47 protein-coding genes (2 of these 47 cut by a window edge) are annotated in these 57,162 nt (G+C 68.2%); 16 read left to right on the top strand and 31 right to left on the bottom strand.

Features of this window, described 5'->3' with window-relative positions:
• Positions 1 to 1,120, bottom strand: partial view of a hypothetical protein gene (locus PV762_RS16075; protein ID WP_421036006.1) — the 5' portion only. Its footprint begins 20 nt before the window's first position; 1,120 of the gene's 1,140 nt are visible here — the first part of the coding sequence; the start codon lies at positions 1,118 to 1,120; its stop codon lies beyond the left edge, outside the window.
• 86 nt (positions 1,121 to 1,206) lie between these two features.
• On the opposite strand from PV762_RS16075, the gene PV762_RS16070 reads away from it, so the two are divergent.
• A complete protein-coding gene (locus tag PV762_RS16070) occupies positions 1,207 to 2,418 on the top strand; it encodes a PLP-dependent transferase (protein WP_421036005.1) in 1,212 nt (403 codons plus the stop codon).
• 42 nt (positions 2,419 to 2,460) lie between these two features.
• On the opposite strand, the gene smpB is transcribed toward PV762_RS16070, so the two are convergent.
• On the bottom strand, positions 2,461 to 2,928 hold the full coding sequence (gene smpB / locus PV762_RS16065; protein ID WP_421036004.1) for an SsrA-binding protein SmpB: 468 nt from the start codon (positions 2,926 to 2,928) through the stop codon (positions 2,461 to 2,463).
• A gap of 86 nt (positions 2,929 to 3,014) precedes the next feature.
• Between smpB and PV762_RS16060 the strand changes: the two genes are divergently transcribed.
• Both PV762_RS16060 and PV762_RS16055 read left to right on the top strand, forming a co-directional pair.
• Complete coding sequence (locus tag PV762_RS16060; protein WP_421036003.1) at positions 3,015 to 3,479, top strand: type II toxin-antitoxin system RatA family toxin; 465 nt, start codon at positions 3,015 to 3,017, stop codon at positions 3,477 to 3,479.
• Positions 3,466 to 3,789 carry an RnfH family protein gene (locus tag PV762_RS16055; protein ID WP_421036002.1) on the top strand — a complete coding sequence of 108 codons (324 nt, stop codon included), beginning with the start codon at positions 3,466 to 3,468 and terminating at the stop codon, positions 3,787 to 3,789. The genes PV762_RS16060 and PV762_RS16055 overlap by 14 nt, the downstream gene beginning before the upstream one ends.
• A 115-nt stretch (positions 3,790 to 3,904) precedes the next feature.
• Here PV762_RS16055 and PV762_RS16050 read toward each other — a convergent pair whose 3' ends face one another.
• Complete coding sequence (locus PV762_RS16050) at positions 3,905 to 4,420, bottom strand: DUF4124 domain-containing protein (RefSeq protein ID WP_421036001.1); 516 nt, start codon at positions 4,418 to 4,420, stop codon at positions 3,905 to 3,907.
• A gap of 63 nt (positions 4,421 to 4,483) precedes the next feature.
• Between PV762_RS16050 and guaB the strand changes: the two genes are divergently transcribed.
• The 3 genes from guaB to guaA are packed head-to-tail and all read left to right on the top strand — an operon-like array spanning position 4,484 to position 8,897.
• On the top strand, positions 4,484 to 5,956 hold the full coding sequence (guaB, locus tag PV762_RS16045; RefSeq protein ID WP_421036000.1) for an IMP dehydrogenase: 1,473 nt from the start codon (positions 4,484 to 4,486) through the stop codon (positions 5,954 to 5,956).
• 5 nt (positions 5,957 to 5,961) lie between these two features.
• A complete protein-coding gene (locus tag PV762_RS16040) occupies positions 5,962 to 7,233 on the top strand; it encodes an MFS transporter (RefSeq protein WP_421035999.1) in 1,272 nt (423 codons plus the stop codon).
• Between the two features lie 59 nt (positions 7,234 to 7,292).
• Entirely contained in the window at positions 7,293 to 8,897 is a 1,605-nt protein-coding gene (gene guaA, locus PV762_RS16035) for a glutamine-hydrolyzing GMP synthase (protein WP_421035998.1), read from the top strand.
• A 125-nt stretch (positions 8,898 to 9,022) separates the two neighbouring features.
• Here guaA and PV762_RS16030 read toward each other — a convergent pair whose 3' ends face one another.
• The gene (locus tag PV762_RS16030) at positions 9,023 to 11,947 is read right to left on the bottom strand and encodes a di-heme oxidoredictase family protein (RefSeq protein WP_421035997.1); all 2,925 of its coding nucleotides are present in this window, start codon (positions 11,945 to 11,947) and stop codon (positions 9,023 to 9,025) included.
• A 360-nt stretch (positions 11,948 to 12,307) separates the two neighbouring features.
• Here PV762_RS16030 and PV762_RS16025 point away from each other — a divergent pair, with 360 nt between their 5' ends.
• From PV762_RS16025 to PV762_RS16015, 3 genes are all read left to right on the top strand, one after another.
• Positions 12,308 to 13,603 carry a DUF445 domain-containing protein gene (locus PV762_RS16025; RefSeq protein ID WP_421035996.1) on the top strand — a complete coding sequence of 432 codons (1,296 nt, stop codon included), beginning with the start codon at positions 12,308 to 12,310 and terminating at the stop codon, positions 13,601 to 13,603.
• A 745-nt stretch (positions 13,604 to 14,348) separates the two neighbouring features.
• Positions 14,349 to 16,157, top strand: a complete 1,809-nt coding sequence (locus tag PV762_RS16020; RefSeq protein ID WP_421035995.1) for a type I secretion C-terminal target domain-containing protein — start codon at positions 14,349 to 14,351, stop codon at positions 16,155 to 16,157.
• A 92-nt stretch (positions 16,158 to 16,249) separates the two neighbouring features.
• A complete protein-coding gene (locus PV762_RS16015) occupies positions 16,250 to 16,765 on the top strand; it encodes a DUF1697 domain-containing protein (protein ID WP_421035994.1) in 516 nt (171 codons plus the stop codon).
• A gap of 44 nt (positions 16,766 to 16,809) precedes the next feature.
• On the opposite strand, the gene PV762_RS16010 is transcribed toward PV762_RS16015, so the two are convergent.
• The 3 genes from PV762_RS16010 to PV762_RS16000 are packed head-to-tail and all read right to left on the bottom strand — an operon-like array spanning position 16,810 to position 21,429.
• The gene (locus PV762_RS16010; protein ID WP_421035993.1) at positions 16,810 to 18,759 is read right to left on the bottom strand and encodes a diguanylate cyclase domain-containing protein; all 1,950 of its coding nucleotides are present in this window, start codon (positions 18,757 to 18,759) and stop codon (positions 16,810 to 16,812) included.
• 58 nt (positions 18,760 to 18,817) lie between these two features.
• Positions 18,818 to 21,025 (bottom strand): putative bifunctional diguanylate cyclase/phosphodiesterase, encoded by a 2,208-nt coding sequence (locus tag PV762_RS16005; RefSeq protein WP_421035992.1) that lies wholly within the window; start codon positions 21,023 to 21,025, stop codon positions 18,818 to 18,820.
• Positions 21,022 to 21,429 carry an Hpt domain-containing protein gene (locus tag PV762_RS16000; RefSeq protein WP_421035991.1) on the bottom strand — a complete coding sequence of 136 codons (408 nt, stop codon included), beginning with the start codon at positions 21,427 to 21,429 and terminating at the stop codon, positions 21,022 to 21,024. Before PV762_RS16000 ends, PV762_RS16005 begins: the two co-directional genes overlap by 4 nt.
• A gap of 231 nt (positions 21,430 to 21,660) precedes the next feature.
• Here PV762_RS16000 and PV762_RS15995 point away from each other — a divergent pair, with 231 nt between their 5' ends.
• Positions 21,661 to 23,418, top strand: a complete 1,758-nt coding sequence (locus PV762_RS15995) for a sensor histidine kinase (RefSeq protein ID WP_421035990.1) — start codon at positions 21,661 to 21,663, stop codon at positions 23,416 to 23,418.
• A gap of 38 nt (positions 23,419 to 23,456) precedes the next feature.
• Here the strand turns inward: PV762_RS15995 and PV762_RS15990 are convergent, their stop codons facing one another.
• From PV762_RS15990 to flgB, 14 genes are all read right to left on the bottom strand, one after another.
• Positions 23,457 to 24,074, bottom strand: coding sequence for a response regulator (locus PV762_RS15990; RefSeq protein ID WP_421036019.1), 618 nt, complete (start codon positions 24,072 to 24,074; stop codon positions 23,457 to 23,459).
• 166 nt (positions 24,075 to 24,240) lie between these two features.
• Positions 24,241 to 26,766 carry a sensor histidine kinase gene (locus tag PV762_RS15985; protein ID WP_421035989.1) on the bottom strand — a complete coding sequence of 842 codons (2,526 nt, stop codon included), beginning with the start codon at positions 26,764 to 26,766 and terminating at the stop codon, positions 24,241 to 24,243.
• 216 nt (positions 26,767 to 26,982) lie between these two features.
• Entirely contained in the window at positions 26,983 to 28,128 is a 1,146-nt protein-coding gene (locus PV762_RS15980; RefSeq protein WP_421035988.1) for an EAL and HDOD domain-containing protein, read from the bottom strand.
• 13 nt (positions 28,129 to 28,141) lie between these two features.
• Complete coding sequence (gene flgL, locus PV762_RS15975) at positions 28,142 to 29,389, bottom strand: flagellar hook-associated protein FlgL (protein ID WP_421035987.1); 1,248 nt, start codon at positions 29,387 to 29,389, stop codon at positions 28,142 to 28,144.
• Between the two features lie 46 nt (positions 29,390 to 29,435).
• Positions 29,436 to 31,412 carry a flagellar hook-associated protein FlgK gene (gene flgK, locus PV762_RS15970; protein WP_421035986.1) on the bottom strand — a complete coding sequence of 659 codons (1,977 nt, stop codon included), beginning with the start codon at positions 31,410 to 31,412 and terminating at the stop codon, positions 29,436 to 29,438.
• A gap of 35 nt (positions 31,413 to 31,447) precedes the next feature.
• Positions 31,448 to 32,335 (bottom strand): flagellar assembly peptidoglycan hydrolase FlgJ, encoded by an 888-nt coding sequence (flgJ, locus tag PV762_RS15965; RefSeq protein ID WP_421035985.1) that lies wholly within the window; start codon positions 32,333 to 32,335, stop codon positions 31,448 to 31,450.
• Position 32,336: 1 nt separating this feature from the next.
• Positions 32,337 to 33,410 carry a flagellar basal body P-ring protein FlgI gene (locus PV762_RS15960; protein WP_421036018.1) on the bottom strand — a complete coding sequence of 358 codons (1,074 nt, stop codon included), beginning with the start codon at positions 33,408 to 33,410 and terminating at the stop codon, positions 32,337 to 32,339.
• 129 nt (positions 33,411 to 33,539) lie between these two features.
• Positions 33,540 to 34,256 (bottom strand): flagellar basal body L-ring protein FlgH, encoded by a 717-nt coding sequence (locus PV762_RS15955; RefSeq protein WP_421035984.1) that lies wholly within the window; start codon positions 34,254 to 34,256, stop codon positions 33,540 to 33,542.
• Positions 34,257 to 34,350: 94 nt separating this feature from the next.
• Positions 34,351 to 35,133 (bottom strand): flagellar basal-body rod protein FlgG, encoded by a 783-nt coding sequence (gene flgG / locus PV762_RS15950; RefSeq protein WP_421035983.1) that lies wholly within the window; start codon positions 35,131 to 35,133, stop codon positions 34,351 to 34,353.
• A 59-nt stretch (positions 35,134 to 35,192) separates the two neighbouring features.
• Positions 35,193 to 35,921, bottom strand: coding sequence for a flagellar basal-body rod protein FlgF (flgF, locus tag PV762_RS15945; protein WP_421035982.1), 729 nt, complete (start codon positions 35,919 to 35,921; stop codon positions 35,193 to 35,195).
• 52 nt (positions 35,922 to 35,973) lie between these two features.
• Positions 35,974 to 37,377 carry a flagellar hook protein FlgE gene (flgE, locus tag PV762_RS15940; RefSeq protein ID WP_421035981.1) on the bottom strand — a complete coding sequence of 468 codons (1,404 nt, stop codon included), beginning with the start codon at positions 37,375 to 37,377 and terminating at the stop codon, positions 35,974 to 35,976.
• An 87-nt stretch (positions 37,378 to 37,464) separates the two neighbouring features.
• Complete coding sequence (locus PV762_RS15935) at positions 37,465 to 38,124, bottom strand: flagellar hook assembly protein FlgD (RefSeq protein WP_421035980.1); 660 nt, start codon at positions 38,122 to 38,124, stop codon at positions 37,465 to 37,467.
• 61 nt (positions 38,125 to 38,185) lie between these two features.
• Entirely contained in the window at positions 38,186 to 38,602 is a 417-nt protein-coding gene (gene flgC, locus PV762_RS15930) for a flagellar basal body rod protein FlgC (protein ID WP_421035979.1), read from the bottom strand.
• 26 nt (positions 38,603 to 38,628) lie between these two features.
• A complete protein-coding gene (flgB, locus tag PV762_RS15925) occupies positions 38,629 to 39,018 on the bottom strand; it encodes a flagellar basal body rod protein FlgB (protein WP_421035978.1) in 390 nt (129 codons plus the stop codon).
• A gap of 176 nt (positions 39,019 to 39,194) precedes the next feature.
• Between flgB and flgA the strand changes: the two genes are divergently transcribed.
• The 3 genes from flgA (at position 39,195) to PV762_RS15910 (ending at position 40,914) form a co-directional block, all read left to right on the top strand.
• Positions 39,195 to 40,019, top strand: coding sequence for a flagellar basal body P-ring formation chaperone FlgA (gene flgA, locus PV762_RS15920; protein WP_421035977.1), 825 nt, complete (start codon positions 39,195 to 39,197; stop codon positions 40,017 to 40,019).
• 120 nt (positions 40,020 to 40,139) lie between these two features.
• Positions 40,140 to 40,463, top strand: a complete 324-nt coding sequence (gene flgM, locus PV762_RS15915; RefSeq protein WP_421035976.1) for a flagellar biosynthesis anti-sigma factor FlgM — start codon at positions 40,140 to 40,142, stop codon at positions 40,461 to 40,463.
• 61 nt (positions 40,464 to 40,524) lie between these two features.
• Positions 40,525 to 40,914 carry a hypothetical protein gene (locus PV762_RS15910; RefSeq protein ID WP_421035975.1) on the top strand — a complete coding sequence of 130 codons (390 nt, stop codon included), beginning with the start codon at positions 40,525 to 40,527 and terminating at the stop codon, positions 40,912 to 40,914.
• Positions 40,915 to 40,977: 63 nt separating this feature from the next.
• Here PV762_RS15910 and PV762_RS15905 read toward each other — a convergent pair whose 3' ends face one another.
• The 3 genes from PV762_RS15905 to PV762_RS15895 are packed head-to-tail and all read right to left on the bottom strand — an operon-like array spanning position 40,978 to position 44,037.
• A complete protein-coding gene (locus PV762_RS15905) occupies positions 40,978 to 41,418 on the bottom strand; it encodes a DUF1841 family protein (protein ID WP_421035974.1) in 441 nt (146 codons plus the stop codon).
• A 25-nt stretch (positions 41,419 to 41,443) separates the two neighbouring features.
• A complete protein-coding gene (kefC, locus tag PV762_RS15900; RefSeq protein ID WP_421035973.1) occupies positions 41,444 to 43,417 on the bottom strand; it encodes a glutathione-regulated potassium-efflux system protein KefC in 1,974 nt (657 codons plus the stop codon).
• Positions 43,417 to 44,037, bottom strand: coding sequence for an NAD(P)H-dependent oxidoreductase (locus tag PV762_RS15895; protein WP_421035972.1), 621 nt, complete (start codon positions 44,035 to 44,037; stop codon positions 43,417 to 43,419). The genes kefC and PV762_RS15895 overlap by 1 nt, the downstream gene beginning before the upstream one ends.
• A gap of 61 nt (positions 44,038 to 44,098) precedes the next feature.
• On the opposite strand from PV762_RS15895, the gene PV762_RS15890 reads away from it, so the two are divergent.
• Positions 44,099 to 44,743 carry an AAA family ATPase gene (locus tag PV762_RS15890; RefSeq protein WP_421035971.1) on the top strand — a complete coding sequence of 215 codons (645 nt, stop codon included), beginning with the start codon at positions 44,099 to 44,101 and terminating at the stop codon, positions 44,741 to 44,743.
• Between the two features lie 44 nt (positions 44,744 to 44,787).
• On the opposite strand, the gene PV762_RS15885 is transcribed toward PV762_RS15890, so the two are convergent.
• The 4 genes from PV762_RS15885 to PV762_RS15870 are packed head-to-tail and all read right to left on the bottom strand — an operon-like array spanning position 44,788 to position 52,139.
• On the bottom strand, positions 44,788 to 45,534 hold the full coding sequence (locus tag PV762_RS15885) for a hypothetical protein (RefSeq protein ID WP_421035970.1): 747 nt from the start codon (positions 45,532 to 45,534) through the stop codon (positions 44,788 to 44,790).
• A gap of 37 nt (positions 45,535 to 45,571) precedes the next feature.
• Positions 45,572 to 46,297, bottom strand: coding sequence for a hypothetical protein (locus PV762_RS15880; protein ID WP_421035969.1), 726 nt, complete (start codon positions 46,295 to 46,297; stop codon positions 45,572 to 45,574).
• 7 nt (positions 46,298 to 46,304) lie between these two features.
• Positions 46,305 to 50,867 (bottom strand): Ig-like domain-containing protein, encoded by a 4,563-nt coding sequence (locus PV762_RS15875; RefSeq protein WP_421035968.1) that lies wholly within the window; start codon positions 50,865 to 50,867, stop codon positions 46,305 to 46,307.
• Positions 50,868 to 50,909: 42 nt separating this feature from the next.
• On the bottom strand, positions 50,910 to 52,139 hold the full coding sequence (locus PV762_RS15870) for a hypothetical protein (RefSeq protein WP_421035967.1): 1,230 nt from the start codon (positions 52,137 to 52,139) through the stop codon (positions 50,910 to 50,912).
• A 185-nt stretch (positions 52,140 to 52,324) separates the two neighbouring features.
• On the opposite strand from PV762_RS15870, the gene PV762_RS15865 reads away from it, so the two are divergent.
• Together PV762_RS15865 and PV762_RS15860 are read left to right on the top strand one after the other, a co-directional pair.
• Complete coding sequence (locus PV762_RS15865; protein WP_421035966.1) at positions 52,325 to 52,777, top strand: MaoC family dehydratase; 453 nt, start codon at positions 52,325 to 52,327, stop codon at positions 52,775 to 52,777.
• A 318-nt stretch (positions 52,778 to 53,095) separates the two neighbouring features.
• Entirely contained in the window at positions 53,096 to 53,854 is a 759-nt protein-coding gene (locus PV762_RS15860; protein ID WP_421035965.1) for a response regulator, read from the top strand.
• Positions 53,855 to 53,891: 37 nt separating this feature from the next.
• Here the strand turns inward: PV762_RS15860 and PV762_RS15855 are convergent, their stop codons facing one another.
• The 3 genes from PV762_RS15855 to metG all read right to left on the bottom strand — a co-directional run.
• Positions 53,892 to 54,734, bottom strand: a complete 843-nt coding sequence (locus tag PV762_RS15855) for a segregation and condensation protein A (protein ID WP_421036017.1) — start codon at positions 54,732 to 54,734, stop codon at positions 53,892 to 53,894.
• 83 nt (positions 54,735 to 54,817) lie between these two features.
• Positions 54,818 to 55,021 (bottom strand): DUF3460 family protein, encoded by a 204-nt coding sequence (locus tag PV762_RS15850; protein WP_331614960.1) that lies wholly within the window; start codon positions 55,019 to 55,021, stop codon positions 54,818 to 54,820.
• Positions 55,022 to 55,147: 126 nt separating this feature from the next.
• A protein-coding gene (gene metG / locus PV762_RS15845; RefSeq protein ID WP_421035964.1) for a methionine--tRNA ligase crosses the window boundary here: on the bottom strand, positions 55,148 to 57,162 show its 3' portion. 31 nt of this gene lie beyond the right edge of the window; 2,015 of the gene's 2,046 nt are visible here — the last part of the coding sequence; its start codon lies beyond the right edge, outside the window; the stop codon is at positions 55,148 to 55,150.

Genomic DNA, 57,162 nt, shown 5'->3' with positions numbered 1-57,162 from the left:
GCGCACGCAGCTCGTCCGACGGACCCCCCGGAAGGTGGATCTGGCGCTCCAGTTCTTCCGCCACCTGGCGACGCATGGCCCGGATCAGAGCGGCCATGCCGGCGCCCTTTTCGCCCTTTTGAAAGTGCATGCCCTTGAAGAGCGCGCGCTGGTCTTCCACTCGCATCGCCCGAAGGACCGACTCGTAGAAGCAGTCTCCCTTGGCCGGCACGTCGCGCGGCTGTCCATCGACGATCGGCGAATAGTGCTGGCGGACATGGTCCAGTTGGACGGTGACGGGGACGCGATCCAGACCCGATCGACCGAACTCCAGCGGATGCCACTTCCCCGCCTTGTCCTCGATCCGCAGGGACAGGTCCTGCGGCCATGCGGGCATGCTCGTGATCAGGTGCGGCGCCAGGTCGGCGCCCAATCCGGACCAATGCCCGGACGTGCGGATCTCCGCTGCGGCCTTCAAGAGCACTTGATGGACGTGTTCAGCCTCGCCGATCCTGGTAGCGCTTGCGCAACCGCGTGGCTGTTGACGGGGGGGCGGGGAGTCCAAGGCCTTCCGTACCGACGCTAGCAGGCGCTCGACCTGCGTCTCGACAGCGACCTCCTGCTTCCGCGCGATGGGATTCTGGCCTTCGCGCGACAGCTGGGACCTCGCCCAGGCGAGCCATCCCTTCCTGTCCTCAAGATGTCGCTTCAGCACCCGGCGATCGTGCTGCGTCATCGCGGAGACGGCCTGCGCGATGGCGGGGCTGAAGTCGGGGGAGGTCCCTGGCCCTGGTTTCGCTCGCAACGCCAGGTGAAGGCACATCGCATGGAGCAGCTCCTGAGTCGCGACGGGCGTGGCCGTCCTCCGGTTCAGCATCTGCACCCTGGCGCTGGCGGCGCAATCGGCCGAAGAGTTTTGCGTCCGCCATGGAACGATCCGTTCGGCCAGGGTCGCCGGGCCTTCGGCGAGTGAACCCGACGGGTGGGCGGTCGTGGTCGACGGCGAATGCTTGAAGCACGGAAGAATGCGAGAGAGCAAGCTTGAAATCGAGGGCATCGCCGTCCAGGAAAGTCGAGGTGTCGGCGTCAGTGGGCGTTGTCCGATGGACACCCATGCGGCAGCGGCATGGGATGGGTTCATGTGGCGATCGTTTGACGCTTTCGACATCCGACGCCAGGGCGTGCCTGAGAATGATCGTCCGGTTCCCCTGTCCCCAAGGAATTCCCGTGACCCGACGCGGCCCGTCCACCGAACAGATCCATCATCCGTACCGCGCGCCCGACGGCTGGGACGCTGTCCCCGTTCCGGTGGCCAAGGCCTCGACGGTGCTGTTCAGGAACACCGCCGAGCTGCACCGGCCGCGCGCGAGGGACGGCGTCAGCTACCGCTACGGACTGCCGGGCACGCCCACGACCTACACGCTGGCCGCGCGCATCGCGACGCTCGAGCATGCCGAACACTGCGTGCTCACGCCCAGCGGCGTGTCCGCCGTCACCTTGACCAGCCTGACTTTCCTGAAGCCCGGTGACGAGGTCCTGCTGCCCGACAACGTCTACGGACAGAACCGGCATCTCACCCTCGGCCTGCTGGCACGGCTTGGCATCACGCACCGCTTCTACGACCCGCTCGACGTGCCGGCGTTCGAGGCCATGCTGTCTGAACGCACGAAGCTGGTCTGGCTCGAGGCGGCGGGGTCGATCACGCTGGAGTTCCCGGATCTGGTCGGGCTGCTGCAGGCCTGCCGCGCGCGTGGCGTGCTCACGGCGCTCGACAACACCTGGGGCGCGGGTCTGGCCTTCAATGCCTTCGAAGTGGCCCCGGACGTCGCTCCCGGACTGGGGGCCGACCTCAGCATGCAGGCGCTGACCAAGTTCCCCTCCGGCGGCGCGGATCTGTTGATGGGATCCGTCTGCACACGCGATGTCGCGCTCAACCGCCAGCTGGTGGCGATGCACGAGTACCTCGGTTACGGCGTCGGCCAGAACGATGTCGAGGCCGTCCTGCGCGGCCTGCCGAGCATCGCGCTCCGTTATCGCGCGCAAGGCGCCGCGGCGCGGGAACTCGCGAGCTGGATGGCCGGCCGGACGGAAGTGGCGCGGGTGCTGTATCCGGCGCTGCCCGGCTCGCCCGGGCATGCCCCGTGGCGGACGGTTTCCCCGGAGGCGGGCGGCTGCCTGTTCTCGGCGGTGTTCCGTCCCGAGTTCGATGCGAGCCGCGTCGACACCTTCGTGGACGCGCTGCGCTGCTTCGGGATCGGCTATTCCTGGGCCGGCCCGATGAGCCTGGCCGTGCCCTACGACCTCAGCCGAAGCCGCTCGCTGGGGCTGCCGTGGACGGCGGAGGAGGGCGGCACGCTGGTGCGTTTCGCGATCGGGCTGGAGGAGGTCGAGGACCTGCGCGCGGACCTCGCGCAGGCGCTCAAGGTCCTGAGCGCCTGACCGGGACTGGACGCCGCTGAAGGCGGCCGCCCGCCGCGAACGTCAATCCTTGGCGGGACCCGAGACCTTGTGCCGCATCAGGCGGCCCTTCTCGCGTTCCCAGTCGCGCTTCTTCTCGGTCTCGCGCTTGTCGTGCTGGGCCTTGCCCTTGGCGAGCGCGATCTGCACCTTCACGCGGCCGTTCTTGGCGTAGTGCAGGTCCAGCGGGATCAGCGTGAAGCCGCGCTGCTCCACCTTGCCGATCAGCCGGCGGATGTCGGCGCCGCTCATGAGCAGCTTGCGCGTGCGGTCCGCCAGCGGGTTGACGTGCGTGGAGGCCGTGCGCAGCGGATCGATGCGGCAGCCGATCAGGAACAGTTCGCCGTCGCGGATGACGACATAACCGTCCGGCAGCTGGACCTGGCCGGAGCGGATGGCCTTGACCTCCCAGCCTTCGAGGACGATGCCGGCCTCGTGCTGCTCCTCGAGGTGGTATTCGAATCGGGCGCGACGGTTTTCTGCAATGGGCATGGGAACTCTTGTTGTGCGTGGCGGCCTGGTGACGCCCAGATGGGGTCGATCGGGCCGCCTACAATCCCGCCATTCTAAGAACCGCCATGAAGCAAGTCCGGAAGACCGTCCTCCTTTGGTATTCACCGCGCGAGATGTACGACCTGGTCACCCAGGTGGAGCGCTACCCGGAGTTCCTCCCGTGGTGCTCCTCCGCGCAAGTGCTGGAGCGCCACGACGATGGCGTCACCGCGAAGCTGTCCCTGCAGTACGCCGGTCTGCGCCACGCGTTCACCACCCGCAACACGAACGAAACCAACCAGCGCGTGCGCATGGCGCTCGTCGACGGGCCGTTCTCGATGCTCGACGGCGACTGGCAGTTCCTGCCGCTGAACCGGCCCGGCGCGCCGGCGGACGGCGAGCCGCGCGCCTGCAAAATCGAATTCGAACTGCGCTACGCGTTCTCGAGCTTCGCGCTGGAGGCGGTCGTCAGCCCCGTGTTCGACCGCATCGCCAACACCTTCGTCGACAGCTTCGTGAAGCGCGCCGAACAGATCTATGGCGCCCGCTGAACTGTCGATCGCGCTGTTCTGGAGCCCGACGCCCGGCGAACTGCGCGAGCGGCAACTGACCTTGCCCGACGGCAGCACCGTGCGCGACGCGCTCACCGCGAGCGCCTGGTTCGACCCGGCGCAGATCGCCGCGCTGAGCGTCGGCATCTGGGGCCGGGGCGCGCCGCTCGACACACCGCTGCGCGGGCAGGACCGGGTCGAGGTCTACCGCCCGTTGACGGTGGATCCGAAGGAGGCGCGCCGCCAGCGCTTCCAGGCCGCCGGCAGCCGCATCGTCACGCGGCATCGTCCGCTGGGACGCAAGGCCTGACACGGCCGGGAACCGGCCAGCAAAAAGGCCGCGTGAGCGGCCTTTCGTCTTACCAGCGGTCACGAGACTTACGTCCGTCCTGCCCGCGAGTGTTGTTTCCCGAACTCGTTCCGCCTCATTTGCAGGAGGTGCTGATCACCACCTGCGCCTGGCGGATCTGGTCCTGGCGCATCTGCTCGGTCATCGGCTGCGTTTCGCCGTTCTCGCCGCGGGTGCGCACGCGCACGCCGGATTCGAGGATGCGCATCGAGTTCTGCGCCTGACGGCAGTTCTCGGCGGCCGTCTCGGCGCGGGCCTTGTCTTCCTGCGCCTTGCGTTCCTTCTCGAGCTTGTCGCGCGAGGAGGATTCGCTGGCCGGGCGGGCCGGCGCGGAGGCGGCCGTCGCGGCGGAAGCCGCTGCCGATGCGCCCTGCAGCGCGGCCTGGCCCGACGACGGCGCCACGCGCACGGCGTTGTTCGGGCGCTGGAGGATGTCCTTCTCGGCCACGTTCGGCGGCGGCGGGCGGTCGCTGTATTGCGTGCGTCCGTCGGCGTCGCGCCACTTCCATTGGGCGTGCGCGACCGAGGTCAGGGCCAGCAGCGCCAGCGCGCAGATCACGCCCAGCGGGCGTCGCGGGAGTCGGGGATTCATCATGGTCGTGGAGTGTACCGTCGGGCTTCTCTATAATGCGCCTTTGCGTCTGGAGCTTCCCTCATGCGCCTACTCGGAAAGGCCCTCACCTTCGACGATGTGTTGCTGGTGCCGGCGTTCTCCCAGGTGTTGCCGCGCGACACCAGTCTGGCCACGCAGTTCACGCGTGGCATCCGCCTGAACCTACCGCTCGTGTCCGCCGCGATGGACACCGTGACCGAAGCCCGCCTGGCGATCGCGATCGCCCAGGAAGGCGGCATCGGCATCGTGCACAAGAACCTGACCCCGCAGCAGCAGGCCGCGGAAGTGGCCCGGGTCAAGCGCTACGAGTCCGGCGTGCTCCGCGACCCGATCACGATCACCCCCGAGACCACAGTCCGCCAGGTCAAGCAGCTCAGCGAGCACCACGGCGTGTCCGGCTTCCCCGTCCTGGTGGGGCAGAAGGTCGTCGGCATCGTCACCAACCGGGACCTGCGCTTCGAAACGCGCATGGACATCCCGGTCAGCGAGATCATGACCCCGGCCGAGCGACTGATCACGGTGCCGGAAGGCGCCTCGCTCACCGACGCCAAGGCGCTGATGCACAAGCACAAGCTGGAACGCGTGCTGGTGATCAACGACGGCTTCGAACTGCGCGGCCTGATGACCGTCAAGGACATCACCAAGCAGACCAACTTCCCCAACGCGGCGCGTGACAGCCACGGCAAGCTGCGCGTCGGCGCGGCGGTCGGCGTGGGCGAGGGCACCGAGGAACGCGTGGAGCTGCTGGTCAAGGCCGGCGTCGACGCGATCGTCGTCGACACCGCGCACGGTCACAGCAGCGGCGTCATCGAGCGCGTGCGCTGGGTGAAGAAGAACTACCCGCAGGTCGAGGTCATCGGCGGCAACATCGCCACCGGCGCCGCGGCGCTGGCGCTGGTGGAAGCCGGCGCGGACGCCGTCAAGGTCGGCATCGGCCCCGGCTCGATCTGCACGACCCGCATCGTCGCGGGCGTCGGCGTGCCGCAGATCGCGGCCATCGACTTCGTCGCCACCGCGCTCAAGGGCACGGGCGTGCCGGCGATCGCCGACGGCGGCATCCGCTACTCGGGCGACATCGCCAAGGCCATCGCGGCCGGCGCCAGCACGGTGATGATGGGCGGCATGTTCGCCGGCACCGAGGAAGCCCCGGGCGAAGTGATCCTGTACCAGGGCCGCAGCTACAAGAGCTACCGCGGCATGGGCTCGATCGGCGCGATGAAGGCCGGTTCGGCGGATCGTTACTTCCAGGAGAACGACGAGACCACCAACCCCAACGCGGACAAGCTGGTGCCGGAAGGCATCGAAGGGCGCGTCCCGTACAAGGGCTCGATGGTCGCGATCGTTCACCAGATGGCCGGCGGCGTGCGGGCCTCGATGGGTTATTGCGGCTGCGGCAGCATTGCGGACATGCACGACAAGGCCGAGTTCGTCGAGATCACCTCGGCCGGCATCCGTGAGAGCCACGTCCACGACGTGCAGATCACGAAGGAAGCGCCCAACTACCGCCTGGAGTGACGCCCTTGTCCAAAGAGGTCGATCCCGTCGCGGCAACGACCACACATGGCGGCCGCAAGGCCGCCATGTCGTTCATCCTGATCGCGGTGCTGATCGACATGGTGTCGATCGGCCTGATCATCCCGGTGCTGCCGCCGCTGGTCGGAACCTTCACGCAGTCCGAGACCGGCCATGTGCTGGCGCAGCTGGCGGTGGCCTTCGCCTTCGGACTCGCCAACTTCTTCGGCTCGCCCATCCTGGGCGGGCTGTCCGACCGTTTCGGCCGCCGCAAGGTGATGCTGATCGGTTTCAGCGGCCTGGCGCTCAGCTTCTTCGTGACGGCGCTGGCCGACGCCTTGTGGATGCTGGTCGTGGTGCGGCTGTTCTCCGGCGCGATGCAGGCCAACGCCGCCGTCGCCAATGCCTACGTCGCCGACATCACGCCGCCGGCGGACCGCGCCAAGCGCTTCGGCATGCTGGGCGCGGCCTTCGGGATGGGCTTCATCCTCGGCCCGGTGATGGGCGGGCTGCTCGGCAGCATCGACCTGCACCTGCCGTTCTATGTCGCCGGCACGCTGGCGTTGCTGAACTGGCTGTACGGCTTCTTCGTGCTGCCGGAATCGCTGGCGCCGGAACACCGCAGACCCTTCGACTGGCGCAAGGCCAATCCGGTCGCCGCGCTGGGCCGGCTGCGCCGGCTCGACGGCGTGGGTCCGCTGATCTACGTGATCGCGTGCTCGGGCCTGGCGCAGCTGGTGATCCAGACCAGCTGGGTCCTCTACAACCAGCACAAGTTCGGCTGGGGCCCGCGCGAGAACGGCCTGTCGCTGTTCGTCGTGGGCCTGGTCGCGGTGGTGGTGCAAGGCGTGCTGCTGCAGCCGCTGATGCGCTGGCTGGGCGCGCGGCGACTGGTGCTGATCGGCCTGACGACTTCCATCCTGACCAACGTGATCTGGGGGCTCTCGACCGAGGCCTGGATGATGGTCGCCGCGATCTTCCTCAACATCGCCGGCGTGGCCGCGGCCCCGGCGATGCAGAGCCTGATCTCCAACGCCGCCGACGCCCGCACGCAGGGCGAGACCATGGGCGCGGTGGCGGCGATCAACAGCCTGATGGCGGTGATCTCGCCGATCGCCGGCCTGGGGCTGATGGCGCTGGTCGCCGAGTTCCCCAAGACCGACTGGCGCCTCGGTGCGCCGTTCTACCTTTGTGCGCTGCTGCAGCTGGCCTCGCTGGGCTTCGCGTGGCGCCACTTCAACACCGACCCGCCGGCGCAGGCCGAGCCGGCCAAGGCGTGAGGGCGTGCAGACGCGCGCGCCGAACGAATCGACTCTCCAAGCATCGCTAGAAGCTGACCATGCACGACAAAGTCCTCATCCTCGACTTCGGTTCCCAGGTGACCCAGCTGATCGCGCGCCGCGTGCGCGAGGCCCAGGTCTACTGCGAGATCCATCCCAACGACGTCAGCGACGACTTCATCCGCGCGTTCGCGCCGAAGGCGATCATCCTGTCGGGCAGCCATGCGTCGACCTACGAGGACCACGAGCTGCGCGCGCCGCAGGCGGTGTGGGACCTGGGCGTGCCGGTGCTGGGCATCTGCTATGGCATGCAGACGATGGCGGTGCAACTGGGGGGCAAGGTCGAGTGGAGCGACCACCGCGAGTTCGGCTACGCCGAGGCGCGCGCACACGGCCACACGAAGCTGCTGGACGGCATCCAGGACTTCGCGACGCCCGACGGTCACGGCATGCTCAAGGTCTGGATGAGCCACGGCGACAAGGTCACCGCGCTGCCGCCGGGCTTCAAGCTGATGGCTTCCACGCCGACCTGCCCGATCGCCGGCATGGTCAACGAGGACAAGGGCTACTACGCGCTCCAGTTCCATCCCGAGGTGACGCACACCGTCCAGGGCGCCGCGATCTACAAGCGCTTCGTGCGCGAGATCGCCGGTTGCAAGGGCGACTGGATCATGGGCGACTACATCGAGGAAGCGGTCCAGAAGATCCGCGAGCAGGTCGGTGACGAGGAAGTCATCCTGGGCCTGTCGGGCGGTGTGGATTCTTCGGTGGCCGCGGCGCTGATCCACCGCGCCATCGGCGACCAGCTGACCTGCGTGTTCGTCGACCACGGCCTGCTGCGCCTGAACGAGGGCGACATGGTGATGGACATGTTCGAAGGCAAGCTGCACGCGAAGGTGATCCGCGTCGACGCGGCCGACCTGTTCCTCGGCCAGTTGGCCGGCGTTGCCGATCCGGAGAAGAAGCGCAAGATCATCGGCGGCCTGTTCGTCGACGTGTTCAAGGCGGAAGCCGAGAAGCTGAAGGCCGGCGACGGAGGTCACAAGGGCGCGACCTTCCTGGCGCAGGGCACGATCTATCCCGACGTGGTGGAGAGCGGCGGTACCAAGACCAAGAAGGCCGTGACCATCAAGAGCCACCACAACGTGGGCGGCCTGCCGGAGCAGTTGGGCCTGAAGCTGCTGGAGCCGCTGCGCGAGCTGTTCAAGGACGAGGTCCGCGAACTGGGCGTGGCGCTGGGCCTGCCGCCGGAGATGGTCTACCGCCATCCGTTCCCGGGGCCGGGCCTGGGCGTACGCATCCTGGGCGAAGTGAAGAAGGACTACGCGGACCTGCTGCGCCGCGCCGACGCGATCTTCATCGAGGAACTGCGCAACACGCGCGACGAGGCGACGGGCAAGACCTGGTACGAGCTGACCAGCCAGGCCTTCACGGTGTTCCTGCCGGTGAAGAGTGTGGGCGTGATGGGCGACGGTCGGACCTACGACTACGTGGTGGCGCTGCGCGCGGTGCAGACCAGCGACTTCATGACGGCCGACTGGGCGGAGCTGCCCTACAGCCTGCTCAAGCGCTGCTCGGGGCGCATCATCAACGAGGTGCGCGGCATCAACCGCGTGACCTACGACGTGTCGAGCAAGCCGCCGGCGACGATCGAATGGGAGTGAGCGCCCGGCGCTGATGAACCTGGGCCCGGCGGGCCCGGTTCACCAAACACGACGGCCTGGCCCGCATATCGCGGACCAGGCCGTTTTCATTGGCGGAGCGTGACGTCTCCGCCGCTGCCCCCGCCTTACAGCGAGTTCAGGAACGCCAGCAGCGCTTCCCGATCCGCCGTGCTCATCTTGACGAAGCGCTGGCGGCTCGCGTCGCCTTCGCCGCCGTGCCACAGGATGGCTTCGGTCAGCGTGCGGGCGCGGCCGTCGTGGAGGTAGCCCACCTTGACGCCGGCGCCGGCCACGCGTTCCGTGTAGCCGATGCCCCACAGGGCCGAGGTGCGCCACTGGCTGCCCGTCGCCTGCGACTCCGAGAAGTTGTCGGCCAGGTCGGCGCCCATGTCATGCAGCAGCAGGTCGGTGTAGGGCTTGATTGTCTGGTTGCGCATCTCGGCCAGTTCCGTGCCCAGGCCCGTCTTCATCTCGGCGATGTGGCAGGCCGTGCAGCGGATGCTGTCGAACAGCTTGGCGCCCGAGGCGATCTTGACCGGGTCCACGTCCAGGTAGGGCAGCGGCGTCACGCCCTTCGGGAAGCCGCTGACGACGCTGCGCTGCGCCGGAACGCCCAGGAAGGCCACATAGCGCGAGAGCAACGTCAGCTCGTCCTCGGTCACGCCCTTTTCCACCTTCTTGTTGTTGCACTGGGCCGGGCCGGCCAGGCAATCGCGGTTCGGGTAGACCGGCGAGGTCACCGACATGTCCAGCAGCAGCGCGTTGGCCGTCTGGTGGCGCAGGCTGAATTTCGCCGCCTTCCAACCGTAGCGGCCGACGCGCACGGCGCCGGTCTCCGGGTCGTAGACCAGGTTGGCCTGGCCTTTCACGCCGTCCGCGTCCGGCGTCGCACGCACCCGCGACAGGATGTCGGCGTCGGGGATCGCCTCCAGCAGACCCATGCCGATCACCGGCTGCGCGCTGCGCAGCGAGTACACCGTCGGCGTCGGGCCGTCGAAGCTGATCCTCGGCTTGCTCAGGGTCACCACGGTGCCGTCGGCCAGCGTCACGTTCTTCGTGTCGAAGCCCGCGACGCGCACGCCGTTGCCCCAGTCCTGCATCGCGCCGGTGGTGGCCGAACGGGCGTTCATCTGCACCGCCTCGCCGTACACCGGGTGGGGCAGCTGCTTGCCGTTGCCGTCCAGCGCCGCCGTGCGCACCGCCATCGTGTCCAGACGCTGGTTGAGCACTTGCGGCGCCAGGCTGCGGCCGTTGTTGACGTGACAGCCGAAGCAGTTGGTCTGGTTGAAGCGCGGACCCTGCAGCTTCACCGCATCGGTGTTGCGGTCGTTGCCCTGCTCGTTGTGGTCGCCGGTCCACATGTTGGTGTGGAACCAGCGGCGGCCTTCAACGAACCGCTGCATGTTCTGCATGCCGATCTGGAGAGTGGGCTGCTGGAACATGAAGGTCGAGTTGTCGGCGTAGTCGTACGAGACCGATCCGGTGCCGCCGGACAGCGTCTCGACCGGCAGCGCCGCGTTGTTCAGGCGCGGCTGCACGCCGTACTGCGGACGCAGACCGCTGCCCACCACGTAGGTCACTTCGTTGGTGTAGTAGCGGAAGTTGCCGCTGTCCTGGATCGCGTCCATCGCCGCGCGGCTGGAGAAGAACGAGGGGGTGAACTCGATCGCCTCGCCCAGCTGGAGCGGACGCGACGGGATGTTGACGCCGTTGGGCACCATCACGCCGTTGGCATTGGGCGACAGGTCCTGGTGGCCGGGCTTGTTGTCCAGCACCACGGAGCAGCCGTCGTTCGCGCCGATGATGCCGCCGTAGCCCGTGGTGGGCTTGAGCAGGGCGTTCTGGGGCGGCTTGGGGACGATCGGGCAGGAGGTCTTGTCGACGAAGCCGTCGGTGTAGGTGGTGCGGTCCAGCAGATTGCCGGGCGACATCCAGCCGTAGCCGGTGACGTTCGGGTCGTCGATGCGGCGGAAGAACGAGTGACCGCCGCCGCGCTGCGCCTGCTGGAAGTACTGGTTGACGATGAGGGTCGGCTTGGTGACGCCGGCCACGCGGCTGTTGTCGATGAACTCGACGCCCCAGGTGCGGTTCTTGAAGTAGTTGGCGATGAAGTTCAGGTAAGCGCCGGGGCCCTTGTCCCGCGGCTTGCCGTTGGCGTCCACGGTGTCGTTGGGACCGAAGCCGATTTCGTTCCAGTCCTCGCCGCGCTCGCGGCCGTGGCGCGAGCGGCCGACGAAGCCCATGCGCGTCACCAGCGTGCCGTCTGCCAGGGTGAACTGTGTCGTCTCGAGCGTGGCCGGCGTCGTCGGCGCGATCGGCGTGCTGTTGGCCGGCGGCGTGGGCACGGCCGAGGCGGTCAGCATCGGCAGCGTGTTGTCGCTGCCCGGCGAGCTGAAGTTGACCTCGAGCAGCGAGTAGCCGTATTGCGTGCCGCGGGCCACGCCTTGCAGGCGCAGGTAGCGGGCGTTGGCGTTCAGGTTGAAGAACTCCTCCGTGCCGCCCTTGCCGCCGACGACGTAACGCAGCTGGTACCAGGTCTGGCCGTCATCGGAGACCTGCAGCGCGTACTCCTTGCCATAGGCGTTCTGCCAGACCAGCTTCAGGTAGCCGATCGGCGTCTTGGCGCCGAAGTCGAACTGGATCCAGGCCTTGTCGTCGAACGCGCTGGCCCAACGCGTGTTCAGGTCGCCGTCGAGGGTCTTCTGCGCGGTGTCACCGTTGTTCTCCAGCGCGCTGGAGGTCGCGACGATGCCGGTGATGGCCTTGCCGGGCTTGCTGATGTCCAGGCCGGAGGGCGACTGCAGGGACGGCGGGACGGCCGGCGTGCCGCTGTCGCCGCCGGAAGGCAGCGTCGGCGGCGCAGGCGCGGGCGGAGGCAGTTCGGGCTCGTCGCCCACCGGCGCGGACGCCGCAGGCGCGGGCGCGGGGGCCGGGGCCGGAGCCGGCGAACCGGACACCGGCGGGTTGGCTGCATCGGCCGAGCCACCGCCACCGCCGCCGCAGCCGACGAGCGTGCCGGCCGCGCTGAGCGCGACGACGGCGCTGAACATGAGTCCCCAGGACGTGGTCCGTGGGGCGGGGCATGCCGACTTCGGGTCAGCCTCTGAATGATCGTGGCGCATGGCGCTCCTGCAGGTCCGATGAATCTCGAGACACCAGGGCGCGAGCAGTTGCTCCGAGCTCGACCCAGGTGGACTTTTGCCTGGTTCAAGCAGAGAACGTGCCGGTTGCGGATGGACACAAAGTGCGGTTCGCGGCGCAAAACGCGGGGTTTCGATCGAAACCCATCCTCCCAAAGAGGTATTGGGCGATAGGCGTTCGAACGGCAGGGTCAGGTTTTGTCAGGCCTGACAAGAGATGCGACAAATAGTGTCACTTCGATCGGCGGAAATCGTTGAAACTCGCCGGCGATGTCCGCCGACCTTCGCGCCGCCGACCCTCGCGTCGCCGATCTCCGCCGCATGAAGCGGGTCGCGCTGGGCTGCCTGCTCGCGTCGCTCGCGGGGCTCGTCGTCAGCCTGCTGATGGGCGCGCAAGGGCTGTGGGGCTGGCTCAAGGCCTTCTGCGAAGCCGCGGCCATCGGCGGCCTGGCGGACTGGTTCGCGGTCGTCGCGCTGTTCCGCCATCCGCTCGGCCTGCCGATCCCGCACACCGCGCTCATTCCGCAAGGCAAGCACCGCATCGCGGACAGCCTCGCCGAATTCGTCCGCGACAACTTCCTGCATCCCGAGGTCCTGCTCCAGAAGCTGGAGATCCTCAATCCCGCGGAGCGCCTCGGCCAGTGGCTGCGCGAGCCGGCCAACCTCGCGCAGGTGACGGGCTCGGTCCGCGCGATGGCCGTCGAGGCGCTGTCGCTGCTCAACGAGCAGGCGGTGCGACGCGCCATCGGCGAATTCCTCGTCGCCCGCGCGCTGTCCTGGAACGCGACCGGCACGGCGGCCTCCGTCCTGGACGTGCTGACCAAGTCCGGCCGCCACCAGGATGTGCTGGACGGCGCGTTGTCCAGGCTCCGCGACTACCTGTCCACGCCGGAGGTGCGGGCGCTCGTGGCCGGGCGGCTGGTGAAGTTCGCGAGCACCCAGTGGCCGAAAGCGATCAAGCTCGTCGACACCATCGCCAACGTCGACAAGATGGCCGACAGCCTGTCCGACAAGCTTGCGCTGCAGTTGGTCGAGGAAGTGCAGAACGCGCTCTCGCAGCCCGACCACTCGGTGCGACGCCAGTTCGACGACTGGATCCAGGAATTCATAGCCCGTCTGCGCCAGGACCCCGAGTTCGCGCGCGAGGTCAACGCGATGAAGGACCGCATGGTGCAGAGCGACGACGTGCGCGCCTACCTCGACGGCGTGTGGACGGAAGTCCGCGCGACCATCGAGCAGGACCTGCGTCGCGACGACTCCGTGCTGATGCGGCATCTGGATCAGTCGCTGGCGGCGCTCGGCGACCGGTTGAGCCGCGATCCTTCGCTGGTACAGGCGATCAACGAGCACGTGCTGTCCGCTGCGGAGCGCATGGTCGGCGGCATGCGCGACGGCGTCACGCGCCACATCGCGTCGACGGTCAAGGCCTGGGACGACCGCAGCCTGGTGCGGCAGATCGAGCTGAGCGTCGGCCGCGACCTGCAGTTCATCCGGCTGAACGGCACGCTCGTGGGCGGCGTCATCGGGCTGCTGCTCTACGCGGTGACGATCCTGGCGCAGCGCTGATCTCCATCAGCATCGACATCGAGCGACACCGGCATCGACGCAAAGGCGGGCGCTCGATCCCGGCGGGGGATCCGATCGCTGCCGATCAAGACGCCGCGCATCTGCAAGACAAATGGGTCGATGACCCTTTCGAGCAGGTGCCGGACGACACCTTTGCTTCGTCAGGCCATCGACCGCTCGAACACCGGTACTCATACTGATTTCCAGATTTCCTGCGTATCAGACATTGCCCATGACTTCACCTCGCCCCCTGCCCGTCTCCACGATTGCTCCTGAACGGATCACGACCCTGCCCGGCGCCACGCCGCGACGGAGCCACGATCGCCATGACGATGGCATCGACCCGACGGTCGACGAGGCGGCCGCCTCGGAGGCGTCGTCCGTCGACATCGCGCCAGACACAGGCAGCGACTCTGACGCTTCTTCCGAAGCCTCGGTCCTCCCGCTCGCCCCAGGTGCGTCCGACGACGCGCGTGTCTATGTCGGAGGTGCCGCTCTGCTGGCGCTGACGCTGGCTGCCGTCGGCAGCAGTTCCGGAGGCGCGCATGCGCAGCCTCTGCCGGGAGGCTCGTCCACTGATCACAAGCCCGTCGATCCGCCAGCACCGCCGCCGACCGATCCGGGGACAAAGCCTGACCCCGGCACGAAGCACGATCCTCAGGCGCACGCCGATCCAGGCGCACAGCCTGACCCCGGGCACACGCCCGTCCCGGTTGCCACCGCGCCCTCCGCACCGATCGTTGCCTTGAAGGTGGACAGCGGCGACGACGCCCACGACCGGCTGACGAGTCAAGGCACCTTGACCGTGGGCGGCCTGGCGGTCGACGCGACGTGGCGTTACTCGGTGAACGGCGGCAAGACCTGGACGGTCGGGGAGGGCCACGAGATTCCAGCCGGAAGCTTCTCCGAAGAGGGGCCGCAGACGGTGCTGGTGGAACAGATCGACCGCTCCGGGGTCCATAGCGCGGCCTCCTCCTTCGACTTCACCCTGGACACCCGCGCGCCCCTGTTCGTCGTCGAGTTGCTGCACGACACCGGGGCCTCGGCGTCCGCCGATCCCGGGCATCAATCGCTGACGGATCGCGAGACACGCGACGCCACCGTGGTCGTCGACGGGCTCGAGGCGGGGCGCCCTTGGGAATACAGCCTGGACGGGGTCGTCTGGCAGACGGGTCACGGACAGGGCATCGACAGCGCCGTCTTCGGCCCTGACGACGGGGCCAAGTTCGCTCACGTGCGCCAGACCGATGCCGCCGGCAACGTCGGGGAACAGACCCTTCAATTCGACCTGGACCGCGTTGACCCGGCCGCGCCGGTGATCCGGGCGATCGACGCGAACAGCCTGACCGGCCATGCCGAGCCCGGCAACGCAAGCCTGACGTCCATCCCGCAGGTGGCCGTCACCGCCGCTCCGGGCGTGACCTGGGGCTACGAGTTCGACACAGGCCAGCACGGCTCGGGCACCGGCACCGCGCTCACCCCTTTCCTGCAGGACCTGCCGGAGGGCGCTCGCTCGGTCGTCGTCACCGTCGAAGACGGCGCGGGCAACGCAAGGGCCTCGACCTTCAACTTCACGTTGGACCGGACGCCGCCGGGACCGTTGACGCTCGCGCTGGTCAATGACACCGGCGCGAGCGCCTCCGACGGCATCACGCAGGACGGGACGATGCAGGTGGGCGACCTGCAGGCCGGCTGCCAGTGGTACTACCGGGTGACCGACGCCGGCGCAGCCGCCGGGGCGTGGACCCGAGGCGACGACGCGATGACGATTCCTACCTCAGCCCTGGGCGCCGACGGGGAGAAGCGCGTCGACGGCCTGCAGGTCGACGCCGCGGGCAACGTGAACGAGGGAGATATGCGATCGCTGACCATCGACCTGGACCGGCATGCCGACGCGCCTGTCCTGGCGCTGAAGCACGACACCGGCGGCAGCGCCGGCGACTACCTGACCACCGATTCGACGGTATCGATCTCCGGCCTGGAGCGCGGCGCCAGCTGGCTTGGATGGAGCTCCGTCGACCATCAGAACGGTCTGGCACTCAGCATGACGATGGATGCCGCCGGCACGTCGGGAGAAGCGCTGGTGGCCGGCTCCGGGACGAAGGAACTCTGGATCCGGCAGACCGACCTTGCCGGCAACGTCAGCACCTGGCAAGTGCTCGACTGGCTGGCCACGACGGAGGATGCCGCCGCAGCCACGGCGCCGGTGTTGAGGAACATCGCCAACTCCGGCGGCACCCTGATGCACGGCACGCAGGGAGGTGACACGTTCATGTGGGATCCGAAGACGATCGGCTTCACGCCCATCGACGTGGTCACCAACTACAAGGCGGAGGAGGGTGACGTGCTGGACCTGAGCGGCATCGTCGCGATCGCTCCGGGACGGACACTCTCGGACTACGTCGCGAAGTTCGCGCAGTACGAGGACCACGAGGTGATGCTGGCCATTCATGCGCCGGAATCCAATTTGATGGACTACGAAATCAGCCTTTGGAATACCAGCGGCGGAGACCCCGTGCGCGTCAAAGTGGGCGACGACGTGTTCACGATCTGAGCTTTCGGGGCGGGCAGGCTGCGGGGTTGTCGCCGCAGCGCCCGCAGGGCTCGTAGACTCCGCCGATCCTCTGCTCACTCCGGAACTTCCCCATGCCCCGTTACGTCGCTTTCCTCCGCGGTGTCAGTCCGATGAACGCCCGGATGCCGGACCTGATCCGCGCGTTCGAGGCTGCCGGTTTCACGCGGGTGAAGACGGTGATCTCCAGCGGCAACGTGGTGTTCGATCACCCCGGCGCGCCGGTCGACGAACTCGAACGCATCGCCGAACAGGCGATGACCGACACGCTGGGCAAGACCTTCGGGACCACGGTGCGGCCGGTCGAGCACCTCGCCCGCCTCGTCGACGCCGACCACCACGCCCCGTTCAATCCACCGTCGGCGGCCAAGCAGCTGATCACCTTCCTGAAGCGCCCGCACGAGGGTCAGGTGTCGCTGCCGCTTGAAGGTGACGGCGCCGCGATCTGCAAGCTCGACGGCGTGGAGGTTTACAGCCACTACCTGCCCAACGACAAGGGCCCGCTGTTCATGACCATGCTGGAGAAGACCTTCGGCAGGCAGATCACGACGCGCACCGTGGACACGGTGCGCAAGTGCATCAAGAGCTGACGCGGATTCCGGTCTGCCGGCTCAGGCCCGCCAGGCGCCCGGCCTCAGGCGACGCACGCCCGGTTCTTGCCGGTGCGCTTGGCCTCGTAGAGCGCCTCGTCGGCGCGGTCCAGCGCCTGCTCCATCGTCTCGTTGCCGCGGAACAGCGTGACGCCGGCCGAGAAGGTGACGAACACGTCGCGCCCCTCGTGCATGAACAGGCTGGCCGACAGCGAGCGCTGCAGTCGCAGCAGCACCGCCTGCGCTTCCTCGAGCGGCGCCTCGGGCAGGATCAGCACGAATTCCTCGCCGCCCCAGCGGCCGACCTTGTCGCCCGGCCGCAGCATGCCCGACACCCGCGACGCCAGCGCCTTCAGCGCCTCGTCGCCGGCCGCGTGGCCGAGGTTGTCGTTGAGCTTCTTGAAGTTGTCGATGTCCAGCAGCGCCAGCGCCAGCGGCTTGGGATCGCGCTCAAGCTTGGCGCGTTCGGTCTCGAAGGTGGCGATCAGGCCGCGCCGGTTGGCGACCTGGGTCAGCTGGTCGGTCTGGACCTCGCTGGACAGGCGGCGCAGCTCGCCTTCGAGCTGTTCGACGCGACCGGCGAGCTGCGTCGCGCGGTCGTGTTCGTCGCGCAGCCGGCCCTGCGTGTTCTGCACCAGCGACTGCACGCTGCGGCTTTCCTCGACCATCTCGCGCACCACGCCCGCCAGGCTCTCCAGCGAGTCCGCCTGCTCGATCACGGTGGCGTACTTGCCCACGCTGTCGCTGAAGCGGTCGGTGTGCTGGCCGAGCTCGCCGAGCTCCTGCAGCATCCGGTTGATCAGGCCCTTGAGCGCGTCGCGCGCGCGGCCGCGCTCCTCGCGCAGGCTGTGCTGGCGCTCGCGCGTGCCGTGCAGCAGCTCGCTGACCGAGCGCACGCTGCGCGCCGTCAGGCCTTGCGCCAGCGTCTGGCTCATGGCCTCGCACTGGCCCTGCGCCCAGGAGTCGTCCTCGGCCAGGTCCGCCAGGCTGCCGGTCAGTTCGCCGCAGAGCTTGCCCAGCTCGGTGAAGGCATGGTTGCGGTGGTCCAGCCAGCGCCGCGCGCGGATGCACAGCGCATCCATCTGCGCGGCGCGTTCCGGCGTTGCGCCGTCGCGGACCAGTTCCGCATGCGCCACGCCGAGTTCGTCGATCAGTTCCTGCGCCCGCGCGTCGTCGGATTGCAGTGCGTGGCGCACGGTGCCGTTCAGGTGCGTGCCGACTTCGGGCCACGATTGCAGGCCCGGGCCGGACGGTTCAACGGCACCGCCCATCAGCGTGTCGAGCGAACCGTAACGCCCCCCTTCGGCGTTGGGAACGGCAGCGGCTGCGCCGGACTCGTCCGGCGGCTGCGCGATCTCCTCGTCGGTGAAGAACTGCGTCGGCGTGCCCGAACGCTCCTCATCGTCGTCATCGTCCTGCACGGCCGTCGCGGCCCGCGTCGCGCCGGTGCCGACCGTGGAAGGCAGTTCATCCAGTGGCGCCGGCTGCGTCTCGACGCGCGAATCGCCGACGTCGGAATCCCAGCTCGCGACCAGCTGCTTCAGGCGCAGGGTCAGGCGTTGCGGGTCGCTGCGGTTGCTCTGCAGCACGCGCAGCACGCCGTCCTTCTTGCGCGCCAGCGTCCATTGCCGGCCGCCGCGTTCCAGGCCGCGCATCATCCGCTCGATCAACTGAGCGAGCTGTTCCGCCTGCGCGCCGGGTCCGTGCGTCTGCTGCAGCGCTTCCAGCGCGCGCTGCAGTTCATCCCACTTGCCGTCGCGCACCTGCATCGCGAAGCCCTGGCGCTGCTGCGGATCCGGCACCGCCAATCCCAGCAGCCGCGCCACGGAGGCCTGCGCGCGCTCGGGCAGCTGCGTGGCCGCGCCTCCGCGGGCGGGCTCGCCGGACTCCTGCGCATAGGCGCGGGCGTAGTTCTCGGGAGTGGGTTCCAGCTTGTCCAGCGCCAGCCGGCGCAGGGCCGCTTTTGCCAGGAGAGCGGGGGGCTGCTGCGGCATCGGTCGGGACTCGGTGAATGCGGGGGGAGGGCGCTGACGCTCGCGGCCTGAACCGGGCTCAGCGTGTCGGAAGGTCGTCGCCGGCGTCGGACGTCGGCAGGATCCAGGGGGCCTTGCGCGGCAGCACGGTCTGCGCCAGCCAGCGTTCCAGGTCGTCCGGGGGCAGCGGCTTGCTGAACAGGAAGCCCTGCATCAGGCTGCAGTCCAGCCGGCGCAGCACCTCCATCTGCCGCAGCGTCTCGACGCCCTCGGCGATGACCTGCAACCCCAGCGAGCGTGCCAGCGCGATGATCGCGGTCACCACCGCCGAACTCTGCGGCGTGATGCCCAGGTCGCGCACGAAGCTGCGGTCGATCTTCACTTCGGAGATCGGCAGCGTCGTCAGATACGCCAGCGACGAATAACCGGTGCCGAAGTCGTCGATCGAGATCTCGACGCCGACCTCGTTGAGCCGGTGCAGCGACGGGATCACGCTCTGCAGGTCCTTCATCAGGCCGGTCTCGGTGATCTCGAGCTGGATCGCACGGTGGGGCACGCCCCACTGGCTGACGAACTGGTGGATGTGCTCGACCAGGTCCGAACGTTCGAACAGCCGGTTGGGCAGGTTCACCGCGATCGACTCGCTGAAGCCGAAATTCAGCTGCCAGACCTTGGCCTGGCGCGCGGCCTCGCGCAGCGCCCATTCGGACAGCGGCACGATCAGGCCGGTTTCCTCGGCCAGCGGGATGAAGTCGCCCGGCGGCACCAGCGTGTTGCCGCGGCGCCAGCGCATCAGCGCCTCGGCGCCGACCATGCGGGCGGTGCGCACGTCGATCTTGGGCTGGTAATGCAGCACCAGCTCGTCGCGTTCGATCGCCTTGTGCAGCGCCGACTCGAGCTCGAGCTTCTCGCGCCCGCGGCCCGCCAGCATCGGCGAGTACAGCGCCGACGCGTTGCGGCCCTGGTTCTTGACCGCATACATCGCCACGTCGGCGTTGCGCAGCAGGTCGGCCATCGTCAGGCCGTCGCGCGGGTAGAGCGAGATGCCCACCGACGCGGTCACGAAACATTCCTGGCCGGCGATGAAGATCGGCTCGCGCAGGGCGTCGAGCACGCGCTGGGCGACGCGTTCGGCGTCGCTCTCGTCGCCGACCTCGGGCAGCAGCGCGACGAACTCGTCGCCGCCCAGGCGGCCCACGGCCTCCAGCGTGCGGTGCGAGCGCGTGCCGACGGATTCCAGCATGCCCTCCATCACCTGGTCGCTGTGGCGCACGCAGGAGCGCAGGCGCCGGCCGACTTCCATCAGCAGGTCGTCGCCGGCGGCGTGGCCCAGCGTGTCGTTGATGACCTTGAAGCGGTCCAGGTCGATCAGCAGCAGACCGACCTCGTGGCCCATGCGACGGCCGGCCTCGATGGCGCGCTCGGCGCGCCACATCAGCTGGCGGCGGTTCGGCAGGCCGGTCAGCGCGTCGAAGTTGGCCAGCTCGCGGATGCGGTCCTCCGCCATGCGGCGGTCGGTCACGTCCTGGATGACGCCGGTGTAGCCGCAGGCGTTGCCGTGTTCGTTGAACTCGGGCTCGGCTTCGATGTGGATGACGCGCTTGCGGCCGTCCAGCAGCGTGAAGGGCAGGTCGGTCACCAGCACCGAGTTGTGGGCGACGACGTCGCGCAGCAGTCGCATGAAGAGCAGGCGCTCCTCGCGCGGCACCATGCGCATCACGCCGATGAAGTCCAGCGGATCGGCCGGCCCGCGGCCGAAGACGCGCAGCGCCTCGTTGGCCAGCTTGAAGCCGTGGCCGGTCTGCCACTCGAAGCTGCCCATGCGGGCCAGGTCTTGCGCGCGGGCCAGCTTGGACTTGCTGCGCTCCAGTTCCTGGCGCGTGCGCGAACTGCGCAGCATGTAGCGCAGCCGGCCGGCCAGCAGCCGCCACTGGGTGGACTTGACGAAGAAGTCGGTCGCGCCGGCCTGGTAGGCGCGGTTGATCGAGGCCTCGTCGTCGAGGCCGGTCAGCATCAGGATGGGCGCGTTCTCGAAGCCGGGCAGGTGGCGCAGCCGCTCGCAGGTCTCGAAGCCGTCGAGCTCCGGCATCAGCGCGTCCAGCACGATCAGTTCGGGCGTCCATTGCGTGACCAGCTGCAGCGCCTGCAGCCCGCCGGTCAGCGCGGTGACCTCGAAGCCGTGCTCCTGCAGCGCGGCCTCGCTCAGCATCAGGTTGACCGGGTCGTCGTCCACCAGCAGGACGCGCGGCCGTTCGATCAGTTCGCCTTCCTTCAAGACGCGGCTCATCGTGAGGCTTGCACCAGTTGCTGCATGGCACGCCGCGCGGCGACGATGTCGTCGAGCACGGTCCCGATCAGGTCGGCCAGGCCGTCCTCGCGGCCGGAACGGGCGAGGGCCTCGATCTCCGCGCAGCGCTGCGACAGCACCGTCGCGCCCAGGCTGGCCGCGGCCGACTTCAGCGTATGCGCCACGTGGCGCAGTCCGTTCAGGTCGCGCGGCGCCTCACGCCCCGCGGCAAGCACCTGTTCCTGTTGATCCAGCGACTTGAGGAAAGCGGCCACGACACGGTCCAGCAGATGGTTCACGCCCGCCGGGTCCAACTCGCGCAGACGGGCGAGGGCCTGGTCGTCCAGCACGGCGGGTTCGGGCTGCGTCCGGGAGGGCATGGTCGTGGCGTAGTCTGGTGACATCTTCTGATCATGGCGCCGCGGGAGGTTCCACGCGGAGTTGCGGACCATTGTCGTTCACCGCAAGGATGCGAGCGTGCGAAAAAGCAGTCAATTCTGGTGTTCTTGGAGACGTCACTCGGGGTAAGTCCTGGGGTGGGTGTCGCATCCATGCCGCCGCGGGCGCAAACCGGCGGCGCCACCACCCGCGTTCGAGGCCCGGGGGCCTCCGGTTGCCTGCCTACAATGGTCCGCATGAACAGGTTGGGGGAAGCCGCCGCGCGCCGTCGGCCATGGAAGGGAGCCGTGCTGGCCTTGGGGCTGGCGGTCGTGGTCCTGCTCCTGCTGCTGGCGCTCAACCTTGAGCCCACCGGCCCCGGCCTGGTGCTGACCGCCGTGATGGCGGGTGCCGCGCTGATGATCTTCGTGGCCGCGCTGACCTGGCACCTGGCGGTGCGGCTGGCGCGGGCCCAGTTCGGCGAGCTGCTGCGCGAGAGCCGCCAGCAGGCGCAGTCGCTGACGCATCTGCAGCCGGACTGGCTCTGGCAGACGGATGCGCAGCATCACCTGGTCCGCTGGCAGGCGCCGCAGGGCGCGCCCGCGTCGAGCTGGGCCGGCACGGCGATGAACGGTGCGGTGACGCAGCGGCTGTGGGAACGGTTCCAGTCCTTGCCCGCCGTGCCGCCTGGATCGGGCGATGCGCCGGCGGACACCGCGCCGGCAGAGCGAGGCTCGGACCTGCGCGGTCACGTCGAACCGGGACAGAGCTTCGATCGCCTGCGCGTGGTCGACGGACAGGGCCGTCGCTGGGAACTGCGCGGGCAGGCGATGACGGATGCGGCGGGGCGCTTCGCCGGGTATCTCGGCGCGGCGCGCGCGCTGGACGAGGCCTCGACGACGGGATCGGACCTCGCGCTTCCGGGGGCGTCCGGCGCATCCGGCGTGGCCGTCGCCTCCTCCACCGACTGGCTGCAGGCGCTGCCCGGTCCCGCATGGTTGTTGAGCGACGCGCGCGGCGCCGTCGCCGGCAACGACGCTGGCGGACAGTCGGGGGGCGGTCCCGGCGCCGCCACGCGCCTGATCGATTTCAACGACGCCGCCGCGCAGATGATGGGCGGCTCGGAGGCGCGGGGTCAGCTGTGGCGTGCCTGCGAGGAACGTCTCCCCGAGGAGCTCCGGCAGGCGCTGGCGCAGCCCGACCTGCAGTCCGGCAGCGCCTGCGGCGCCTGGTGGCTGTGCCTGACGGCGCTGCCGCATGGCGGCGGGTCGCTGCTCAGCCTGTGGCCGCAGGGCGCGGTCGAGACCGTGCCGGCGGCGCTGGCCATGCAGGCCGCGGAGCAGGCGCGGGCGGACCAGGCCTCGTTCAGCTACACCGTGTCGCACGACCTGCGCGCGCCGCTGCGCGTGGTCGAGGGCTTCACCCGCATCCTCAAGGAAGATTACGGCCGGCTGCTGGACCGGGCCGGCAACGATCACCTGGACCGGGTGCTGGGCGCGTCGACGCGGATGCAAAGCATGATCGACTCGCTGCTGGCGTTGTCGCACCTGTCGTCGCAGGCGCTGCGCCACGAGACGGTGGACCTGTCGCTGCTGGCGTCGCAGGTGGTGGATGAGCTGCACCGCGGCGCGCCGACGCGCTCGGTCGATGCCCAGGTGCAGTCCGGGCTCAGGGTGCAGGGGGATCCCACCTTGCTGCGGATGGTGCTGGAGAACCTGATCGGCAACGCCTGGAAGTACAGCGGCAAGCGCGACCACGCCGAGATCCGCTTCGCGTCCGAACAGCGCGAAGGTGAACGCGTCTTCGTGGTCACCGACAACGGCGCGGGATTCGACATGCGTTTCGCGGACCGCCTCTTCGGCGTGTTCCAGCGGCTGCACAGCGCTAGCGACTTCCCGGGCACCGGCGTGGGGCTGGCCTCGGCGCGGCGCATCGTGCGCCGGCATGGCGGCGACATCTGGGCCGAGTCGGAGATCGGGCAGGGCGCCCGGTTCTACTTCACCCTGCCGAACTGAGCATCTCGCCGACCGCCGCGGCTGGCCGTGCGGCCAGATCAGCTCCCGAGCGCGAGCTGCTCGACGGCCTCGACGATGCGACGGGCCTGTTCCGAGGTCTCGATCGACTGCTCGGCGGCCATGCGTTCCAGACGCGACAGCGCCTGCGCTCGGGTCAGCGAGTAGCGGTGCATCAACACGCCCAAGGCCATCGCCTCGACGACTTCGAGGGAAGCGCCGGGTTCGGCGACGGGCACGTGCGGCGCGGCGACGGTGCGGGCGGGCCGGTTTGCGAAGGCGGCCTCGACGGCGGGGACGATCTGGTGGATGTCCAGCGGCTTGACGAGGTAGGCGAGGGCGCCGAGTTCCTTCACCTTGGCGATGGTGGCCTCGTCGGCGAAGGCCGAGAGAAACATGAAGGGCAGCTGGAGGTAATCGCGCAGGTAGCCGGCGACGTCGAAGCCGGTCATGCCCTCCATGCGGATGTCGAGCAGGGCGAGGTCGGGGCGGTGCTGGCGGGCGATGAGGATGGCGTCGTCGCCGTTGTCGGCGTCGAGCACCTCATAGCCGGCCTGGGCCAGGCCATGCGTCAGGGTGGCGAGCACCAGCCGGTCGTCGTCCACGACCAGGATGCGGCCCTTGCCGCTCGCGCCCACGTCCTTGTTCACGCTATCCACCCTGCTCAAGCTGCTCACGCTGCTCCCGAATCCAAGGCCAACCCCAATCGATGGGGGACCTGGGATTGTCACCGAAATGATGCAGGCGGGTCTGCCGCCGTCGGACCCCGGTTTCGGGTGGTCACAAGTGACCCGGTGGGGGCCCGACCGGTGGTGGCCGGACGGCTCAGAGCGCCTCCAGCAACTGCACCCCCGGCGGCCACAGGCTGAGTTCGCAGAGGACCTGCTCGCCCTCCTGCGTGAGTCCGAGCAGCGCGCTGCGCCGCGGCAGCAGCGCGCGCACCAGCCCGAGGCCCGACACGCCGCCGCGTACCTGTGCGAGGTCGAAGCCCGCCGGCAGCGTCCCGCGGTTGATGATGCGCAGTACCACCTGCTCGGGCTCGAAGCGCAGCTCGCAGCGCACCGGCGTCTCGCCGCCATGCTTCACCGCGTTGGTGAACAGCTCATTGAGCGTCAGCGCGATCGGGATCGCCTCGGCTTCGGGCAGCCCCCAGCGGTGGGACTGCTCGGCCATCGCGCCGTCGACGTCGACCAGGATCTCGCGTCCGAACATGCGCTGCACCGACCCCATCACCGCCTCGACGACCTTGCGCAACCGCAGCGGTCCCGACATCCCCACCTGCAGTCCGTAGACCTGCGCGATCGCCTGCACCTGGCCGACGGCCTCGTTGATCACCGTGCGCACCTCGGGACGCCGCGCGGCGATCTGCTGCAGTAGCCCGGCCACCCCTTGCAGGTTGTTCTTGATCCGGTGGTGGACTTCCCTCACCAGCAGCTCGCGTTGCGCGATCGCCGCTTCCAGCCGCGCAGCCTCCTGCGCGCGCTGCTGCGTCACATCGGTGGCGACCAGCAGCAGCTGTTCCGGCTCCAGCTCGCCGCTGGCGTCGTTGACGCCCGCCAGATGCAGCAGCCGGGCGTCCCAGATCCTCGCCTGGCCGCGCACCGTCAGCCGATACTCGCGCTGCAGCACCTCGCTGCTCTGCAGCGCGAATTCCATGTCCGAGCGGATCGTCTCCGCCTCGTCGCCGCTGCCGAAGAGCGCCTCCAGACTCGCGCCGAGCAGCTCTTCCTCGGGCCGTCCGGCCAGCGCCGCGGCGGCCTGGTTGATCTGTCGCACCTGCAGGGTGCGCGCATCGTGCAGGCTGATGGCGATGGGCGCGGCTTCGATGATCCGGTGAAGCGAGGCCTGTGCCTGCTGGCTCTGCGCCTCCGCCTGCCGGCGGCGTTCGATGTCGAGCAGCGCGTAGGTCAGTTGGCGGGAACTGTCAGGCCCCACCGTCGCCACTGCGTTGCCTACCACCCAGAACTCGCGGCCGTCGCGGGCGACCACGCGGCATTCGAAGGTCTCGGCCTGTCCCTCGGGCAGTTCGTCCAGATACTGGGTCTGACGGAACGGATGATCAGGGGCTTCGGTCGCGACGCTGCTGATCGGCTGACCGGAGAATTCCGGCAGATCGCCGCCGAACATGCGCCGCGCCGAACGGTTCATCCATTCGATGCCCTGCCGGCCGACGGTCACGATGCCGACCAGCACCGAGTCGAGCACCGCGCGCTCGCGCTCGGTCTGCAGGTTCAGCGAGTGCTGCAGCAGCTCGTTGCGTTCCTGGGCCTGATGATGGTCGGTGATGTCGACGGTCAGCACCGAGGTTGTCTTCTGGCCCGAGGCCAATTGACCGATCTCCACGCGGGTCATCAGCCAGCGCAGCCCATGCTCGGGATGCCGGACCGCGTAACGCGCCACCGTCGGTGTCGCCTGCTTCAGCGCCTGCTGGAGCTTTTCGTATTCGGCACGCGATTCGGGCTCGACCATGTCGCGGTTGACGCCCTGCAGGGCCGGTGCCGGGCGCATGCCCTCGTCGCCGGGAACCGGCGGTGGAGGCGGCGCGCCAGTGCCCGGCCGCGACCAGCCGGCTTCCGCCTGGAAGGTCGCCAGCCCCACGCCAGCGGTGTCCATCAAGGTCTGCAGCTGTTGCTGAGCGAGTTCCAGGTCTTGCTCCGCGCTGCGGTCCTCGAGCATCACCAGCGTGCGCGGCCGCGTCCACGGACCGCTCAGCCGGCGCGCGCGCACGCGGATCCAGCGCCGGCGGTCGCCAGGCGGCGCCAGCAAGGCGTTGCGGTGCGATTCCTGGCCCGACTCGGGCGCCTTTGCATGCAGCAGGTCGCGCCACTCGGCCGGCAGTTCATGCAGGCTGATCGGCATCTGCGGGCTCAGCCGCCGGCACAGGGCCGCGAAGGCGCCGTTGAAACGCAGCAACAAGCCCTGGTCGTCGTGCATGAGCGCAGGCAGCGGGCTGAGATCAAGCCACTGGTCGATCTCGGACTGCATCCGGTCCGCACGTTCCCGCGCCGCCAACTCGGTGCTGTGATCCTGCAGCAGCGCCAGACCCAACCCACCCTCCAGCGGATGCACCCAGGCCTGCAGCAGATGATCGCGACCCTGGTCGTCAACCAGACGCAGTTCCTGCGCCTTGCCGCTGGGGAGCAGTCGCTCACCCTTGAGCGAGATCGCCCCCATCAAGCCCTGCAGCCGGGCGTTGGTCAGCAAGACCTGGCCCTTGGCGTCGAGCACGAAGGCCGGCCATGGGCCCTCCCACAATCCGGCCAACAGGTCGCCCAGCGCCAGCCCGCGCGCCGTCAGCAGCGCGCGCAAGGCGTCGAGATCGGAAGAGGCAAGGGGGAGTTGGGTGGACACGGGCCGAGTTTATGCCGGGTGGGGACCGCCTACCTGCCACGGTCGGGGCGTTGGCCGCCAGGTCGCAGGGCCTTGGCCGCAAGGGCCAAAACCCCGCGACCTGCCGTCCCCCATCGACGTCTCACTTCCACAGGTTTGCTACCGAGGACCGCAATGGAAAAAGGCCTCGCGGCGTTGGCGGCGAGGCCTCTCGGTGCGCTGCATGGACGCCCGCGATCACTCGAGCTGCGCTGCCTTGTTCAGCGCGCGCAGCACGGCGCCGTTCACTTCGTCCGGCCCCAGCATCAGCGTGTCGAGCGCCGCTCGGACGTCGAAGACCGATTCGTTCTCGATCGCCTGCACCAGGTCCAGGTAGCCCTTGTACGGACCGGTCTGCTCGACCAGCGCCTGGCGCACACGCTCCGGCACAGGGATGGACTGCAGCAGCTTTTCGAAGGGCTGCTTGAGCATGTGGTCCAGCAGCGAGAAGAGGCCGCAGATGAACATCTCGTCGCGGACTTCGGAGTCCGTCATGCTCTTGGCCAACTCTTCCATGACCAGGCCGCGCCGCAACGCGCCGAACATGACCGGACGCATCGCGTGGTCCTTGCTGGCCGTGGCCAGCAGCAGGGCCAGCCAGCGGCGCAGGCGGGCATACCCCAGCAGCATGATGGCGTGTCTGAACGAGGAAACCTCGACCGACAGGCCGAAGGCCGCGGAGTTCATGTAACGCAGCAGCTTGAAAGCCAGGCTCGGATCACGCTTGAGCGTCTGCTCCAGGCGCTCGACATCCTCACCCTGGTCGACGCGCGACATCAGCTCGACGATGACCTGCAGGTCCGCCTGCGAGTCGTTGCGGGCCGCCGGAGCGGCAGGCGCCTCGAACTCGCCGTGCACGGTCCAGCCCAGCACGCCGGCCGCGCCGGCATCCAGTGCCTGCTTGAAATCGGCGCCGTTGCGGGCGCCCGAGATCAGCACGGATTTGCCGGCGGGCAGCGGACCGCCGCCCAGCTCCTGCAGGTCCAGCACCAGCTGCTTGAACCCGGCCGCGTCGGAGCGGCCCTTGATCAGGGCGCCGCGGGCCTGGGCCTGCGTCGCGACGTCCGCGTCGGACAGCAGGAAGGCGGGGACTTCAATCTTGAAATTGCCCGGGAGCGCGGCGGCAAGCAGGCCCTTGAGCAGGCCTTCGTGGGCCACGTTCAGCAGCACGGATTTGGTCGGGAAGGCCTCCGCCAGCGCCGCGAGCAGCTCGCCCGCGTCGGGCGTGCCTTCGGGGCGAAGTGCGAACACCGTGACGCGGGTGGCCTCGATGTCGAAGGACTTGGAAACCAGGGGCGCGTACCCCAGGGCCACTTGGCCCAGCACGGCGTGTGTCGAGTTCATTCAGATCGGCGCATCAGGTGTTGATGTACTGGAACAGCGACATGCGCTGCACCATCGAGTAGGTCTTCAGCGCCGCATCGTAGCCCGTCTGCTGATTCTGGAAGTCGGAAATGCCCTGGGTCATGTCCAGATCCTCTGCGGCAGATTGCTCAGCCTTGTTGTAAACCTTGAGCGTCTGCAGCCGGGACTCCGAACCGTCGAGGTTGTTCATCTGTTCGCCCACCTGGCTGCGCACGTTGGCGAGGTTGCCCATGACGGCGTCCAGGTCGCGCAGGTTCATGAGGTTGTTCTGCGTGATCTCGGGGCCGGTGCGGCCGGTGACCTTGAGCGATTCGATGGTGCGGTCCAGCACTTCGAAGAGCTTGAGGTCGGCCGTGGAGGGCTTGACGCTGAAGGTGTCGCCGTCGGAGGGCGCGCCGGCAAGCGTCATCGCCATGCCGTCGAACTTGACGGTCTGGCCGGCGGCGTAGTTGTCGCTGGCGACGGGCACGTGGCCCTGTGATTCGTTGAAGACGGTGAAGGTCTGCGAGGGGGCGGTGCCGCTGACGACGATGCTGTAGCTGTCGCCGGTGATCAGGGCCGGATCGGTGACGCGACCGGAGTCGATGTAGCCGGTGGAGGCCTTGCCGGTCAACGCGTTGGGCGCGGGGCCGGTCTCGAAGGTGCCGTTGCCGCTGCGCGCCTGCTCCCAGGCCTGGCGGCCGTCGACGCTGAGCGGATAGTTCTCGAGGTTGCCGGTCGTGACGCTGCCCGAGATGCCCTCAAAGCCGACTCCGCCGCCGGTGCGGTTCCCCGCGGCGTCGCGCTGCACCGGGTTGTCGAGGAAGGGCGTGCCCGAGGTGCCCTGGCCGGAGAAGAGGTAACCGCCCGCGCCGTCGGTGCGATTGGCGATCGACAGCAGCTGGTCGCGCAGGCCCTGGACCTTGTTGGCCAGGCCTTGGCGTTCGGGATCGCTGTAGCTGGCGTTGCCGGCGGCGACCAGCGCCTCGCGGATCTGCTGCATGAGTTCGTTGGCGTCGCCCAGCGCGCTTTCGGCCAGCGTCATGCTGTTGCGGCTGGCATCCAGCGCGCGCTGGCTGGCGTCGACCTGACCGATGGAGGTGCGCGCGCGCTCGGCACGTGCCGCGCCGGTGGGGTCGTCGCTGGCCTTCTCGACGCGCTTGCCGCTGGTCAGGCGCTGCTGCGCTTCCTGCATCTCCTGCTGGCGGCGCTGCAGCGTCGCGATGCTGGAGTCGAACATGTTGTTGGTCGAGAGTCGCATGGCTGCGTCCTTCAGGGTTCAGGCGATCGGTGCACGGGTCGGCGCGTCAGCGGCCCACCACGCTCAGCAGTTGGTCGAAGAGGCTCTGCGCGGCCTGGAGCATCTTGGCGGCGGCCTGGTAGCCCTGCTGGAACTGCATGAGCTTGGCCGCCTCCTCGTCGAGGTTGACGCCGGCCTGGCTGGAGCGGGTCTGCTCGGCGGAGGACGCCACCGTGGTGGAGACCTGCGCGAGGTAGTCCGCGCCCTGCACGCGCGAGCCGATGTCGGCCATCGCGGCGGCGTAGGCCTCGTTGACGGTCTGGCCGCGCGACAAGGTGCCGTCGACCTGCAGCTGCTTGCCCAGGAAGGGCTCCTTCTGCATGGCGAGGAAGGCCTTGGCGTTGCCGTTGTTGGTGGACACGACCTGGTCCGAGACCTGCATGGCGATCTTGTCGCCTTCGCGCGGCACGCCGTTGATGCTGAGTTCGAAGCCGAGGTCGATGCCGTTGGCCGGATCGTTGCCGATCTTGCCGCCGGCCTTCCAGGTGCCGCTGACCTGCGTGTTGTCCGACAGGGTGATCGTGTAGTCGATGCTGTTGTCGGCATTGACGGCGCCGAACTGGACGGTCGCGGGCTGCTTGCTCTTGTCGAACTTGTCGTTGATCGCGTAGAGCGTGTCGACGGTGGCCGTGCCCTTGTTGTTGATGTTGGTCGTGCCGATGATGGGCGAAGCCGCCGCCAGGCCGGACGGATCGTCCAGCGCGCGCTTGAAGCTGCCCGCCGCGTTGGCCACCGGCTCCAGCAGGAAGCTGTCGCCCTGCTGCATGGTGCCGGTCGTCGAGAGGCTGATGCCGTAGGCCGCCTTGATCTGGTCGTTGCTCATGATCGTCGGCTGGCCGCCCGGGCGCACCGAGATCTGGTAGCTGTCCGGCGTGCCGGTCGGATCGGGCGTGACGGTGAACGACAGCGCCGGGACCAGCGAGCCGTCGGTGACGGTCGCGCTGACCTTGGCGTCGCCGCGGTTGGTGGTCGCCGGGAGCACCGTGGGATCGGCGATGGTGAAGAGCGGTCCGCCGGCCTGCGCCGTGAGGTCGATGCCCAGGCTCTGCTGCTCATTGACGCGCGACGCGATCGCGGTCGCCATCTGACCGAGCAGGTTGCGGGCGTCCTGCAGGTGGGTGTTCTGGTAACGCAGCATCGCCGTCAGCGTGCCGCCGGTGAGCGTGCTGTCGTCCAGCACGCGCGTGCCGCTGGTGTCGGTGATCGAGAGCTGCGCGCGCGCGCCGTCGTAGGGATCGGGCGTGACCGAGAGCTGCTGCGCCTGGCCGCCGAGCACCAAGACCTGTCCGCCGCCGATGAACACGCCGGTCGTGCCGTCGCGGGCGTTGGGGACGGTGCTGACCTGCACGTACTGGCTGAGCTGGGAGATCAGCTGGTCGCGCTTGTCGAGCAGGTCGTTGGGCGTGTGGCTGGTGCCGGCCGAGCGCGCGATCTGGTCGTTGGCCGCGGCGATCTGCTTGGCGAGTTCGTTGACCTGCTTGACATCGGCGTTCATGTCGCTGACGACGCCGGACTGCAGGTCGGCGAGCTGCTGGCCCGCGCTCTGGAATCGCGCGGCGAGCGCTTGCGCCTTGCCCAGCACGACCTGGCGCGCCGAGGGATCGTTCGGGCGGCTGGCGACGTCGACCAGCGCGTTCAGGAAGTCGTTGGCGGACTGGCCGATGCTGTCGTCGCCGGTGGGGAAGAGCTTCTCCAGTTGCGCCAGCTGCGACTGCATGGTCGTGTCGGCGAAAGCCTGCGACTTGGCGGCCGCGGCCTCGCGGGTGAGGAACTCGTTGTGCGAGCGGGTCACCGTCTGCACGTTGACGCCCTTGCCGAAGTAGCCCGCGCCGGTGAACTGGCCCTCGGGCGTGGTCAGCACGACTTCCTGGCGCGAGTACCCCTGCGTGTTCGCATTGGCGATGTTCTGGCCGATCGTCTGCAGCGCCGCCTGGTTGGCGAACATGGCGCGCATGCCGAGCGAGAGCAGCGGGGAGGTACTCATGGCGGGGTCCTCGGTCTTTCCTCAGCGACGGGCGATCAGGCCAGCGCGCGCTGCACGCGCATCGTGGTGTTGATCGTGCGCGCGAGCTTGGTCGCGTATTCGGGATCGGTGGCGTAGCCGGCCTTCTGCAGGCCCTTGGCGAAGCCCTCGGCGCTGCCGGTGTTGGCCTTGGCGACGACGTCGCGGTAGCGGTCGTTGTTGCCGATCAGCTTGGCGTAGTCCTTGAAGGCCTCTTCATGGCTGGCGTAGGCGCGGAACTTGGCCGTCACCTTGACCGCCTTGCCGTCGATGTACTCGGTGGTCTGCACCTCGGCGACCTTGCCCGTCCAGTTGGCGCCGGCCTTGATGCCGAAGATGTTGTTGCTGCTGGTGCCGTCCTTGTTCAGGATCTCGCGCTTGCCCCAGCCGGATTCGTGCGCGGCCTGCGCGATCATGAAGCTCGCCGGGATGCCGGTCGCCGCCTGCGCGGACCTGGCGGCGGCGTCGTGCTTGAGGATGAAGTCCTGCACGTGCGGCTGCACGTTCTTCACGGCCATCGCCGGCAGCTGCGGCACCTTGGTCGCATCCTTGGCGCTCGGCAGCTCGCCGTCCTTCACGCCGAGCTGGCGCTGCAGGTGGCGCTCGATGGCCTGCGACAGGCCGCCAGGCAGGCCGGTCATCTTCGCGGCGTACTGCTGGTCCAGCATCTCGCCGCCCATCTGGGTCGCCGAGTTCTCCATCATCCCGCTGTTCATCGTGGCCTGGCGCATGCTCTTCATCACTTCCTGCATGAAGAGGGCCTCGAACTGGCGCGCGGTCTCCTTGACCGCGGCCTTGGGGTCGCGCGACGCGGTGCCCTTGAGCTGCTCGACCGAACGCGTGTCGGACGACAGGCCGTTCACGCCCATGCCGAGCGCGGTGCTGAGGGGAGTGGAGAGGGCCATGTCAGATCACCTCGAGTTCGGCGTTCAACGCGCCGGCGCTCTTCATCGCCTGAAGGATCGCCAGCAGGTCCTGAGGCGTGGCGCCCAGCGTGTTGAGCGCCTTGACGACGTCGTTCAGGCGCGCGCCGGCCGGCAGCTGGATCAGCGAACCGGGGTCCTGCTTGATCGAGATGTCGGTCTTCTGCGTGACCGTGGTCTGCCCCCCGGACAGCGCGTTGGGCTGGCTGACCTGAGGCGTGCTGGAAATGGTCACCGCCAGGTTGCCGTGCGCGACCGCGCAGGGCTGCAGCGTGACGGCCTGGTTCATGACGACCGAGCCGGTGCGGGCGTTGATGACGATGCGGGCGGACGGGATCTCCTGGTCGAAGCTCAGGTTCTCCATGTCGGCCAGGAAGGCGACGCGGGCGTCCGGCGCCAGCGGGGCGCGGACCTTCACGACGCGGCCGTCCAGCGCCATCGCCGTGCCTTCGCCCTTGGACTTGTTGATCGCCTTGGCGACGGCGCGCGCGGTGCCGAAGTCCGAGGCGTTCAGGTCCAGTTGCAGCCACTCGTTCTGCTGCAGCGGCGTGGGCACGCTGCGCTCGACCAGCGCGCCGCCGGGGATGCGGCCGGCGCTCAGGTGGTTGATCTGGACCTTGGAGCCGCCCGCGGACGCGCCGGCGCCGCCGACGATCAGGTTGCCCTGGGCGATCGCATAGATCTGGCCGTCGGCGCCGCGCAGCGGCGTGGCGATCAGCGTGCCGCCACGCAGGCTCTTGGCGTTGCCCATGGAGGACACGACGATGTCCAGCGGCTGGCCGGGCTGCGCGAAGGGGGGAAGCTGGGTGGTGATCATCACCGCCGCGACGTTGCGCGGCTGCATGGTCACGCCGGGCGGGAGCAGCACGCCGAACTGCTGCAGCATGGCGGTGATGCTCTGGCCCGTGAACGGGGCCTGCGTGGTCTGGTCGCCGGTGCCGTCCAGGCCCACCACCAGGCCGTAGCCGGTCAGCGGGTTGGAGCGGACGCCCTGCACCGCGGCGACTTCCTTGATGCGCGTCGCCTCGGCCGGCGTCGCGATCGCGAGCAGGGCCATCAGCGACAGCAGGCCGGAGGCCAGCAGGCGAAAGCCTCCGTGGCTGGGGCGGGAGAAGAAACGGGGGAGGGTGTTGGGGTACATCTCGGTCACACGGTTGCAGACTCGTGTGACCGATTGTGGGGAAACTTAAACGGGCGAAAGGTTCAAGAAGAAGCGGGATAGCCAGCCAATTCCGTGTGCGTCCGCGACGGCGCCGCGACCGCGCTGCTCGACCCGGACGTTGGCGATCGCCGTCGAGGCGACGATGTTCCCCTGGCGGATCGATTGCGGGTCGACCTGACCGTAGAAGCGCAGGATGTCCACGTTGGCGTTCACGCCGACCTGCTTCTCGCCCGAGATCAGCAGGTGGCCGTTGGGCAGCACGCCGGTGACGACGGCGGTGATGGTGCCGGAGAAGTCGTTGGTGTTCTCGTTCGTGCCCTTGCCGGTGCTCTTGCTGGACGAGGAGCCGCCCACGTCGGCACGGCCGGCGCCGAAGGAGTTCCCGGCGATGCCCGGGATCGCGGTCACGCCGGCGGCCAGGGCGCCGCTCTTGTCCAGTTCGCTGGTCGACTTCTGCGTCGCGCTGACCTTTTCGGTGATCGTCACGGTGACGATGTCGCCGACCAGGCGGGCGCGGTGATCCTCGAACAGCGGCCGGTAGTTCGCGTTCTGGTAGATCGCGCCGTTGTTGGCGGAGGCCGGGATCGGCTCGGGCATCTTCACGACCGGCGCGGGCTGCATGTCCACCCGCGGCTGCGGGTACATCGTCGAGCACGCGGTCAGCGCGAAGGCCGCCGGCACGACGGCCAGGGCAACGAACGAGCGGGGAAGGGAACGGGGCAGGGACGGGAACGAAGGCATGACAACTCCTAGGATCGCGGACAAGAACGAAGGCCACCGCATCGTCGCGCGGGCGCTCAACGCCCGATCGGTCGAAAAGCGGGGCGAGCGCCCGTCAGAGCTGGGAGAGCTTCTGAAGCATCTGGTCCGTGGTCGTGATCGCCTTCGAGTTCATTTCGTAGGCGCGCTGCGTCTGGATCATCTGGACCAGTTCCTCGACGACGTTGACGTTCGAGGTTTCGACGAAACCCTGCTGCACCGTGCCCAGGCTGTTCTGGCCGGGGGCGCCGGTCTGCGGCGTGCCGGAGGCGACGGTCTCGGCGTACAGGTTGCCGCCCAGCGATTCCAGCCCCGGCGGGTTGATGAAGTTCGCCAATTGAAGCTGACCCAGCGTCGTCGGCGTGGCGCTGGCGGCGGTGGTGACGCTCACCGTGCCGTCGGCGCCGATGGTCAGCGACTTGGCGTCGGCCGGGACGATGATTCCCGGCAGCACGGTGTTGCCGTTGTTGGTGACGACCTGGCCGTTGGCGTCCAGCTGGAAGCTGCCGTCGCGGGTGTAGGCGGTGGTGCCGTCGGGCATCTGGACCTGGAAGAAACCGTTGCCCTTGACGGCGACGTCCAGGTAGTTGGACGTCTGCGTCAGGCTGCCCTGCGAGTGGCTGCGCGAGGTCGCGACCGCGCGGGCGCCCAGGCCGACCTGCATGCCGGTGGGCAGCGTGGTCTGCTCGGTGTTGTTGGCGCCGGGCTGGCGCAGCGTCTGGTACATCAGGTCTTCGAAGACCGCGTGCGACTTCTTGAAGCCGTTGGTCGAGACGTTGGCGAGGTTGTGGGAAATCACGTCCAGCTGGGTCTGCTGGGTTTCCATGCCGGTCTTGGCGGTCCAGAGCGAGCGAAGCATCGAAGTCTCCTAATCCTGTGGCGAATGCGGTTCCGTACTGCGAACTGTCGGCAGGCGGATCAGCTGTCGGACAGCAGCTTGGACGCTGCCTGGCCGTGGGTCTGGGCGATCGAGAGCATCTTCATCTGCTGCTCGAACTGGCGGGCGGCGGCGATCATGCCGACCATGGTCTCGACCGGGCTCACGTTGGAGCCTTCGAGAGCGCCCGACTGGAGCCGGGCGGCGGGATCGGCGGGCAGCGGGTCGCCGCCGTCGGCGATGAACAGGCCGTCGTCGCGGCGCGTGAAGCGGCCGTCCTCGGTGACCAGCTTGATGCGGCCGATGTTCACCGGACGCTGGCCGTCGGCCTTGGCCACGACCGTGCCGTCGTCGCCGATGGAGATCGTGGAGTTGGGCGGCACCGTGATCGGACCGCCGTCGCCCAGCACCTGCAGGCCGTTGCGCATGCGCAGCACGCCGTCCTGGTCCACGTCCATCGAGCCGGCGCGGGTGTAGGCCTCCGTGCCGTCCAGCGCCTGCACGGCCATCCAGGACTTGCCCTTCATGGCGACGTCCAGGTTGCGGTCGGTGGTCGTGATCGGGCCGGCGGCGAGGTCGTGGCCGGTGGTGGTCTCCAGCGCGAAGGCGCGGGTGGATGCCCCCTCGCCGCGGATGGGCACCGCCCGGAACGCCTGCAGCTCGGCCCGGAAGCCGTTGCTGTTGGCGTTGGCCAGGTTGTTGGAGAGCACGTCCTGGCGCGACATCGCCGCCTGGGCGCCGCTCATCGACAGGTAGATCATGCGGTCCATGACAACTCCTCAGCGATCGGCAATGGGGTCGGTCAGCTCGGCTGCGCCGGGATCAGCGCAGGTTGACCAGCGTCTGCAGGACCTGGTCCTGCGTCTTGATGGTCTGCGAATTGGCCTGGTAGACGCGCTGGGCGGTCATCATGTTGACCAGTTCGGAAGTCAGGTCCACGTTGGACTCCTCCAGCGCGCCCGGGGTGAGCACGCCCAGGTTGCCGTCGCCGGGGACGCCCACGACCGGATCGCCCGACGCGTTGGTCCGTGCCCAGACATTGCCGCCCAGCGGCTGCAGGCCTTGCGGGTTGCGGAAATTCGCCAGTTCAACCTGGCCGGCAGGCTTGGATTCGCCATTCGAATAGCGGGCGGTCACGATGCCGTTGTCTTCCAGCTTGATGCCGACCAACTGGCCCGGCGCGTAGCCGTTCTGGCTCAGGTCGGTCACGGCGAAGTTGGAGCCGTTCTCCGTGGCCGAGCGCAGGTCGAAGCTGATGCCCTGCACCGACGGATCCGACGGGTCGGCCGGCGGCGCCGGGATCGGCAGCGTCGGCGCGCCCTGCGAGTTCGTGCCGGCGGGGATCTTCAGGTTCAGAAATTCGCTCGGGCCGGGCGAGACGGGCTTGCCCCCGGTGGGCAGGAAGGTCATCTGCGTGAACGGCGTCAGCGGGTTGCCCTTGGCGGTGCCGTCGTCGGTCTCGATCGGGTTGCCCTGCGAGTCGAACTGCACCGCGCTGCCGTTGGCCGTCAGATAGACGTTCCAGACGGTGTTGCCGTTGGCGTCGTCGTTGTTGGCGCGCTGGAAGTACATGGTCAGCGCGGTGGGCTGGCCCTTGGCGTCGTACACCGTCATCGACGTCGCGTTGTTGTACGAGGTGGGGTCGTTCAGCGTGATGCCGGTCTTGTCGATCTTGGGCGAGTTCGGGTCGGCCGGATCGGTCAGGTCGTAGGCGGCGGTCGGGCCGGCGCGGGAGTCCAGGTTGAACTCCATCTTGATGTCGCTGGTGACCTTGGGATCGATGCCGCCGGTGGGCAGCTTCAGACCGGTGGCCAGGCCCGGCTGGATCACGCCGTTGGCGTCCGCGGGGTAGCCCATCAGCTTGAGCTGGTCGTTGTTGACGATGTTGCCGTCCTTGTCGACCTTGAACTGCCCGTTGCGCGTGTACACCGTCGGGCTCTTGCCGTCGGACACCTGGAAGAAGCCCGCGCCGTTGATCGCCAGGTCCATCGGGTTCTCGGTGATCGAGATATTGCCCTGTGTGAACTGCTGCGCCACCGTCTGGATCTGCACGCCGATGCCGACGTCGTTGGAGCCGGCGCCGTTGAGCGAGGCGGCATACATGTCGGCGAACTCGGCCCGCGACGACTTGGCGCCGTAGGTCTGCGAGTTGGCGATGTTGTTGCCGATGACTTCCAGGTTCTTGCTGGAAGCGTTCAGTCCGGAGAGGCCTTGTTGGAAGCTCATGGTGGTGTCCTTGGGCGATTCAGGCGCGAATCTGCGGGATAAATCGGGGTGAAGCTGGGGAGCTGGGCTGGGGCGGAAGTGCTGGGATCAGCCCAGCGACCGGACCTTGTCGTAATCGACCAGGCCGGAATTCTTGAGTTCGAGCTGCAGCGTGGCGCCGCTCGTGTTCACCGCGCGCACCGTGTCGCGGGTGAGGGTGGTGGTGGTGACCGGCGCGCTGGCGTTGGTCGCCGTGACGCGGAAGCTCAGGTTGGTCGTTTCGGTCGCCTTGGAGGCGTCCCAGGTGTACGACTGCATGCCGCTCTTCATCTTGCCGAGGTCCTGCGTGGAGACGACTTCGCCGGCCCCGTTGAGGATCTCCAGCTTGACCGCGTCGGCGGCGCCGGCCAGATCGAAGTTCATCGTGGCCTTGCCGTCGGCGACGTTCACCTTGTTGCCGGGGACCGTGACCTCGCGGCCGACCAGGCTCACGCTCTGCAGCGCTTGCATCTGGCCGAACTGGCTGCCCAGGGCCTGGATGCTGCTGTTCAGCGTGCTGACGCCGGTGACGGTTTGGATCTGCGCCATCTGGGTCGTGACCGCGGCGTTGTCCATCGGGTTCATCGGATCCTGGTTCTGCAACTGCGCGACCAGCAGCTTCAGGAAACGGTCGGAGGTTTCCTGCGCGCTCGTGCCGGTGGCGCTGGCGGCGGCCGTGTTCGTGGCGGCGCCGGTCTTCGTGTTGTTGTTCAGGGCGGTGAAGTCCATGATGGGCGTTCCGTTCGCGCTTTGTTCGCGTTACTTGCGGTTGATCTGGCGGAGCAGGCGGTCAGCCCTGGCCCATCTGCAGGGTCTTGAGCAGCAGCGACTTGGCGGTGCCCATGACCTCGAGGTTGTTCTGGTATGAGCGGGAGGCGGAGATCATGTTGACCATCTCCTCCACGCTGTTCACATTGCTGTAGGTGACGTAGCCGTCGGCGTCCGCCAACTGGTGGCCAGGGTCATGGATGCGGCGGCCGGGGGTCTGGTTCTCCTGGACGCCCACCACCTGCACGCCGACGTCGGTCTGGTCCATGCCGTTCTGGGCGAGCACGCTCTGGAACACCACCTGGCGTGCCTTGTACGCCTGGCCGTCCGGGCCGGCGACCGTGTCGGCGTTGGCCATGTTGCTGGCCACCGCGTTCAGGCGCTGGCTCTGCGCGCTGACCGCGCTGCCGCTGATGTGGAAGATGCTGAACATCGACATGACGGGCTCCTTCTTCTAGCGGCCGATCAGGCGGCGTTCGGCGACTTCATCGCGTCCAGCATCGTGCGGATCGAGCCGTTCAGGAACCGCAGCGAGGCCTCGTACTTCACCGTGTTGTCAGCGAAGCTGGCGCGCTCGCGGTCCATGTCGACGGTGTTGCTGTCCATGCTGGTCATCGCGCTCAGGCTGCTCTGCAGTGCGTTCTGGGTGCGCTGGGTCAGGGTCTGGTTGGACTCCGAAGGATTGGCCGCCGGGGAGGTCGCCGCGCGCAGCGCCTTGGCGAAGTCCATGTCCTTGGACTGGTAGCCCGGGGTGTCGGCATTGGCGATGTTGCTGGCCAGCAGACGCTGACGCTCCGCCCGCAGGGTCAGCGCCTGGGACTGGAAGTTCATCGCGTCGGTCAGTTTGTTCAGCATGTCGTTTCTCCTTCGGACGGGGCGGGGCGTCGGGACGCGGCCCGTTGCCTGTCACCCGTTTTTGTCAGGTTCGAGCATTGTGTTCAGCAGGTCCGAAAACATGAGCGCGATAAGACGGGTGATCCCGGCGCATTTCGAAGCCACCGGCGAGCCCCGGATCCGTACAGTTCCGACCCATGCCGCAAAGCTGCCACCCCACCCATGCCCGCCACGCGCAGGCGCTGCCCGCCCTGCTGGCGGGGGCGCTGATGTCCGTGTGGCTGATGTTCGGGCTGGTCGACGAGGCCGAGGCGCAGACTGCCGCGCCGGTGCAGATCGCCGCGGCGCCCAATATTTCTATTAGCGAACCTGGCGCCTCGGGCCTCGGTGCGCTGGACGCGACGCTGGAAGATCGCCTGCAGACGCTGGCGATGGCCGGCGCCCGCCAGGTGGCGCCGGACCAGGCGCGCGTGGAGATCGAGATCGGCAAGCTGGACCCGCGCCTGCGCCTGGCGCCCTGCGCGCAGATCCAGCCCTACCTGCCGCCCGGCAGCCGCATGTGGGGCCGCACCCGGCTGGGCCTGCGCTGTCTGGCCGGCGTGACCAGGTGGAACGTGACGCTGCCGCTGACGATCAAGGTCTTCGGTCAGGCCTTTGTTGCCGCCGCCGACCTGCCGACCGGCACGGTCCTGACTCAAGAACATTTCCGGCTGGCCGAAGTAGATATTGCCGGTGAGGCCGGCGCCATCTATACACAAGCGGATGGCTGGCTCGGGCGCCACCTCGCCAAACCGGTCGCGGCCGGCCAGGCACTGCGTTCCGTCGACCTCAAGCTGCGCCAATGGGTGCAGCCGGGAGACCGGGTGCAGGTGATGGCCACCGGGGATGGATATGCGATCGCCGGCGAAGGCCAGGCGATGGGTGTCGGGCTGGAAGGCCAGGATGTCCGGGTACGTTTCGACAATGGCCGCATGGCCACCGGGCGTACGATCGGTGAACGACGGGTGGAGGTGGTACTGTGAGGCCCTTCACCGAGAGATCTGTCTAATTTGTGAAGCTCGCCCCTCAAGTTCCGTCCAGGCAGGTCGATAAACCCGCTAATGGAAGGGATCCGGAAGTTCTCGGGCCCATGGAGAAACGCCATGAAGATCGGTAACAACGCTGACATCAACGCCTACTCGAAAGTCGGCGGCACCGCTGCCGGCGCGACCGAGGGGGGCGCCAAGGCCGCCAAGGCCGGTGCCGCTGCCCCCTCGAACGAGGGATCCAAGGTCGAACTGTCGAGCACGGCCAGCAGCCTGATCTCGGGCACGGGCCAGGACGACGGCAGCTTCGACGCGGAGAAGGTCGCCCGCATCGCCAGCGCGATCGAGAAGGGCGAGTTCAAGATCAACGCTGACGCGATCGCCGACAAGCTGATCGCCAACGCGTCCGAGATGCTGGGCCGCACCCAGCAGTCGCACTGAGCGCCCAGTCGTAAAAAGCTGAGCTGAAGCGACCAAGATCCAAGCTTTTCCGGTGACGCCCATGACCGCCACGCCTCTGACCACGACCTCCGTCGATCTGGAGCAACCGCTCCAGGACGTCGAAAGCTGCCTGAACCTGCTGGGCGACGCGCTGCATCGACGCGACTCGCAGGCGATCGAGCTGCACGCGGCGTCGTTGCACGCGGCGCTGGCCCGGGCGATCGAACAGTTCAGCGCGGCCGCGCGTACCGGCACCGTGCCGCAAGGGCTGCGCACCCGTCTGATGCAGGCTGGCGGCCGTGTCGCCGCCCAGCGCGAATCTCTGGCCCGTGCCACCGCGGCGCTGGACCGCGCCATCGACGTGCTGATGCCCGGCGAGCCGAGCGGCCTGTATGGCGCGTCCGGCAAGAGCGAGCGCAAGTCGGCGCTGGGTGGCGCTATCCAGGCGTAAGCCGGGCGCCTCTCCAATGACGAAGGCCACGCAGTGCGTGGCCTTTTGCATTGCTGGTCGACGTCAGGTCGGCGTCCGCGTCGCCTTGCGCCGCAGGCAGTCCAGGTAGACGTGGCCGTCCGGGGGCAGGCCGCTGCGCTGTGAGGACCAGATCATCTCGCCCAGGCATTCCATCGCCTCGTGGTGGGCCTCGTGCAGCGATTGGCGACGAGCGGCCAGAAGATCCAGCGCCTGGCGCACGCCGGTCGGCTGGTCGATCTGGTGCTGCTCCATCAGACTCAGGTGCATGGAGAGGTGAAGGAACGGATTCGTGCGGCCGTCCTCGACCGTATAGACCGCCGCGAGCGCGGCGTCTTCGTCGGCGAGTTCCTCGTGGTACTCCGGATGCTGCTCGATCCAGTCCGAGGCGATCGCCTCCATCGGCGTCAGCGGCAGCTTGTCGCGGTACTTGCGATAGGTCTGGCAGAAGAATCGCCGGACCTCGAGTTGGGAAGGGGCAAACATAAGCGGTCGATTGTCGCCGCCCTCGTCAGGCCTTGTCCGGCAGGGGATGCTCGGATGACACCGGCGTCGCGATCGGGGCGGCAGCCGGGGCCGCTCCCGGCGCCAGATGCGGCTCCTGCCAGGGATTGCGGACCTTGCCCTCGGCCAGCGCCTTGCGTTCAGCGGCGAGGCGCTCCTCCAGCTGCTCGCGACCTCGCTTGGACATGGCGATCAGCGTGTCCAGGTCGCCCCGGTGCGGGCGAAGTGCCTCGGTCTGCTCGACGGTGTGACGCCGGAAACGCCACGCCATCTGCCGCGCCGCGTGCGGCTCCCAGCCCAACTGCTGGAGCACGCTGCGCGCGCTCATGAGCGCGGAGTCCAGCGTCTCGCGCTCGATCAATTCGACGCCCAGTTCGCGCAGCGCGTAATAGTGCTGGACGTTGCGCGCCCGCGCGACGATGGTCAGGTGCGGGAAATGCTGCCGCGCGATTTCGGCGATCTTGACACTGTGGTTGAAATCGTCGACAGCCAGCACCAGCACCCGCGCGTGCTGGGCACCTGCGGTGCGCAGCAGTTCCAGCCGGGTCGCGTCGCCCCAGAATACGCGCCAGCCGAAGCGCCGCAGCGATTCGACGGTGTCGGCGTCGTGGTCCAGTACCGTCGCCGGAATGCCGTTGGCGAAGAGCATGCGCCCGATGATCTGCCCGTAGCGCCCGAAGCCCGCGATGATCACCGTCGACTCCTGCTGCTCGGTGAGCGCGTGCGGCGACTTGCGCTCGATCTGGCCGGCGCGACGCTGCGCCCAGGCCAGCAGCGCCGGGGTCAGCGCCAGCGACAGGGCGACCGCCGCGACCAGCACCGAGCGCTGTTCCGCATCCAGCAGCGTCGCCTGCTCGGCCAGCTGGAAGACGACGAAGCCGAACTCGCCGCCCTGCGCCAGCAGGATGACGAAAACCGCGCGCTCCGGCCTGGGCAGGCCCATGGCCCGACCCAGCACCGCCAGCACCACACCCTTGCACAGCCAGAGCGCGGCCAGCAGGCCGAGCACGACCAACGGCTTGTGCCACAGCACCGTCAGGTCCAGCCCCATGCCCACGGCGATGAAGAACATGCCGAGCAGCAGCCCCTTGAACGGTTCCAGGTCGGCCTCCAACGCGCGGCGGTACTCGCTCTCCGCGAGCAGCACGCCGGCCGCGAAGGCGCCCAGCGCCATCGACAGTCCCGCCTTCTGCATCAGCATCGCCGCCGCCAGCACCAGCAGCAGCGAGGCGGCGGTGAAGATCTCCGGTGTGCCGCTGCGCGCGATCCAGCGCAGCAGCGGCCGCAGCAGCAGCCGGCCGCCCAGCACGATCAGCACGAGCGCCCCGAGCGCCAGCCAGATCCGTCCGCCGGAATGGCCCGCGGCGGGCCGGCCCTGGCTCGCCAGGAGGGGCACCAGCGCCAGCACCGGGATCGCGGCGATGTCCTGCAGCAGCGCGACGCTGATCACGCTCTGGCCGGCGCGCGTGTTGCCGAGGTTCTTTTCGCTGAGCGTGGCCAGCGCCACCGCCGTCGAGGACATCGCCAACCCCAGCGCCGCGATGACGGCGGCGTGCCAGTCAGCGTCGAGGAAGAAGGACGGGATCAGCAGCAGGGCCGCGCAGCCCAGCATCTGCGCCGATCCCCAACCGAAGATCGGCCGGCGCATCGCCCACAGCCGCTTGGGCTCGAGCTCCAGGCCGACCAGGAACATCATCAGCACGACGCCGAATTCGCCGATTTCCAGCACCGTCGCCGGCTGGCTGATCAGCCCCAGCACCTGCGGCCCGAGCAGCACGCCCGCCACGAGATAGCCCAGGATCGATCCCAGCTTCAACCCGCGCGCCAGCGGTACCGCGAGCACCGCGGCGGCCAGCAGGACGAGCGGGGTCAGCAGCCAGTTGCCATGAGCGCCGTGCACGGCGCTTTCGGTCGCGGTCACGGCGGCGGACGCGGCAGTCATCGCGGCGGACGCCGCGGCCATCGGAGTGGAGACATCCATCAGACCGGCGCTCCTTCCTCGCGCACCGGGCGCTCGTCGTCGGGGACCGTCTCCTGCGGGGGCTCGGGCTGGTGCTCGCACCATTCAGGCAACGCGCGCAGGCCCTCGACGAAGGCCTGCGCATGGGCCTGGACCTGTTCGGCCGCCGCCTTCTGCGCGCCGTGCAGGATCAGCGGCGGCAGGAAGCGCATGCCGCACAGCGCGGCCGTCTGCGCATAGGGCAGCAGGAAGTCGCCGACCGGATGGCGGTTGTAGCCCTCGGCGCTGTACGAGTGTTCGCTGCCGCCGGCGGAGGTCACCAGCCACAGGTCCTTGCCGTGCAGCGCGTGACCGGTCTGGCCGTACGCGAAGCCGACGCTCAGCACCTCGTCCACCCACAGCTTCATCAGCGCCGGCATGCCGTACCAGTGCATCGGGTGCAGCCAGACCAGCATCTCGGCGTCGCGCAGGGCCTCCTGCTCGGCGTGCGTGTCGATCGAGTAGTCCGGGTACAGCGCGTAGAGGTCGCGCACGCGGACGTCGGGCAGGCCGTGCGCGGCGGACAGCATCGCCCGCGTCACGCGGGAATGAGCCAGATCCGGATGCGCGACCAGGATGAGGATGGAGGAGGGGGCACTCATGGCGCCGGATTTTGCGGCATCGCATAACATCGCGCGCACCTCATTGAGGAGAGGAGAGGCCATGCCGGTGATCCTGGTCGCCAACCCCAAGGGCGGGGTCGGCAAGAGCACGCTCGCGAGCAACGTCGCGGGATTCCTGGCCCATCGCGGGCACGCGGTCATGCTTGGCGACATCGACCGCCAGCAATCTTCGGCGAAGTGGCTCGCGCAGCGGCCTGCAGCGCTGCCGGCGATCCGCGGCTGGGAGCTGGCGTCGACCGAGCAACTGCGCGCGCCCAAAGGGGTGTCGCATGCGGTGCTGGACACCCCCGCCGGGTTGTCCGGCAAGAAGTTCGCTCAGGCGCTCAAGGTGGCGGACCGCGTGATCGTGCCGCTGCAGCCCAGCCTCTTCGATATCCAGGCGACCTACGACTTCGTGCGGGAGCTGCGAGAGGCGTCCCGGAATCGCGGCAGGTCCCCTGACGAGTCCGGCCATGGACTGGACATCGGTCTGGTGGCGATGCGCGTGCGCGAGGGGACGCTATCGCAGCAGCAGCTCCACCAGTTCATCGAGCAGCTCGGGCTGCCGCTTCTGGCCGAGCTGCGCGACACCCAGAACTACGTGCAACTGGCTGCGCGCGGTCTGACGCTCTGGGACATCGCGCCCGGCCGCGTGGCCCGCGATCTGGAACAGTGGCAACGACTCAGCATCTGGCTGGCGCGTTGAGGACGCAGGTCAACGCCGTCCGAAATTCCAGATCGACGCTGCGTTCAGCGCGCTTCGGCCGGACTGGCGGGCTGGTCCGCGCTGGTCAGCCAGACCGAAGCCGGCGCGGCCTCCGGCCAGGTTCCGCCCCCCGTGATGCGCAAGTCGATGCGCGCGGCGTCGATGCCAGCGCTCGAGAGCTCATCACGCAGCGCCATCAGGCGCCGGCTGGTCGCCAGGCGCGCGGTGGCCTGACGCAGATCGGTGGCCGCCCACAGCGTCAGCGGACGATCCGCCAGTGTGGATGCAGCCATCACCTGCAATAGACCCCGGACTTCTTCATCCAGCGCCACGGCGCCCGGGGCGAAAGACAGCTTGAAACGCAGGTCCCCGTTGCCGGACACGCCCTCCAACCGCACGGGGGGTGTGCTCGACGCGGACGTGTCGGCCCGCACGGTCAGCCGCAGGTCCAGCACGGGATCTCCGTACCGCGCGAACTCTTGCATCGTCGCGCCTTGCGCCGCAGCGCCACTTTTCGCGACCACCGCATCGGCAACGGCATCGGCATCGGCGTGGGCCTTGGGCGAAACGACGCGTTGCGCGACATGCCAGGTGGTCGGCCCGATGGGCGTGGCAATCGATGAGCCGATCGGGGCGCGGGAAGGCTGCGTCTTGTCGTCGGACTTGTCTGCTGTGACGGGATCAGGGCCGCCGTGCGGCGATGGCGCGGACAGGCTTGTCGCGGCCACGGCGATGGCGAAGATGGAGACCACGAACAGCAGGTTCAGCACCACGTTGATCAAGGCGTCCACGTAGCCGGGCCAAAAGTCGGGCGCGCTGGAAGAGGAATCAACGTGCATCGGAAGTGTCCTGTTCCAAAGAGGCGGGCGAGAGGGAAATCACCACGGTGCGACCATCCGGGCCGGCGGAGCCGGGCAGGCTCGCGGAGCCCGGTGGTGGGGCTTCGTCCCCGGACCGCACGGCGGGGAGGATCCGGCTGCTCGGGATGCCCGCGTCCAGCAGCGCATTGCGCACGGCCATCACTCGCACGAAGGCGGCTCTCGCGGTCGACGCCGGCTGGTCTTTGACGGTCGCTTCGACCCGCAGCGAACGATGGGCGACTTGAGCGATCGCTGCTTTCATCGACGCCTGCGTGCTGTCGTCCAAGCGGTAGGCGTTGTTGTCGAATGCCACGACGATGCGCCAGGGGGGCGGAGCAACTGCCGACGGCGGGGCCGCGCCGCGTGCCTGTTCAGGCGCTGACGCGACGGCCTCCCCGGAGACCGGCGATCCGACGGTGGCAGGCGCGGTCTCGGTACTCTTGTCACGCGGGATCGCCTGTGAGACGCCGGCCGCCGGGGAGTTCGCATCAGGCGGCGTCGCACTGGTCGCAGACGTGGCATCCGACTGCGCGGCGATCTCGCCGGCGGCGTGCAGGACTTGCGCGGTGCGACGACCCAGGACGAACAGATTGGCGCCGAGGAAGCCGATCAGCAGCAACAGGGTGATCGCCAGCGCGGCGGTCGCGCCGACATAGCCGGGCCACACATTAGGGGCGGAGGAGGAGGCTTGCATGGCAGGCTCAGACGATCAGGACGCCCTGCTGGATCAGCGCATTCACGTCGGTGGTGGGAAGCGACGTGCCGGAGAGGAAGATCTGCTGCATCACATGCTGGGGCCCCGCGCCGTCGATGTCGATGACGATCAGCGTCCCCTTGGCGGTCGCATCGGCGCCGGCGAGGCCCGTGGGCGCCGAGGCATTGCTGATGACCTGGATCCATTGGGCCAATTGGTCGCCCGCATCGTTGCGTCCTTCCAGCAGCGCATGGACATCCAACTGGTCGTTGTTGTTGGCGCTCCTGCCGAAGTCGCGAATGACATCGACCGCCCCGTTCGGACCTGCGTCGTGACGGTCCCAGATGAACACGTCGTTGTCCGTCCCGGACGCCGTACCCCCTCCGCGGCCATACATGACATCGTTTCCAGTACCGCCGCTGATCCGATCGTTGCCATTGCCGCCCATGATCACGTCGTTGCCGCCGCCACCGTCGATCAGATCGTCGCCTCCTCCCATCGCCTGCGTGAACATGCGGTTCTCGGCGTTTGCGCCACCGGGCCCGTCGAGGAGTGCCGAGCGCGCGGCGTCGATCGCGGACGACGCCACGCCACTGTTGTCGTAGTGGTGCAGCGTGGCGTTGGCGGCGCCGTCGAACTCGGCGCTGTAGTCGGAACCGGAGCCGACGCCGGCACCGCCACCGCCTGAGGTGCGACCGCTGCTATAGATGGACGCCGAGCCCCCATCGTTGGCGCCCAGCGTGGCGCTGCCACCCGCCGCCGCCACGCCGCCGCTGCCCCCGCCGATGCCGCCACTGCCCGCATTTCCGCCGTAGTACCCGTTGACACCGCCGCCGCCGCCGCCGCCGTAACCGCCGGCACCGCCTGATTGCGCCCCGACGTCACCCGCGAAGCCGTCGCCGAAGATGACATCGTTCCCGTCGCCCCCGTGGATCACATCCGCCGCTCCGCCGCCGCTGCCGCCGGCGCCGTTACCCTTTGCGCCCTTCATGCCGCCGCCGCCGCCCGAGCCGTCGCCGAAGATCAGATCGCCTGCCGCCGTGCCGAGCAGGTGGTCCGCGCCACTCCCGCCAGCTCCGCCGGCGCCGCCGGCGGAGCTGGAGAGCGGAGAGGTCCTGCCGCCGTCCCCGGACCCATCGGCAAAAATCACCGCGCCCTTGTCATGAAGCATGGCGAGATTGAGATGATGTACTTCGGTGTCGGTGGTGGCGCTGGGCCGCGAAACGAGGAAGTCCGCGTCCGCGAACGTGCCGCTCGCTGCCAGCGAGGCGTCGCTTTGCGAGTAGCGCACGGTGATCCGACCATCCGCCACTTCCTTCAGCGTGAAGATGTCGGAAGTCGACAGCGGCTGCCCGTCGCGGAATATCTGCAGGTTCTCCAGGGCGGTTGTGCTGATCAAAACGTCTGCGGCGCCGACGTCGGCGATGAGGCCGAGGTGGGCTGCGGTGAGCTTCTCGCCGGAGCTGGCGCCGTTGATCACGAGGCCGTCGGTGGGATCACCGTCATAACCAAGCCGCGCGTCCAACGTCAGCAGTTGCGGGGATGCAGCGGGGGGTAGGCGCGCGATGACTTGCACGTCCAGCGTTCCTGCCTGACTGGCGTTGCCGACGGCATCGTGGCTCACTGCCACGAAGTGGCTGGCGCCCGGGGTGGTCGTGACTGTCACCGAAGCGGATCCGTCATCGCCGAACACGCCATCCTCGCGGTGCTCTCCCTCATCCATCACGCCGTTGTTGTTGACGTCCTCGAAGAAATCGAAGCTGGCCCCCGCCTCACCGTGCAAATTCAGGGTCGCCTGGTGGGCCGCAGTGATCTTGTCCCCGGCAATGCCGGTATCACTCGCCGCGTCCAACTCGATGGTCGGTTTAACCGGTGCGGTGAGGTCGACCTCGACCGTCAGATTGGCGGACACGTTGCCAGCAATGCCGTAGTCGTTGACCAGGAAGGCACGCAGATGATGGGTGTCTTCCGTCAATGTCACCTGCAAGGTCGTTGACGTCTCACCGGCTTGCAATGTGCCGGTGCCGATCCGCTCTCCGTTGTCCTCAACGCCGTTGTCGTTCTTGTCGTCGAACACGACGAGCTGCGTGCCGGACAGGCCGGAGGCGATGATGTGCACCCGCGACAGCTGCGTCCTCCCATCGGCGTCGTTCGTGCCGGTATCGTCCCCGGGCATCAACTGCAGTTGCGGGGCCGCGAGGGGATGTGCGGACACCGTCACGGCGCGCGGCGCGGACGCCGCCTGATTGCCGGCGGCGTCGGTGACTGCGACACCTACCATGACCTTGCCGTCGTCCAACGGCATTTCGGCGTGCACCGTCTGCTGGGCTTCGGTCTGCAGATAGTGCGTCAGCACCTGATCGGCGGCATCGAACACGCCGTTGCCGTTCTTGTCGGCGTACGCCGTCACGTCGCTGCCGACCTCGGCGTCGATGCGCAGCGTCAACTTGCTGTCGAGGGCCACCATCGTGCCGTCATCCGAAGTGGCGTGTTCGCCGGCGAGTTGCATCAGCGGCGCCGTCGTCTGCGTGTCGACGACGACGCTCCTGATGGCCGAAACGGGCCCCGTCCGCTGCGAATCGTCGGTCTGATAGACGCCCAGGGAATGGCTGCCTGCGTTCAACGTGGCCGACATCACGCCGGAGACCTTGCCCGGCTTGATCAGCACCGAGCCGAGTTCCTCGCCGTCGTCGACCTGACCATTGCCGTTCAAGTCGTCGAACAGGTGCACCGTGTTGCCGGGCTGTCCCGACACCACAACTCGCAGTGTGCTCTTCTGCGTGATCCGATCGGCGGCATCGAGACCCGTGTCGTCTCCAGACGCGAGCGACCAATCAGCCGCATCGACGGGCAAACCCACGGCGAGGTGGCTGGCCGCAGTCGCGGCCGGCATGTCGCTGGACACCGCGGTCCCCGACGCGCCGACCAGGGCGCTGCCGGCGTCGGATTTCATGCCGACGACAGTGACGCCGTCCTGCGGAGCGAAGTCGCCTTTCGACACGGTGTACTCGAAGATCAAGGCGCCGTCTTCGCGCTGGCCGACGAAGGCAGCATCGGCGTTGCGATCGCCGATCTTCAAGCTGATCGTCGCGTTTCCGAGTGCATACAGCGCCACGTCGCCGGACACCGCCACGCGGAGCTTGTCGCCGATGGCGAGCTGGTCCTGCTTGTCGTGGCCCTGCGCGTCGACACCGGCGAATGAGACACTGCTCACGCGGGGCGTTCCGCCGTCGGCCTGGAGACCGAAAGCCCTGTTCATCACGGCGAGCGTGGCCGCCGACCGGTCCGGGGCGGACAAGCTGTTGAAGGCTTGCGTCAACCGTTCCCCCAGGACAGTGCCGTCGTCTGCGGTGGCTTTCCAGTGCCAGGTGTCGCCTCCCCCATCGAGGAATTTGCCGAGCTGCACCTGCGCGCTTCCGCCATCGGCGCCTCCGTGGGCATCGACCTTCTCCAGACCCGAGAGGATCGCGAGCAGACGACCGTAGTCGTCGGCCTTGGCGGCGTTGCCGGCTTGATCGACGGTGGCGAGCGGCGCACGTTGCGTGAGCTCGGCGTCTCCCATGCCGAGCAGCTTCGCGATCGCGGCGTTGGTCTTGGACACCGTGGCCGCTTCCGGCAAGGAGTTCTCCGGGGGCAGCTTCATCGACTGCACGGCGAGTTCGGTGACCGGCGTGACGTTCACCTTGATCTGGGGCTCGTCGTTGCGCGAAGTCGCGGCGCGCCAGGGCGTCTTGAGATCGACGGCCAGACCGGTCGCCTCGTCGCGATAGTCGCCTGCGTCGCCGTCGCTGGCGATGGTCACCAGCAGTGCCCCGTGATAGCCGCCTGGCAGGCCGGCGATCTGGTAGCGGCCGCTGGCGTCGATGGAGCCAATGCCGAGCAGCTTGCCATCGGCACCTCTGACCTCCACCCGCAGGTCGTTGCCAGCCACGACGGGCCCCCCGGTCACGGTGCCGTACACGGTGAACGGCGCGGGCGTCGCTGCCGGCTCGGCAGGCGGAGCCACCGCAGCCGGCGGAGCCACCGCAGCCGGCGGAGCCGCCGCCGGAGTGGTGCCTCCCTTGCTGCCACCGGCCCCGGCGGCAGCGATTCCCAGACCGGCCACGCCGGCTCCCAGGGTCGCCCAGGGCGACCACTTCTCCGCCCAGGACCTCTCCGCTGGCGCGGGCGCCGCGCCCGGTGCGGCGACGTCCCGCCCCACATCGCCGGATGGCGCCGCGGCGCGGGCGGTCGATCCGTTCAGCCACATCGTGTCGTCCTTGCGAGCCGGCGTGCTGACGGCGACCGAGGACAGCTCCCCGATTTCCATGCGGCCCGCCTGGCGCAGCAACACACTGCCGGGCACCTCGCTGTCCTCGAACTGGAGAGCGAAGGTCGGGTCGGTCATCGATCGGATCGCGCCGTCGGGCACGACCGCTGTCTCGCCGGACTCGAGGGTGATCACGAGGTCGGTGTCCAGGACGCGGATGTCTCTCACCTTGGAGAGCGGGGCCTGGATCTTGGCCGTGGCTGGCCGTCTGCCGGTCTCGACAGACGACGGGGAGGGGAGGTTGGGGTTGGTCGTGGTCATGAGGCGTCGGAGTTCAGGCGGAGGGCGGGGCAGTCCACGGCGTCAGGCGCGGACCGGGATGGAGGTGTTCAGCAAGAGCGTGCGCAGCCGGCCGGACACGTCCTCGAAGGCGTCCCGGCAGCCCTGCAGCGACTGCTGCAGCGCCGCGTCGCGCAAATCGCGCTCAGAGGCGGCCGTCCGGTCCGCCTCGTGAGTCAGCGTCGCCAGTTCGACCAGTCGATGAGCGGACTGCTGCTGCGATTGCAGCGCGTGCAGCACGGCGCGCGCGGTGCTCTCCTCAAGGCTGCGCAATTGGGCGATCTGTTCCCGCAGTTGCGCTCCCTGATCCAGCCAAGCCGGAGTCTGGTCGAGCGCCTGCGCCGCGATTCCGACCAGACATTCCAGAGCCGACTCGACGCGCACGAGCGGCGCCATTGCCGCCGCAAGCTGTCGGTGATGCATGTCCTGCAAGCCTTCGATCGCGCGCAGCACGGCTTGCCAACGCGCGTGCTCGGCCTCGGACTCCTGAGGCAGGCGGGGCAGCGTCGGCGATCCGCGACGGGCGCGGTCGAAGGCGTCGATCAGGACGTCATGCACATGGGTCGTCACCCGCAGGCGAATCTTCTGGACGGCCACGAGCGTGACGCCGAGCAGCAGCGAACCCAGCAGGCCGTAGAGCGAGGCAATGAATGCCGTGCCCATGCTCTTCATCGGCGCTTGCAGCTTGGCCATCATCCCGCCCAGCATTGCGGCGGGATCGGAGCCGCCCCCGGTCATGCCCGAGAACAGTTGCGCCAGCTCGTTCAAGGCGCCGAGCAGGCCGATGAAGGTGCCGACCAGCCCCAGGCCGACCAGTCCGCCCGCAATGAAACCGGGGAGGGACAGGCGCTCGCCAAAAGCGCGCTCGCCGGCGTGGAGCCGACGCTCCAGCTCTCGGCGGCCGTCTTCGGAGGCGCGGGCATCCTGCTGGGCGAGCAGGGCATAGGCATCCCGGAACGGCGAGCCGCGAGACACGGCGGGCTCCGAGGCGGCGAATTCATCGACAGACAGCTTTTCCCACAGGCGCGCGAGCCGCTCGTCGCGATGCAGCTGGAACAGCACCAGCCAGGCGCTCAGGAGGGCGACGACGAGTGCGCCGAAGATGATGTAGACCAGCGCGGGGTGCGGGGTGGATTCGATGGACGCGACGATGGCGTGCCCAAAGAAAAGGCCGCCGCCGGAAACCGTGAGGAGGAAGGGCCAGCCGGCCTGGATCCAGTCGCTGGCAGTTGAAAGCTTGTGTCGAAGTGGCATGGCGTCGCTCGCAAAAGTTCGAAAACGACGTGATTCTGAAAATTGACACCTGTTCTGTGAATGACTGCTTCTTGTCAAAGGACGAACAGGCACGGCATAAACAAGTAGTCGCCTGACGTCTATGCGACAGCGCGCCTGGAGGGGCTTCCGGCACTATCGCCGTAGCCACTGCAAACAAGCGTCATATGCGGACATTCGAACGATTGGAAGAAATGGGAGGCTGGGTCGGTCTGGAGATCGGTGTGTCCGACTGGATCGCGGTGCACCAGCCGCGGATCCAGGCCTTTGCCGACGCCACCGAAGACCAGCAATGGATTCACACCGACCCGGCGCGCGCCGCGCAAGGCCCCTTCGGCGCCACCATCGCGCACGGCTTCCTGACGCTCAGCCTCCTGCCGCGTTTCTACGAGACCGCCTTCCGGGTGACGGAGGTGCGGATGGGGATCAACTACGGCCTGGACCGGGTGCGGTTCCCGGCGCCGGTGCCGGTCGGCAGCCGGCTGCGGGGCCGCTTCGTCCTCAAGCGGCTGGAGCCCGTCGAGGGAGGAGTGCAGATGATGGTGGAGGTGACGGTCGAAAGCGACGCCGGCGGGAAGCCGGTCTGCATCGCTGAATCGCTGACGCGGCAATACCGCTGAGGGGCGCTTGCCGACGCCGCATAGACGTCGGATTGGTGTGGGCGCGAATCGCCCGACGATGTCGTTTTCATCATTTCCGAAGCACCGTATTTCTGTCGACACACTCGACGGACAGCCTTCACACGACGACACCGAAATGTGCGAATACAAAAATAGTGGTTCGACAATAGAACTTTCTATGGGATGAGATGCCACCGTAAGGGGGAGTGCCTGCCCGGAGGTGCCCGCCTATGATCTTGGCTTCGTTCGAAAGTTATTCGGTATGGCCGGTGGGGAGGCTCCCCTCGTCGCAGTCCGACCATCCAAGGAGAGACGCCCGTGAGGGTTTTGCTGATCGACGACCACCCGCTGATCCTGGCCGCGCTCCAGACTGTGATTCAAGGTCTGGGAGAAGACGTGCAGGTGCTGGGCGCCGACAGCGCGGCTCAGGCGCGCGACACGCTGAAGTCGCGCCAGGACTTCGACCTGGTGCTGCTGGACCTGAATCTGGGTGATGCCAGCGGCTTCGACGTGCTGGAGGAATTCCGCGCGCAGTACCCATCGCTGCCGGTGGTGGTGATTTCTGCCTCCGACCGTGCCAGCGATGTGATCCGCGCCATCGACCAGGGCGCGATGGGATTCATTCCGAAGCGGACTGGCAACGACGTGCTGGCACAGGCGTTGAAGCTGGTGATGTCGGGCGGCATCTATGTGCCGCCGATGTCGCTGGGCTCGGATGCGCCGGCGGAGCCCGAACCGGCCCCCGCCTCTGCCGCCGTCGCAGCCGAGGCCGCGCCGGGCAACAACGCCAAGCTCAACCAGGTCCAGGCGCTGGCCAGCCAGGCCGGCTATCAGACCACGGAAGGTCTGGAAAGCCTGCAACTGACGCCGCGTCAGACGGATGTGCTGGCGCTGCTGCTGCAGGGCAAGCCGAACAAGATCATCGCGCGCGAACTGGGCGTATCGGTCGAGACGATCAAGGACCACGTCGCCGCCGTATTGAAGGCGCTGGGCGTCAGCTCCCGCACGCAGGCCGTGCTGGCCGTGGGGCAGATGGTCCAGCGTCAGCCCAACGCTGCGTTCACCACCTTCCGCTGAAGCTCAAGGGCGCTCAGGGCGAGGCCCAGGTCGGCGTTCAGGTCGGCGAATAAGCCAGCCGCACGTAGATCGGCGCGAAGGCTTCCGCCTGCGTGATCTCGACCAGGCGCTCCCGCGCCAGTTCGAGCATCGCGATGAAGGACACGACGACCACCTGGGTGCCCTTGTCCAGCTCGAACAGGTCCTCGAACTCCACGAAGCGTTGCCCCTGCAGCCGGCGCAGCAGATGCGACATGTACTCGCGCACCGACAGCTGCTCGCGCGAGATCTTGTGATGCTGATTGAGCTTGGCGCGGCGCATCAGGTCCGCCCAGGCCGCGCGCAGGTCGTCGACGTGCACGTCCGGCAGCCGCGGTGCGAGCGACTGCTCGATGTGGATCTGCGCCCGCAGGAAGTCGCGTCCCAGCACCGGCATCTGGTCGAGCCGCATCGCGGCCTGCTTCATCTGCTCGTACTCGAGCAGGCGACGGACCAGTTCCGCACGCGGATCCTCCACCTCGTCACTGCCCTCGACCTTCTTGGGCGGCAGCAGCATCCGCGACTTGATCTCGATCAGCATCGCGGCCATCAGCAGGTACTCGCTGGCCAGTTCGAGGTTGTGCTTGCGCAACTGCTCGACGTAGCTGAGGTATTGCCGCGTGACCTCGGCCAGCGGGATGTCGAGGATGTTGAAGTTCTGCTTGCGGATCAGGTACAGCAGCAGGTCCAGCGGCCCCTGGAACGCTTCCAGGAACACCTCCAGCGCATCCGGCGGGATGTAGAGATCCTGCGGCATGGCGAACAGCGGCTCGCCATACAGCCGGGCGACGGCGACATGGTCCACCGTGTCGGGCGTGGAAGCGTCGCCGCCCTGATCCGCCGGTGGCTCCGGCAGCGTCAGGGCGGTGTCGCGATGGTCGTCAGCGTTGCTCACGCAGGGAACGACAGTCGAGCGGCGAGGTCGGCAGGGCCGGCGGCGTCAGCTCACTCGGACTTGGTCTGGTAGACGTAGGCCTGCTGCGACACGCGGGCGTCGTTGTAGCCGGCCTGCGCCTGGCGGTCCTGCTCGCGGTCCCAGAGCAGGGCGCGACCGGCACGTTGCTCGGCTTCCAGCGTCGGCTTCTTGGCCTTCAGTTCGTTGATGAACTGCGTGGCTTCGGACTCGTATTTCTTCCAGAACAGCGGCATGGCGAAGTCTCGTGTGTGAGAGGTGAATCTTAAGGTATTGACCAAACGGAGTCCGAGGCACCGGCTTCGCCGGGCCTACGGGCTCGCCCCCTTGAGGGGGCCGGCGTCAGCCGGTAGGGGGTGGGCTTATCGAACGCGCATGCCGGGTTGGGCGCCTGGGAAAGGTTCGAGCACGAAGATTCCCGGGTTTGCCTTTTCATCCGCATGGCTGGCGGCCAGCACCATGCCTTCGGAGACGCCGAACTTCATCTTGCGCGGCGCCAGATTGGCCACCATCACCGTGAGCTTGCCTTCCAGCTGTTCCGGCTGATAGGCGCTGCGGATGCCGCTGAACACGTTGCGCAGGCGGCCCTCGCCGACATCCAGCGTCAGGCGCAGCAGCTTGTCCGAGCCGTCGACCAACTCCGCCTTCACGATCTTGGCGATGCGCAGGTCGACCTTGGCGAAGTCGTCGATCTTGATCTCGGGCGCGAGGTCCTCGCCGCCGGGGACGACCTTGGGAGGCGCGGGCGGTTCGAACAGCGCTTCCAGCAGCTTCGGGTCGACGCGCTGCATCAGGTGCTCGTAGCCGCCGATCTTGTGCGCGCCCAGTGCGCGCTCGGCGTCGACGAAGCTCATCGGCGCGACCTGCAGGAAGGACTCGACCTTGGCGACCAGCGCCGGCAGCACCGGCTTCAGGTAGATCGACAGCAGGCGGAAGGCCTCGATGCAGACGGTGCAGACGTCCTGCAGGACCTGGTCCTTGCCTTCGAGCTTGGCGAGGTCCCAGGGCTTGTTCTGGTCCACGTACTCGTTGACGCGGTCGGCCAGCAGCATGATCTCGCGCAGCGCCTTGCCGAACTCGCGGGTCTCGTACAGCTCGACGATGGTGCCCTTGTGCGCGCGCAGGCCGTCCAGCAGTGCGCGGCCCTCGACGCCGACGTCGGCCGACAGCTGGCCGCCGAAGCGCTTGGACAGGAAACCCGCCGCGCGGCTGGCGATGTTGATGTACTTGCCGACCAGGTCCGAGTTGACGCGGGCGACGAAGTCCTCGGGGTTGAAGTCGACGTCCTCGACCCTGCTGTTCAGCTTGGCGGCCAGGTAGTAGCGCAGCCACTCCGGATTCATGCCGAGCGACAGGTACTTCAGCGGATCCAGGCCGGTGCCTCGGCTCTTGGACATCTTCTCCCCGCCGTTGACGGTGAGGAAGCCGTGCACGTAGACGTGGTTGGGCGTCTTGCGGCCGCTGAAGTGCAGCATCGCCGGCCAGAACAGCGTGTGGAAGTAGGTGATGTCCTTGCCGATGAAGTGGACCTGCTCGGTGGACTCGTCCTCGATGAACGCGTCGAAGTCGCGGCCGGTCTTGCCGAAGTAGTTCTTCAGCGAGGCCAGGTAGCCGATCGGCGCGTCCAGCCAGACGTAGAAGTACTTGCCCGGCGCGTCGGGGATCTCGATGCCGAAGTAGGGCGCGTCGCGGCTGATGTCCCAGTCGCCCAGGCCGCCGTTGCCGTCCTCGTCCTTGGTGAACCACTCCTTGATCTTGTTGAGCACCTCCGGCTGAAGGCGGCCGGGCGCCTGCGTCCACTGCTCGAGGAACTCGACGCAGCGCGGGTCGGACAGCTTGAAGAAGTAGTGCTCCGAGCTCTTCATCACCGGCGTCGCGCCGGTCAGCACCGAGAACGGGTTCTTCAGCTCGGTCGGCGTGTAGACCGCGCCGCAGACCTCGCAGGAATCGCCGTACTGGTCCTTCGCGCCGCACTTCGGACACTCGCCCTTGATGAAGCGGTCGGGCAGGAACATCGCCTTCTGCGGGTCGAAGAACTGCTCGATGGTCTTCACCGAGATCAACTCGTTGGCGCGCAGCGAACGGTAGATCTCCTTGGACAGTTCGTGGTTCTCGGCACCGTCGGTGGAGTGCCAGTTGTCGAAGCTGATGTGGAAGCCGTCGAGGTACTGCTTGCGGCCCGACGCGATGTCGGCCACGAACTGCTGCGGGCTCTTCCCCGCCTTCTCGGCCGCGATCATGATCGGCGCGCCGTGTGCGTCGTCGGCGCAGACGAAGTGCACCTCGCTGCCCTGCATCCGCTGGAAGCGCACCCAGATGTCGGCCTGGGTGTACTCCATGATGTGGCCAATGTGGAAATTCGCATTGGCGTACGGGA

The sequence above is a fragment of the Mitsuaria sp. CC2 genome (genome assembly GCF_048957715.1).
Classification (GTDB): Bacteria; Pseudomonadota; Gammaproteobacteria; order Burkholderiales; family Burkholderiaceae_C; genus Roseateles.
This window is presented reverse-complemented; position numbering and strand designations above follow the sequence as displayed.

Coding starts and splice junctions, on each gene's coding strand:
- flgA (WP_421035977.1), top strand. CDS start 39,195: ATGCCGCAAAGCTGCCACCCCACCCATGCCCGCCACGCGCAGGCGCTG.
- PV762_RS15935 (WP_421035980.1), bottom strand. CDS start 38,124: ATGGACTTCACCGCCCTGAACAACAACACGAAGACCGGCGCCGCCACG.
- PV762_RS15870 (WP_421035967.1), bottom strand. CDS start 52,139: ATGCCACTTCGACACAAGCTTTCAACTGCCAGCGACTGGATCCAGGCC.
- PV762_RS16030 (WP_421035997.1), bottom strand. CDS start 11,947: ATGTTCAGCGCCGTCGTCGCGCTCAGCGCGGCCGGCACGCTCGTCGGC.
- PV762_RS16015 (WP_421035994.1), top strand. CDS start 16,250: ATGCCCCGTTACGTCGCTTTCCTCCGCGGTGTCAGTCCGATGAACGCC.
- PV762_RS15875 (WP_421035968.1), bottom strand. CDS start 50,867: ATGACCACGACCAACCCCAACCTCCCCTCCCCGTCGTCTGTCGAGACC.
- flgK (WP_421035986.1), bottom strand. CDS start 31,412: ATGAGTACCTCCCCGCTGCTCTCGCTCGGCATGCGCGCCATGTTCGCC.
- smpB (WP_421036004.1), bottom strand. CDS start 2,928: ATGCCCATTGCAGAAAACCGTCGCGCCCGATTCGAATACCACCTCGAG.
- PV762_RS15960 (WP_421036018.1), bottom strand. CDS start 33,410: ATGGCCCTGCTCGCGATCGCGACGCCGGCCGAGGCGACGCGCATCAAG.
- flgJ (WP_421035985.1), bottom strand. CDS start 32,335: ATGGCCCTCTCCACTCCCCTCAGCACCGCGCTCGGCATGGGCGTGAAC.
- guaB (WP_421036000.1), top strand. CDS start 4,484: ATGCGCCTACTCGGAAAGGCCCTCACCTTCGACGATGTGTTGCTGGTG.
- flgG (WP_421035983.1), bottom strand. CDS start 35,133: ATGCTTCGCTCGCTCTGGACCGCCAAGACCGGCATGGAAACCCAGCAG.
- flgL (WP_421035987.1), bottom strand. CDS start 29,389: ATGCGACTCTCGACCAACAACATGTTCGACTCCAGCATCGCGACGCTG.
- flgE (WP_421035981.1), bottom strand. CDS start 37,377: ATGAGCTTCCAACAAGGCCTCTCCGGACTGAACGCTTCCAGCAAGAAC.
- PV762_RS15995 (WP_421035990.1), top strand. CDS start 21,661: ATGAACAGGTTGGGGGAAGCCGCCGCGCGCCGTCGGCCATGGAAGGGA.
- PV762_RS16005 (WP_421035992.1), bottom strand. CDS start 21,025: ATGAGCCGCGTCTTGAAGGAAGGCGAACTGATCGAACGGCCGCGCGTC.
- PV762_RS16000 (WP_421035991.1), bottom strand. CDS start 21,429: ATGTCACCAGACTACGCCACGACCATGCCCTCCCGGACGCAGCCCGAA.
- PV762_RS15880 (WP_421035969.1), bottom strand. CDS start 46,297: ATGCAAGCCTCCTCCTCCGCCCCTAATGTGTGGCCCGGCTATGTCGGC.
- flgC (WP_421035979.1), bottom strand. CDS start 38,602: ATGTCGATGTTCAGCATCTTCCACATCAGCGGCAGCGCGGTCAGCGCG.
- flgM (WP_421035976.1), top strand. CDS start 40,140: ATGAAGATCGGTAACAACGCTGACATCAACGCCTACTCGAAAGTCGGC.
- PV762_RS15895 (WP_421035972.1), bottom strand. CDS start 44,037: ATGAGTGCCCCCTCCTCCATCCTCATCCTGGTCGCGCATCCGGATCTG.
- PV762_RS15890 (WP_421035971.1), top strand. CDS start 44,099: ATGCCGGTGATCCTGGTCGCCAACCCCAAGGGCGGGGTCGGCAAGAGC.
- PV762_RS15850 (WP_331614960.1), bottom strand. CDS start 55,021: ATGCCGCTGTTCTGGAAGAAATACGAGTCCGAAGCCACGCAGTTCATC.
- PV762_RS16010 (WP_421035993.1), bottom strand. CDS start 18,759: ATGCCGCAGCAGCCCCCCGCTCTCCTGGCAAAAGCGGCCCTGCGCCGG.
- PV762_RS16050 (WP_421036001.1), bottom strand. CDS start 4,420: ATGAATCCCCGACTCCCGCGACGCCCGCTGGGCGTGATCTGCGCGCTG.
- PV762_RS15910 (WP_421035975.1), top strand. CDS start 40,525: ATGACCGCCACGCCTCTGACCACGACCTCCGTCGATCTGGAGCAACCG.
- PV762_RS16060 (WP_421036003.1), top strand. CDS start 3,015: ATGAAGCAAGTCCGGAAGACCGTCCTCCTTTGGTATTCACCGCGCGAG.
- PV762_RS15905 (WP_421035974.1), bottom strand. CDS start 41,418: ATGTTTGCCCCTTCCCAACTCGAGGTCCGGCGATTCTTCTGCCAGACC.
- PV762_RS15955 (WP_421035984.1), bottom strand. CDS start 34,256: ATGCCTTCGTTCCCGTCCCTGCCCCGTTCCCTTCCCCGCTCGTTCGTT.
- guaA (WP_421035998.1), top strand. CDS start 7,293: ATGCACGACAAAGTCCTCATCCTCGACTTCGGTTCCCAGGTGACCCAG.
- kefC (WP_421035973.1), bottom strand. CDS start 43,417: ATGGATGTCTCCACTCCGATGGCCGCGGCGTCCGCCGCGATGACTGCC.
- PV762_RS15980 (WP_421035988.1), bottom strand. CDS start 28,128: ATGAACTCGACACACGCCGTGCTGGGCCAAGTGGCCCTGGGGTACGCG.
- flgB (WP_421035978.1), bottom strand. CDS start 39,018: ATGCTGAACAAACTGACCGACGCGATGAACTTCCAGTCCCAGGCGCTG.
- PV762_RS16055 (WP_421036002.1), top strand. CDS start 3,466: ATGGCGCCCGCTGAACTGTCGATCGCGCTGTTCTGGAGCCCGACGCCC.
- PV762_RS15865 (WP_421035966.1), top strand. CDS start 52,325: ATGCGGACATTCGAACGATTGGAAGAAATGGGAGGCTGGGTCGGTCTG.
- flgF (WP_421035982.1), bottom strand. CDS start 35,921: ATGGACCGCATGATCTACCTGTCGATGAGCGGCGCCCAGGCGGCGATG.
- PV762_RS16025 (WP_421035996.1), top strand. CDS start 12,308: ATGTCCGCCGACCTTCGCGCCGCCGACCCTCGCGTCGCCGATCTCCGC.